Origin of the sequence: Saccharopolyspora soli, assembly GCF_022678645.1 — a bacterium.
In the GTDB taxonomy this organism is placed as follows: domain Bacteria; phylum Actinomycetota; class Actinomycetes; order Mycobacteriales; family Pseudonocardiaceae; genus Saccharopolyspora; species Saccharopolyspora soli.
Genome location: NZ_JALBWV010000002.1, coordinates 57,672 through 115,342 on the forward strand (window position 1 = coordinate 57,672; position 57,671 = coordinate 115,342).

General features: G+C 68.8%; 44 protein-coding genes, 2 tRNA genes and 1 riboswitch (2 of these 47 cut by a window edge). Of the genes, 26 read left to right on the forward strand and 20 right to left on the reverse strand.

Going from position 1 to position 57,671, the window contains the following annotated elements; genetic code table 11:
- Together MOQ72_RS01775 and MOQ72_RS01780 are read right to left on the reverse strand one after the other, a co-directional pair.
- Nucleotides 1–3,277: the 5' portion of an SDR family oxidoreductase gene (locus MOQ72_RS01775; protein WP_242180011.1), read on the reverse strand. Its footprint begins 2,435 nt before the window's first position; the window shows 3,277 of its 5,712 coding nt (coding positions 1–3,277); it begins with the start codon at nt 3,275–3,277; its stop codon lies off the left edge, out of view.
- Complete coding sequence (locus tag MOQ72_RS01780) at nt 3,270–4,673, reverse strand: acyltransferase domain-containing protein (RefSeq protein ID WP_242180012.1); 1,404 nt, start codon at nt 4,671–4,673, stop codon at nt 3,270–3,272. Before MOQ72_RS01780 ends, MOQ72_RS01775 begins: the two co-directional genes overlap by 8 nt.
- A 620-nt stretch (nt 4,674–5,293) precedes the next feature.
- On the opposite strand from MOQ72_RS01780, the gene MOQ72_RS01785 reads away from it, so the two are divergent.
- Genes MOQ72_RS01785 through MOQ72_RS01805 form a run of 5 tightly spaced genes read left to right on the forward strand, consistent with a single transcriptional unit; the run spans nt 5,294 to nt 10,772 of the window.
- Nucleotides 5,294–6,298: a LacI family DNA-binding transcriptional regulator gene (locus MOQ72_RS01785; RefSeq protein WP_242180015.1), complete on the forward strand. Its 1,005-nt coding sequence runs from the start codon at nt 5,294–5,296 to the stop codon at nt 6,296–6,298.
- A 27-nt stretch (nt 6,299–6,325) separates the two neighbouring features.
- Nucleotides 6,326–7,642 carry an ADP-ribosylglycohydrolase family protein gene (locus MOQ72_RS01790; protein ID WP_242180017.1) on the forward strand — a complete coding sequence of 439 codons (1,317 nt, stop codon included), beginning with the start codon at nt 6,326–6,328 and terminating at the stop codon, nt 7,640–7,642.
- Between the two features lie 36 nt (nt 7,643–7,678).
- A complete protein-coding gene (locus tag MOQ72_RS01795) occupies nt 7,679–9,049 on the forward strand; it encodes an ABC transporter substrate-binding protein (protein ID WP_242180019.1) in 1,371 nt (456 codons plus the stop codon).
- The gene (locus MOQ72_RS01800; RefSeq protein WP_242180020.1) at nt 9,049–9,942 is read left to right on the forward strand and encodes a carbohydrate ABC transporter permease; all 894 of its coding nucleotides are present in this window, start codon (nt 9,049–9,051) and stop codon (nt 9,940–9,942) included. Before MOQ72_RS01795 ends, MOQ72_RS01800 begins: the two co-directional genes overlap by 1 nt.
- The gene (locus MOQ72_RS01805) at nt 9,939–10,772 is read left to right on the forward strand and encodes a carbohydrate ABC transporter permease (protein ID WP_242180022.1); all 834 of its coding nucleotides are present in this window, start codon (nt 9,939–9,941) and stop codon (nt 10,770–10,772) included. The genes MOQ72_RS01800 and MOQ72_RS01805 overlap by 4 nt, the downstream gene beginning before the upstream one ends.
- A 50-nt stretch (nt 10,773–10,822) precedes the next feature.
- Here MOQ72_RS01805 and MOQ72_RS01810 read toward each other — a convergent pair whose 3' ends face one another.
- The gene (locus MOQ72_RS01810) at nt 10,823–14,698 is read right to left on the reverse strand and encodes a hypothetical protein (protein WP_242180024.1); all 3,876 of its coding nucleotides are present in this window, start codon (nt 14,696–14,698) and stop codon (nt 10,823–10,825) included.
- Nucleotides 14,699–15,139: 441 nt separating this feature from the next.
- Nucleotides 15,140–15,212: transfer RNA gene (locus MOQ72_RS01815), tRNA-Lys, on the reverse strand.
- Nucleotides 15,213–15,505: 293 nt separating this feature from the next.
- On the opposite strand from MOQ72_RS01815, the gene MOQ72_RS01820 reads away from it, so the two are divergent.
- Complete coding sequence (locus MOQ72_RS01820) at nt 15,506–16,705, forward strand: L,D-transpeptidase (RefSeq protein WP_242180028.1); 1,200 nt, start codon at nt 15,506–15,508, stop codon at nt 16,703–16,705.
- Nucleotides 16,706–16,984: 279 nt separating this feature from the next.
- Here the strand turns inward: MOQ72_RS01820 and MOQ72_RS01825 are convergent.
- The 5 genes from MOQ72_RS01825 to MOQ72_RS01845 form a co-directional block, all read right to left on the reverse strand.
- A tRNA-His gene (locus tag MOQ72_RS01825) sits at nt 16,985–17,060 on the reverse strand.
- 91 nt (nt 17,061–17,151) lie between these two features.
- Complete coding sequence (orn, locus tag MOQ72_RS01830; RefSeq protein ID WP_242180030.1) at nt 17,152–17,811, reverse strand: oligoribonuclease; 660 nt, start codon at nt 17,809–17,811, stop codon at nt 17,152–17,154.
- A 48-nt stretch (nt 17,812–17,859) separates the two neighbouring features.
- Nucleotides 17,860–19,497 carry an AMP-binding protein gene (locus MOQ72_RS01835; protein WP_308197827.1) on the reverse strand — a complete coding sequence of 546 codons (1,638 nt, stop codon included), beginning with the start codon at nt 19,495–19,497 and terminating at the stop codon, nt 17,860–17,862.
- 114 nt (nt 19,498–19,611) lie between these two features.
- Nucleotides 19,612–19,809, reverse strand: coding sequence for a hypothetical protein (locus MOQ72_RS01840; protein WP_242180033.1), 198 nt, complete (start codon nt 19,807–19,809; stop codon nt 19,612–19,614).
- 178 nt (nt 19,810–19,987) lie between these two features.
- Nucleotides 19,988–20,725, reverse strand: a complete 738-nt coding sequence (locus tag MOQ72_RS01845) for a hypothetical protein (protein ID WP_242180035.1) — start codon at nt 20,723–20,725, stop codon at nt 19,988–19,990.
- Nucleotides 20,726–20,937: 212 nt separating this feature from the next.
- Between MOQ72_RS01845 and MOQ72_RS01850 the strand changes: the two genes are divergently transcribed.
- From MOQ72_RS01850 to tenA, 3 genes are all read left to right on the forward strand, one after another.
- A complete protein-coding gene (locus MOQ72_RS01850; RefSeq protein ID WP_242180037.1) occupies nt 20,938–21,195 on the forward strand; it encodes a hypothetical protein in 258 nt (85 codons plus the stop codon).
- Nucleotides 21,196–21,235: 40 nt separating this feature from the next.
- A riboswitch (TPP riboswitch) is annotated at nt 21,236–21,330 on the forward strand.
- A complete protein-coding gene (gene thiD / locus MOQ72_RS01855) occupies nt 21,318–22,115 on the forward strand; it encodes a bifunctional hydroxymethylpyrimidine kinase/phosphomethylpyrimidine kinase (protein WP_242180041.1) in 798 nt (265 codons plus the stop codon). Its footprint overlaps the riboswitch before it by 13 nt.
- Before the next feature lie 42 nt (nt 22,116–22,157).
- Nucleotides 22,158–22,868 carry a thiaminase II gene (gene tenA / locus MOQ72_RS01860; RefSeq protein ID WP_242180042.1) on the forward strand — a complete coding sequence of 237 codons (711 nt, stop codon included), beginning with the start codon at nt 22,158–22,160 and terminating at the stop codon, nt 22,866–22,868.
- 434 nt (nt 22,869–23,302) lie between these two features.
- Here tenA and MOQ72_RS01865 read toward each other — a convergent pair whose 3' ends face one another.
- Nucleotides 23,303–23,734, reverse strand: a complete 432-nt coding sequence (locus tag MOQ72_RS01865; RefSeq protein WP_242180047.1) for a hypothetical protein — start codon at nt 23,732–23,734, stop codon at nt 23,303–23,305.
- 11 nt (nt 23,735–23,745) lie between these two features.
- Nucleotides 23,746–24,672: a hypothetical protein gene (locus MOQ72_RS01870; protein ID WP_242180048.1), complete on the reverse strand. Its 927-nt coding sequence runs from the start codon at nt 24,670–24,672 to the stop codon at nt 23,746–23,748.
- Nucleotides 24,673–24,968: 296 nt separating this feature from the next.
- Between MOQ72_RS01870 and MOQ72_RS01875 the strand changes: the two genes are divergently transcribed.
- The 5 genes from MOQ72_RS01875 to MOQ72_RS01895 all read left to right on the forward strand — a co-directional run bounded on the left by MOQ72_RS01875 (nt 24,969) and on the right by MOQ72_RS01895 (nt 31,360).
- Nucleotides 24,969–26,324 carry a GNAT family N-acetyltransferase gene (locus tag MOQ72_RS01875; RefSeq protein ID WP_242180049.1) on the forward strand — a complete coding sequence of 452 codons (1,356 nt, stop codon included), beginning with the start codon at nt 24,969–24,971 and terminating at the stop codon, nt 26,322–26,324.
- Nucleotides 26,325–26,416: 92 nt separating this feature from the next.
- Entirely contained in the window at nt 26,417–28,732 is a 2,316-nt protein-coding gene (locus MOQ72_RS01880) for an amino acid adenylation domain-containing protein (RefSeq protein WP_242180050.1), read from the forward strand.
- Nucleotides 28,733–28,813: 81 nt separating this feature from the next.
- Nucleotides 28,814–29,863 (forward strand): LLM class flavin-dependent oxidoreductase, encoded by a 1,050-nt coding sequence (locus MOQ72_RS01885; protein ID WP_242180051.1) that lies wholly within the window; start codon nt 28,814–28,816, stop codon nt 29,861–29,863.
- Between the two features lie 166 nt (nt 29,864–30,029).
- Nucleotides 30,030–30,425, forward strand: a complete 396-nt coding sequence (locus MOQ72_RS01890) for a DUF3817 domain-containing protein (protein ID WP_242180052.1) — start codon at nt 30,030–30,032, stop codon at nt 30,423–30,425.
- Nucleotides 30,425–31,360: a heme o synthase gene (locus MOQ72_RS01895; RefSeq protein ID WP_242180053.1), complete on the forward strand. Its 936-nt coding sequence runs from the start codon at nt 30,425–30,427 to the stop codon at nt 31,358–31,360. The genes MOQ72_RS01890 and MOQ72_RS01895 overlap by 1 nt, the downstream gene beginning before the upstream one ends.
- A gap of 58 nt (nt 31,361–31,418) precedes the next feature.
- Here the strand turns inward: MOQ72_RS01895 and MOQ72_RS01900 are convergent, their stop codons facing one another.
- The 4 genes from MOQ72_RS01900 to MOQ72_RS01915 are packed head-to-tail and all read right to left on the reverse strand — an operon-like array spanning nt 31,419 to nt 33,378.
- The gene (locus MOQ72_RS01900; protein ID WP_242180054.1) at nt 31,419–31,766 is read right to left on the reverse strand and encodes a type II toxin-antitoxin system PemK/MazF family toxin; all 348 of its coding nucleotides are present in this window, start codon (nt 31,764–31,766) and stop codon (nt 31,419–31,421) included.
- The gene (locus MOQ72_RS01905) at nt 31,753–31,983 is read right to left on the reverse strand and encodes a ribbon-helix-helix domain-containing protein (protein WP_242180056.1); all 231 of its coding nucleotides are present in this window, start codon (nt 31,981–31,983) and stop codon (nt 31,753–31,755) included. Before MOQ72_RS01905 ends, MOQ72_RS01900 begins: the two co-directional genes overlap by 14 nt.
- Before the next feature lie 40 nt (nt 31,984–32,023).
- A complete protein-coding gene (locus tag MOQ72_RS01910; RefSeq protein ID WP_242180058.1) occupies nt 32,024–32,647 on the reverse strand; it encodes a maleylpyruvate isomerase N-terminal domain-containing protein in 624 nt (207 codons plus the stop codon).
- Entirely contained in the window at nt 32,644–33,378 is a 735-nt protein-coding gene (locus MOQ72_RS01915) for a PIG-L deacetylase family protein (protein WP_242180060.1), read from the reverse strand. The genes MOQ72_RS01910 and MOQ72_RS01915 overlap by 4 nt, the downstream gene beginning before the upstream one ends.
- A 180-nt stretch (nt 33,379–33,558) precedes the next feature.
- Between MOQ72_RS01915 and MOQ72_RS01920 the strand changes: the two genes are divergently transcribed.
- The 11 genes from MOQ72_RS01920 to MOQ72_RS01970 all read left to right on the forward strand — a co-directional run bounded on the left by MOQ72_RS01920 (nt 33,559) and on the right by MOQ72_RS01970 (nt 47,765).
- Nucleotides 33,559–34,107 (forward strand): snapalysin family zinc-dependent metalloprotease, encoded by a 549-nt coding sequence (locus tag MOQ72_RS01920; protein ID WP_242180370.1) that lies wholly within the window; start codon nt 33,559–33,561, stop codon nt 34,105–34,107.
- Between the two features lie 176 nt (nt 34,108–34,283).
- Nucleotides 34,284–35,042 (forward strand): nucleotide exchange factor GrpE, encoded by a 759-nt coding sequence (grpE, locus tag MOQ72_RS01925; RefSeq protein ID WP_242180062.1) that lies wholly within the window; start codon nt 34,284–34,286, stop codon nt 35,040–35,042.
- Nucleotides 35,035–36,690, forward strand: coding sequence for an Hsp70 family protein (locus MOQ72_RS01930; protein ID WP_242180064.1), 1,656 nt, complete (start codon nt 35,035–35,037; stop codon nt 36,688–36,690). The genes grpE and MOQ72_RS01930 overlap by 8 nt, the downstream gene beginning before the upstream one ends.
- Before the next feature lie 250 nt (nt 36,691–36,940).
- Nucleotides 36,941–39,298 carry a SaeA-related protein gene (locus tag MOQ72_RS01935; protein ID WP_242180066.1) on the forward strand — a complete coding sequence of 786 codons (2,358 nt, stop codon included), beginning with the start codon at nt 36,941–36,943 and terminating at the stop codon, nt 39,296–39,298.
- Nucleotides 39,298–40,488 (forward strand): TRAFAC clade GTPase domain-containing protein, encoded by a 1,191-nt coding sequence (locus MOQ72_RS01940; protein WP_242180068.1) that lies wholly within the window; start codon nt 39,298–39,300, stop codon nt 40,486–40,488. The genes MOQ72_RS01935 and MOQ72_RS01940 overlap by 1 nt, the downstream gene beginning before the upstream one ends.
- Nucleotides 40,485–42,881 (forward strand): GTPase-associated protein 1-related protein, encoded by a 2,397-nt coding sequence (locus MOQ72_RS01945; protein WP_242180070.1) that lies wholly within the window; start codon nt 40,485–40,487, stop codon nt 42,879–42,881. Before MOQ72_RS01940 ends, MOQ72_RS01945 begins: the two co-directional genes overlap by 4 nt.
- Nucleotides 42,881–44,464, forward strand: a complete 1,584-nt coding sequence (locus tag MOQ72_RS01950; protein WP_242180079.1) for a TRAFAC clade GTPase domain-containing protein — start codon at nt 42,881–42,883, stop codon at nt 44,462–44,464. The genes MOQ72_RS01945 and MOQ72_RS01950 overlap by 1 nt, the downstream gene beginning before the upstream one ends.
- Nucleotides 44,461–44,601, forward strand: coding sequence for a hypothetical protein (locus tag MOQ72_RS01955; RefSeq protein ID WP_242180080.1), 141 nt, complete (start codon nt 44,461–44,463; stop codon nt 44,599–44,601). Before MOQ72_RS01950 ends, MOQ72_RS01955 begins: the two co-directional genes overlap by 4 nt.
- The gene (locus MOQ72_RS01960; protein WP_242180081.1) at nt 44,594–46,102 is read left to right on the forward strand and encodes an Hsp70 family protein; all 1,509 of its coding nucleotides are present in this window, start codon (nt 44,594–44,596) and stop codon (nt 46,100–46,102) included. Before MOQ72_RS01955 ends, MOQ72_RS01960 begins: the two co-directional genes overlap by 8 nt.
- A gap of 11 nt (nt 46,103–46,113) precedes the next feature.
- Nucleotides 46,114–46,731 (forward strand): vWA domain-containing protein, encoded by a 618-nt coding sequence (locus MOQ72_RS01965; RefSeq protein ID WP_242180082.1) that lies wholly within the window; start codon nt 46,114–46,116, stop codon nt 46,729–46,731.
- Between the two features lie 419 nt (nt 46,732–47,150).
- The gene (locus tag MOQ72_RS01970) at nt 47,151–47,765 is read left to right on the forward strand and encodes an Rv1733c family protein (protein ID WP_242180083.1); all 615 of its coding nucleotides are present in this window, start codon (nt 47,151–47,153) and stop codon (nt 47,763–47,765) included.
- A gap of 297 nt (nt 47,766–48,062) precedes the next feature.
- On the opposite strand, the gene MOQ72_RS01975 is transcribed toward MOQ72_RS01970, so the two are convergent.
- The 4 genes from MOQ72_RS01975 to MOQ72_RS01990 all read right to left on the reverse strand — a co-directional run bounded on the left by MOQ72_RS01975 (nt 48,063) and on the right by MOQ72_RS01990 (nt 54,991).
- The gene (locus tag MOQ72_RS01975) at nt 48,063–48,728 is read right to left on the reverse strand and encodes an RES family NAD+ phosphorylase (protein WP_242180084.1); all 666 of its coding nucleotides are present in this window, start codon (nt 48,726–48,728) and stop codon (nt 48,063–48,065) included.
- A 2-nt stretch (nt 48,729–48,730) separates the two neighbouring features.
- Nucleotides 48,731–49,366, reverse strand: a complete 636-nt coding sequence (locus MOQ72_RS01980) for a hypothetical protein (RefSeq protein WP_242180085.1) — start codon at nt 49,364–49,366, stop codon at nt 48,731–48,733.
- Nucleotides 49,367–49,607: 241 nt separating this feature from the next.
- Nucleotides 49,608–51,200, reverse strand: coding sequence for an Hsp70 family protein (locus tag MOQ72_RS01985; RefSeq protein ID WP_242180087.1), 1,593 nt, complete (start codon nt 51,198–51,200; stop codon nt 49,608–49,610).
- A 20-nt stretch (nt 51,201–51,220) separates the two neighbouring features.
- On the reverse strand, nt 51,221–54,991 hold the full coding sequence (locus MOQ72_RS01990; RefSeq protein ID WP_242180089.1) for a CHAT domain-containing protein: 3,771 nt from the start codon (nt 54,989–54,991) through the stop codon (nt 51,221–51,223).
- A gap of 183 nt (nt 54,992–55,174) precedes the next feature.
- Here MOQ72_RS01990 and MOQ72_RS01995 point away from each other — a divergent pair, with 183 nt between their 5' ends.
- Nucleotides 55,175–56,497 (forward strand): hypothetical protein, encoded by a 1,323-nt coding sequence (locus MOQ72_RS01995; protein ID WP_242180091.1) that lies wholly within the window; start codon nt 55,175–55,177, stop codon nt 56,495–56,497.
- Nucleotides 56,498–57,527: 1,030 nt separating this feature from the next.
- Here MOQ72_RS01995 and MOQ72_RS02000 read toward each other — a convergent pair.
- Nucleotides 57,528–57,671, reverse strand: the 3' portion of a protein-coding gene (locus MOQ72_RS02000) for a hypothetical protein (RefSeq protein ID WP_242180093.1). 105 nt of this gene lie beyond the right edge of the window; only the last 144 of its 249 coding nucleotides appear in the window; its start codon lies off the right edge, out of view; its stop codon occupies nt 57,528–57,530.

A 57,671-nucleotide genomic window follows, 5' to 3' on the forward strand; every position in this document is an offset into this window, starting at 1 on the left:
GCCGATCGGTGAGCAGCACGACGCCGCGCGGCAGGAACGGCGTGCCAGGCAGCGACGGTTCCCGAGCCTCCGGCCGCAGCTCCGCGACATGGCGTCTGACCTGGCACTGCTGGTCCGTCGACGCCGGGACGGTCACATCCAGGCGGGTAGCGGGGGTGTCCGATTCGCCCTGGCACACCACGGTGGCCGCTCCGCTGCCAGTGAGCAGATGCTTCAGCACCGCCAGGCCACCCGCGCCGCCGAGGTAGCGGGCGTTCTCCTGCGCCGGTACGCCGCACTCGATCTCCTCGCGGGACGTCGTGTCCGACGGGGCGATGTCGTCCAGCCAGCCGAGGACTTGCAGTCCGGTGGCTTCCGCGATGTCCTCTCCGGCCAGGGCGAACAGGAACGCCCCCTCCGCCAAGTCCGGGCCCGGCACCAGGTCGCCGATCATCGGGCGGAACTCGGCGAGACCGTTGCCGTTGATGCCGCCCACCAGGGCCACGTCGATCTCACCGGCCCGCAGGTACCCGGCGGCGACCTCGAAAGCGGCCAACGTGGAGGCCAGCCCCGCGTCGAGCGTCAGGTTCGGGCCGTGCAGGTCGAAGTAGTTCGCCACCCGCGCCGAGATGATGTTCGGCATGATGCCGGAGAACGAGTCTTCATTGGACGGTGGCACCAGCTGGTGCGCGTGCTCCCGCAGGCCGTGCAGCAGCTTGGGCAGCAGATCCGATTCGGCGAGCACCGGGTTGCCGGTCAACGCCTTCCCGATGTCGTCCAGGTAGCACCGGTTCGCGTAGAGCATCCCGTTGCGGGTGGGGCCGAGGTGCCCGACGAACACCCCGGTCCGCTCGGCGTGCTGCTGCCACGCATCGCCGAGCTGTTCGCGCAGCTGGTGGCCGCATTCCAGGGCCATCAGCTGGCAGCGGTCCACGGTCCGGACGGTCGGCGGTGGCAGCCGGACCCGGGAGAAGGGCGGTGCCGGGTACTGCTCGCCGAAGCTGTTGCTGGGGCCGGGTTCCCGGCCCCGGAGCCAGGCGGCGATGGCCGCGCGGTCGGCGAGTCCGGGCAGGTGCGCGGACCAGCCGACGATGGCGATGCGCCGCCTGGGGTGGCCGTCGTCGGTGGTCGGCGCGATCGACTCCCGTGGCGGCTCGGCAATGATGAGGTGTGCGTTCGTGCCGCCGAAACCGAACCCGGTGACCGCGACCTTGCGCTGCCGGTCCTCCCGCGCCGGTAGCGGGTGCGCCTGCGTCGGGATGTGCAGCGCGGAACCCGCTGCGGCGAACTCCGAGGTGAGCGCGTTGAAGCGGAACTGCGGCGGGACGACCTCGTGCCGCATGCCGAGTATCGCCTCGATCAGCGACACCACTCCGGCCGCCCAACCGGTGTGCCCGATCAGGGATTTGTTCGAGGTGACCGGCACGCTGCCCGCGCCTTGCCCGTAGCGGTCATGCAGGGTGTTGAGCTCGGCGAGATCACCGGCTGGTGTCCCGGTCGCGTGCGCGATGATCCAGTCGGGCGGCTCCGCGGCACAGGCCCTGGCGATGGCACGAGCCTGCCCTTCCGGGTTCGGCGCGTAGATCGCTTTGCCCCGGCCATCGGACGAGGTGCCGGTGCTGCGCAGCACGGCGAGGACTTGGTCGCCGTCCGCACGTGCCCGGCTCAACCGCTTGAGCACCACCACAGCGGCGCCGTCGGCGAAGATCACGCCATCCGCGTCCTTGTCGAGGGAACGCACTTCGCCACGCTTCGACAGGCCCCGCAGCTTGGAGAACAGCACGGTGCCGCGCGGTCCGAGGGCGAAAGCGCCGCCGCACACAGCGACATCGGTACTTCCGGAGAGCAATGCCTTGGCCCCGATATCCACGGCGTAGAGCGAGGACGAACAGGCCGTGTCGACCATCTGCACGGAAGTCGTGGCTGGCAGCACGCCGTCGATCGCCAGCCTGCCCACCCGATGCGGCAGGAACCGGCCAGTCTCCGGGGCGTCGCCGCGCCGGTAGCGGTCCGCGAGGGTGCGCCGGACCTCGTCGCGCAGCGCTTCGGGCGATTCCGGATCGAGCTCGGCGAGCAGGGCATCCGACCGTTGCACCGCAGCGCTGAACACTCCGGCCTCTTCCAGGTGCTGGTTGCCGTCCGGGGTGTAACCGAAGATGCAGCGGAACCGATCGGTCGACTGCGTGCTCACCTCGCGCATGGCCTGCACCACGCTGTGCCGCAGCCACCTGGTGGTGAACTCCTGATCGCCGGAGTGCTCATCGGTGGACCGGAAATCGGTGATGAACACGCATCGGTCCTGGTATGCCTTGTCTTCGGCGTGCTCGTCCGACGAGTGGAACGAGTCGCGGTCCCAGCGGTCGGCGGGTACCGGCACGAACAGCTCGGCCCCGGTTTGACGCAGCTGCCAGAACTCCGCCGGACTGTTCGCCCCGGCCACTGCCATGCCCATCCCGACGACAGCCACTTCGTCCACTTCGGACTCGTCGCCGTCCGTCGCCGCGACCGGTGCGGGTTCGCTCGGCGGTGCCGAGAGCAGCGGAACCCCCAGCGAGAGCCCGCCGTCGGCGACGACCGCCTGACCGGTGATCCACCGCGAATCGTCACCGGCCAAGAAAGCCACCAGATCGGCGAGCTCCGCCGGAGTGCCGAGGCGGTTGAACGGAGTGGCGGCGCGAACTGCCTGCTGCATCTGCTCCGCCTGCGGAAATGCGTCGGCGACGTCGCTGACGAGCATCGCCGCCGACGCCGTGTTCACCCGAATCCCGTCAGGTGCGAACCGCGCTGCCAGGTAGCGCGTGAGTGCTTCGACCGCGGCTTTCGCCGGTGCGCAAGCGAGGTAGTTGGCCATCACGAACTGCGATGCGCCCAACGTGGAGACGTTGACGATGGCCCCGCCGCCCTGCCGTCGCATCAGCTCGGCCGCGTGCTCGGAACAGCGCAGCGCACCTTTGACGTTGGTGTCCCAGCCCTTGTCCAGCTGCGCGTCGGTGACCTCGTCGTCGGCCACCAGTGCGCCGTTGGCGGCGTTGTTGACCAGGATGTCCAGCCGCCCGTACCGCTGGTCGATTTCGGCGAACATCCCGGCCACCTGATCAGGCCGGGCGACCGACGCCCGGATCAGGTCGATCCCGGACAGCTCCGCGCGGGTCTGCTTCGCCTGCTCGTGCGAGTGGAAGTAGTTCACGATCACGTGCGCACCGCGCGCGGCGAGGGCCGCTGCGATCGCCTTGCCGACGCCCCGCGCACCGCCGGTCACCAACGCGAGTTTCCCCCTGAGCTCGTTGCGCTCAGGCATGCGCGGACTCCGCGCGGGAGAGCAGGCGCACGGTGTAGTCGACGACCTTGCCCATCCGGTCGTAGTCGGCCAACCGGAAACCGTCGGTCGGCGTCGGCAGGCCGAAGGTCTCGGAGACGCGGGTGAGGAGTTCGACCTGCTTCACCGAGTCGATGCCCAGCTCCGCTTCCAGTTCGACGTCGTCGGCGAACACCTCTTCCGGATATTCGAGGGCATCGGAGTACATCTTGCGAAGCCGGTCGGCGACCTCCGCCGGATCGACAGCATGGCCCGCTTCCGCGGCTGCCTCCGGACCGGTGCGCGAGCCGTGGTAGATCTCGAATTCCCGCCGGATCAGCTCGATGATCTGCGTTCCCCGGTCTGCCCAGAACGCGTCGAACCCCGTCCGATTCCCGTTCGCCGCTTGTGGAACCGGCAGTAGCCCGGCCTCGCGCAACGCGCCCAACGCGGCATGAATCCCAGTCGGATCACTGGGTAACCCGGCAATCGCGGTCGGCGCGGAACCGTTGAGGTGCTGCCGCACGAATTTGCTCAAGGCACCCACCGCGCCGCATTCGACGTAGTGCCGAACACCCTGGTCCGCCAGTTGGCGGATGGTCGTCGCGAAATTGACCGGGAGCGTGAAATGGCTCGCCAGCGCGGCCGCGATGTCCTCGTCGTCGGTGTATTTCCGGTTCAGGATCGGCGAGTGGACCGGGGTTCGCAGCGCTTGCCGGGGGATGTCGCGGATCGCCGCGCTGAAGCGTTCGACGGTCGGGCGCAGCAGCGGGCTGTGGAACGGGGCGGGGGATTCGAGCCGGGCGAAGGAAACACCGACCGCATCGGCCACCGAGCGCAGCTTCGCCATCGACTCGTTCGGCCCGGACACCACGGTTTGGCGGTCGTGGTTCGCCGCCGCGATCACCAGGTCGTCGTCGGCGACGGCGGCCAGCAGCGACTGGGCCCGGTCCGGGTCGGTGGCCAGCGCGGCCATGCAACCGTCCCGCAGTTCGGCCTCGTTGACGACGCGCACCCGGTGCCAGATCAACCGCGCGCCGTCGGCCACCGTGTACGCGTCGGCGCACACCAGCGCGGCGATCTCGCCCAGGCTGTGGCCTACCAGCAGGTCGGGGCGCAGGCCGTTGTCGCGGAGGACTCGGTGCACCGCGACGTCCGTGCCGTAGATGGCCAGTTGGGAAACCCACGGTTCGTCGGCGAGCAGTTCGGCGAGCCGCGGCGGGTTTTCGGCGAGCACGACGTCCGAAAGGCGGCGCCCGGTTTCAGCGCGGGTCACCTCGTCGATTTCGTGGAAAACGTCCCGAATATCCGAGTGGTTCGCCGCGGCGGCGGACAGCGCTTGGCCGTCGAAAGCGCCTTGTCCGGGAAACAGCGCCACGACATCAGCGGATCGGTCCACAGCAGTTCCTCCTCTTCTACGCCGGACGATCGCGTTGTTCGGATGTTCGTCTCGGCCGGGCCGGTCGGACTACCCGGCAGCCGGGCGTGGGCGGTCGGCCGCCGGTGTGCAGAAAAGGGTGCAGGTTTGCCGGGAACTTCGTTGCTCGATCGCGCCGGGCTGCGGTGTTCGGCTGCGAGCGGAGCTCCGTCGGCACCGCGTCGTCGGGGAAACGCACCGGTGCCAACCGTTTTCCAACTCAGTTTGGCATGCCGCTGCGGACGCGGAAATATCAAGGAAGATGCACCCCGCGTACATATTTCGACCCGGGCGGTTGCACCGGTGTGGGGGAAATGCGTTTCCTGGCAACGCTTTTCGCGGCACTGACCGGAGATAATACCGGCCGGTAACGCGTACCCGGCCCCGCGATCGGGTGGCCAAAGCCGCACGACATGACCGAAATGCACGTGCCGACCGGTGGAAATGCCCTGCGGTCCGCGGAAATGCGGTCCGGGCAGCAGATTTGCCGAGCGCAGCTGGCTCGTCAGCAGCAGGCCCCTTGACAGTCGCGGGGGCGAGGGCGGAGGGTGTCACATCGAACCGAGCGCAAAACGATTTGCGCACTTTGTTGGAGGTGGCCGATGGCGGCGAAGGTGTCCCGGACCCGCGTGCGGCTCACCGACGTCGCCGAGCTCGCCCAGGTCAGCGCGGCCACCGTCTCGCAGGTGCTCAACGGCAAGCGGCCGGTTTCCGAGGCCACCCGCAACCGGGTGCTCGACGCGGTGGAACGGCTGGGCTACCGACCGAACCAGGTGGCGCGCAGCCTGCGCACCCGGCGCACCAACATCGCCGCGTTGGCCATCCCGGACATCACCAACCCCTTCTACCCGGTGCTCGCCCGCGGCATGCAGGACGCGCTAGGCGCGGCGGGAATCCACGTGGTGGTGAGCAACACCGATGGCGACCGGGTCACCCAGACCACGCACCTCGGCGACCTCGTCGCACGGGGCATCGACGGCATCGTCTACAGCGGTTTCCACTACACCGAACGAGATCTGGCCCCGGTGCTGGAAGCGGGGGTGCCGCTGGTGCGGCTGCGCGGGCGAGTCGACCCGCGGCTGGGCGACTTGGTGCGCAGCGACGACCGAAAGGGGGCTGCTGACGCCACGGCCCACCTGCTGAGGCGCGGCTACCAGCGGATCGGTCTGCTCGACGCCTCCCTGGCGGTGAGCGAGGACGAGCGCGCCGCCGGGTACCGCGACGCGTTCGCGGCGCGTGGGATCGAACCCGACCCGGATCTGGTCGCAGCGGGCGACTACAGCCGGGAAGGCGGGCGCGCGGCCATGCGCGCCCTGCTGCCCCGGCGTCCCTCGGCCGTCGTCTGCGCCAACGACCTGATGGCCATCGGTGCCCTCGACGTGGCACGGGAGGCAGGGCTGCGGGTGCCAGATGATCTCGCCGTCGTCGGGTTCGACGACATCGACGCCGCCGAGCTCGTGAGCCCCGCGCTGACCACCGTGCGCAACCCCGCCTACGAACTCGGCGCCACCAGCGGTCGACGCCTGCTCGAACGCATCGAGGGCGACACCTCCGAACCAACCGAGACGGTCGTGTCGGCCGACCTCATCGTCCGCGACTCGACCTGACCGCGAAGACCGACCAGAAGGGTGGCCATGCCGCACGATCCGTTGTCCCCCAACGACTTGCTCGCCGACGAGCTGGCCCAACGCCGGGAATCCGGCTACGACATCGATTCCGTCCTGGCCGCGCTCGACGGCACCGATCCCGCGGAACTGCCAGCGGCGCGAGCGACCGAACTGCTCGACGAGTTGGAGCACACCGCCCGGCGCGCGGACTGGGTCTACGAGGAGCCGGACGCACTCGACGAAATCGTTGCTGCGATCGGCACCCAGGCCCCACCGCCGGTGTCCGTCGAGCGCTACGCGGAGCGCGTGCACGGCGCCTGGCAGGGCCGTGCCGCGGGCTGCAATCTGGGCAAGCCGGTGGAGAACGGCTTCAGCTTCACCGCCGCGAGCCTGCGCCGGTACCTGGAACTGGCCGGTGACTACCCGATCCGCGACTACATCCCGCTGCTGAACCCGTTGCCCGCCGAGTTCGTGCTGCATCCGAGCCACCCGATGACCACCAGGGGCAACATCGACGGCTCGGCCCGCGACGACGACCTGGACTACACCGTGCTCGGCCTGCACCTGCTGGAGACCTACGGGCCGGACTACACGACCGACGACGTGGCCAGGGAATGGTTGCAGCGCTTGCCCTTCCTGCTCACCTACACCGCCGAGCGCGCCGTTTACCGCAACCTGACCGCGGGAATCGAGCCCGAACGCGCTGCCACCGTGCGCAACCCGTACCGCGAGTGGATAGGCGCGCAGATCCGCGCCGACATCCACGGCTACCGGCACGCCGGGGATCCGATGGGCGCCGCGAAGTCGGTGTTCCCCGATGCCGCGCTGTCCCACGTCGGCAACGGAATCTACGGCGCGATGTGGTCGGCGGCGCTGGTGGCGGCGGCTTTCACCGCCGACGACGTACGTCGGGCCGTGGAGATCTCCGCCCGATGCGTCCCGCCGCAGTCTCGGCTGGCGGAGGCATTGCGCACCGTGCTCGACCTGCACGCCGGGGGAGCGAGCTGGGAACAGGCGCAGCAGCAGGTCGAACGGGAGTACGGCCACTACAGCTGGGTGCACACCATCAACAACGCCGTCGTGGTGGCGATGGGCGTGCTGTGGGGAGCCGGTGACTTCACATCGACCATCGGCCTGACCGTGCAGGGCGCCTGGGACACCGACTCCAACGGAGCCACTGCGGGCTCGGTCGCCGGTGCTTTCCTCGGCAGGGACGGGATTCCGGAGCACTGGCTGGCCCCGCTGGACGATCGGCTGCGCTCCGCGGTCTCCGGGTTCGACGGGTCCCGGATCAGCGCACTGGCCGAACGCACCATCCGCCTCACCGAGTCCGGATCGGCGTAAGCCGAGTTCGCGAAGGAGCGACATATGCCCGGCTCAATGACGCGCCGAAGCTTCCTGCAGCTGTCCACTTCGGCCTTCGCCGTTGGAAGCGCCACAGCCCTGGGTGGCTGCGGCGGCTCCCGCAGTGGCGAAGTGGTGGACTTCTGGGCCGCCTTCAACCGATCGGAACAGGAGGACTACGTCCAGCGGGAGCTCGTCGCTCCGTTCGCGTCCTCGCACGGGTTGCCGGTGTTGATGGCGGTGAAGCAGACCAGCACCATCGACCGGCTCGTGCAGACCGCGGTGGCCTCGGGGCGCGGACCGGATCTGTTCCCCACCCCGGGCCCGGCGCAGGTGCTCGCCTACCTCGATGCGGGCAAGCTGGCGGACCTCGATGCGGGCAAGCTGGCGGACCTCGACGGCTACGCGCGCCGGTTCGACTGGAACGGCAAACTCCAGCGATGGGCGGTCGAGGCCAGCAAGGTGGACGGCAAGCTGTACTCCATCCCGCTCGAATACGAGTCGATGGTGCTGCTCTACAACCCCGCCGTTTTCGCCCGGAACGGATGGCACCCGCCGCGGGATCGGACCGATTTCGAACGGATCTGCACGGAGGCCGCGGCGCGCGGGATCATGCCGGTGGCGGCGGGCAATGCCGACTACAAGCCAGCCACCGAGTGGCTGGTGACGGTCTTCCTCAACCACTTCAGCGGGCCGCAGGCCCTGCACGACGCGTTGCGCGGCAACCGCTCGTGGACCGACGCGTTGTTCGTGGACGCCATCGAGCTGCTGGCCGACTACTTCGGCAAGGGCTGGTTCGGCGGCGGTGTGCAGTCCTACTTCACCAACCGCAATGACGCCCTCTACGCCAAGCTCGCCTCGGGCCAGGCCGCCATGATGCTCACCGGCAGTTGGGGGTTCAGCGACGCGGCCGCCTTCTTCGGCCCGGAGGCGGGCAACGACGCACGCTGGGAGTGGGCCGTGATCCCCAGTTTCGCGCCCACCGCGCCGCCGGAGCTGTTCGAGATCGCGATCGGCAGCTCGGTGGTGCTCAACAGCGACTCGCCGCACCCGGACGCCGCGGCCGAGTACCTGAACTGGCGGCTGTCCGACCCGGCTCGCGCGGCGAAGGCGCTCGCCGATGTGGGGCTGCCGCCGCCACCGATCGACATCCGCGACGCCGACTACCCGGCCAACAGCGATCCCCGCGTGCGGCGTTTCTTCACCGAGCTCAACGCCAGCTCGCTGCGCGGCTACACCACGTGGACGCACTGGCCGCCGCGGTCGAACAACCACATGTACCGCGGGATGGACCGCGTGATCGTCGGCAAGACCAGCGCGCGGGAGTTCTGCGCCGAGCTCGACGAGCTGTTCGCCGAAGAACGCGCCGCGGGCCACGTCCCGCCCGTACCGGCTCCGGAGGCGTGATGGCGGTCCAACAGCTCGACCAGCAGCAACGTCGTCCAGCGGGAATCCAGCGGAGCAGGCAGCGGCTCGGCTGGCTCTACCTGCTGCCGCTGCTGGCGGTCAACCTGCTGGTGATGGTGGGTCCGGGGGTGTTCAGCCTCTACTACTCCTTCACCGACTACGACGGCATCGGCACCGCGCACTGGGTGGGACTGGACAACTACGTCCGGCTGCTCGGCGACACCGAGTTCATCGAGGCGTTGCTGCACAACCTCGCGTGGACGCTGTACTTCCTGCTGGTGCCCATGGCGATGGGGTTGCTCGGGGCGTTCCTGCTCTCCCGCGTCAAGCGCTTCCAGCTGTTGCTGCGGGTGCTGTACTTCCTGCCTTACATCGTTGCGACGGTGGTCAACGCGATGATCTGGCGCAACCTGCTGGCGCCGGACACCGGCCTCGGGGCGCTCACCGGGATCAACTTCCTCGGGGACACCAACTTCGTGCTGCCCTCGATCGCGGTGGTGAACAACTGGGCGTGGTGGGGTTTCCTGGTCGTGGTGTTCCTCGCCGCGATGCAATCGGTCAGCCCGGTGCTCTACGAGGCGGCGGAACTCGACGGCGCGAGCAAGTGGCGGCAGTTCTGGCACGTCACCCTGCCCGGCATCCGACCCACCTTCCTCTTCCTCGGCCTGATGACGATCGTCTGGTCGTTCTTGATCTTCGACTACGTCTACATCCTCACCGACGGCGGACCAGCCGGGTCCTCGGAGGTGCTGGGCACAGTTCTGTACCGCAACGCCTTCACCAACCAGGAGGTCGGCTACGCGGCGGCGATCGGTGTGGTGATGACGCTGATCAGCGCTGTGGTGGTGCTCGGCTACCTGTACCTGCGGCGCAAGAAGGGTTGGGAAGCATGAGCCAGCGCACGACCCGGACCGGCCTGCCCGGCTACGTGATCCTCGGGCTGCTCGCCCTGTTCGCGCTCGGCCCGCTGGTGCTGTTCGCGTTCAACTCGCTGAAGACCCGCGACGAACTGGCGGTGAACTCCTTCGGCCCGCCATCGGGTCTGCACTGGGCGAACTTCGCCGAGGCGTGGCAGGAAGCCAACATGGCGGCTGGCCTGCGCAACAGCGTGATCGTGGTGCTCGGGACGGTGGTCGGGGTGTGCGTGATCGCCGGGCTGGCCGCCTACGCGCTGGCCAGGATGGACCTGCCGCACACCGGCGGGATCATGCTCTGGCTGGTGGTCGGTGGCGCGTTGCCGACGCAGATGTTCCTGGTGCCGCTGTTCTTCCTGTGGGCCAAGCTGAACCTCTACGACTCGCTGTTCGGACTGATCGTCGTGTACTGGGCGCTGTTCGCACCATTCGCGACATTGCTGCTGCGGTCGTTCCTCGTCGGCCTGCCACGGGAGTACGAGGAGGCGGCTCGCATCGACGGTGCCTCGGAGCTGCGCATCCTGACGCGGGTGGTCGCGCCGGTGGCCGCGCCGGGATTCCTGACGGTCGCGCTGGTGACCGGACTTTCGGCGTACAACGAGTTCCTGTTCGCCGTCACGTTCATCCAGGATTCGGACAAGATGCCGGTGTCGACGGCGCTGTTCTCGTTCCAGCAGGGCTTCACCCAGGACTACGCCCTGCTCAGCGCAGCTGGACTGATCATGCTGCTACCGATGGTGCTGCTTTTCCTCTTCCTGCAAAGGCGATTCATCGACGGCATAGCGGCCTCGGGCCTGGGCGGAACCTGACGCTCAGCGGCAGCCACCGGGCTCGCTCTGGGCCGATTTCGCGCGGAGGCTCAGCGCGTCCGGATGGCGTCGACGAACAGGATTTGCGGATCGTGCTGGATGTCCGCGATCCGGTTCACCGTGATCAGCTTCTCGCGCGGATCAGCGCCCGCCTGCGGGTCCTGCGGAACCGGCCCAAAATCGATCTTGCCGCTGGCTCCGTAGTAGGCGTTTTCCCCGGTGATGGCGCGAAGCGCGGCGAACAGGGCCGCCCGGCTCGGCACCGGCTGCTCCGGCCTGCCCGCATCGACCGCGGCCTCCAGCAACAGGCTCAGCGCGTCGTAGCCAGCCATCACGTGGCCGTTGGCGGGCGTGCCGAACGGCGTGCCGTCCGGTTTCGCGTCCTGTGGCGCGACTTTCCGGTAGGCTTCGAAGAACCGTTGGGCGGAACGCTTGGAGTCCACATCGGCATTGATGTGGTTCCAGCCTTCCTCGCTGGTGCTGTAGCTGGTGAACATGAGTTGGTCGTCGCCGAACCCCTGCAGGGTGCTGAGGTAGCTCTGATCCGTGGTGTCCAATTGGGACATGTCGTCGGAACCCAGCACGAGGGTCTCCCCGGCGCAGCTGCCATCGCGGCTGAGGGCGTCGAGCATCGTGTACGTCTCGTTGGCCCGTCCCGTGTAGATAAGCAGTGGCTTGCGCCCCTCCTGCCTGCTCTGATCGCACATCTGCCGCATGTTGTTCGCCATTCGCGACAGCAGGTCCGCACTGTTCGGCTCGTAGGTCAGCCGGATCGGCGGCCCGAGGCCGCCCAGCGTTTCACCCAGCGCGTCCGCGTAGTCGCCGGTTAGCTCCTTGCTGTAGCGATCGTTGTTGTCCACCAGCACGAAGGGCTTTCGCTGCGCGATGTCATCGCGCCTGGCGAGGAAGTCGGTTCCGGCTCGGGCCTGGTGGCTGCTCGGCACGGCGACCCGGAAGAAGTAGGGCATGCCGGAGAGCACATTGCCGGACGCCTCCGAACTGACCATCGGAACCGCTGACTGCTGGCCGTCTTCCTCACCGGGGCCGAGCCGCTGCACCGCCAGGACGGTGGAGTCGCGGGTCTGGCTGAGCCCGGTGACTCCGATGACGGTGGGATCCTGCCGGGCGAGTTCCCTGATCTTGGGGGCGACGTTGTGCGCCTCCGCCAGTTCACCGCCGAAGTTGGCCAGCACCAGCCGGACGTAGAACGGCCGCGAACCCGCGCCGAGCGCGAAACCGTTCCACTCCCGCTGCGCGAGGTACGCGCCGCGCAGCTCGTTGACGCCGACCGCCAGCCCGTGCCGAGGTGGTTCTTCCTTGCTGCTCAAGATAGTTCCGACCACGACCGTGGCGTAGGGCTTGTGCTCGGTGGCCTTGGCCCCTTCGACCTTGGCGTTCTCCTCGGCGATCAGCCTGCTGAGCGCATCGATTTCCACTTCGGCCGGATCGGCGATCGGCGGCGCGGTGAACGGCCCCACCCCGGTGGCGATGCCGATGCACTGACCGTCCTGGTTCTGCAGGGTCGTCGTGTCATCCCAGAGCCAGCGCACGGAATCAGCAGAGCCGATGCCGCCGCGATCGCAGTGCTGCGTGACGTGCACCCCGTACACCAACCCGTAACCGACCAGGGTGAGCGCCAGGGCAGCGCCGACGACACGACGAAGCGTGTGACGCGGCAGGAGCACGCGCGGGTAGGGGAAGTTTCCGTCCGCCCGCAACACGGCGCGCAACTGCGGCACCGCGATCGACCTGCTGCCCGAGCCGATGCCGCGGTACTTGCTCCGCAACTCGACGACGTCGGTGTTTTGAAGTTGTGCCGCGCTGTTGAACGCGTCGTCGAGCTCCAACAGCGTGCGCTCGTCCCAGCGTTCCCGGCTCGTGCACGACAACATCGTTTGCAGCGCGTTGATCATCTGCTCGAACGGCTGCGACCGAGGCGCGTCCCACAGCAGGTTCCTGCTGGTGAGCCACTCGCGGATCGCCCCAGCGCCGCCGGGGCGGACGTTCGGTGCGGTCGCGATCTGCTCCAGATCCGCGTGCCAGTCGTCGCCTGCCTGCGCCCGCCGAGCGCGTCCCGCGAAATGCTTGGCCACCTCCTCGACCTCGCCGAGGGCGAGCAGGTGGTACTGCATCGCCAGCAGCGAACCGGCTTTCCATGGGTCGTTGGCGAAGTGCAGGGCCAGCTCGCGGTGCACCACGTCGTAGGAGAAATCCAGCTCCGCCTCGTTCGCCAGCAGCTCGTTGACCAACAGGTCCCGCAGCAGCGGGTGCAGGTACCAGTTCCCGTCCTCCCCGGTGTCCACGAAACTCAGAATGGGCAGGTAGTCCTTGATCCGCCGGAGGCTGTCGGCATCCCGATCGTCGGCCAGCAGCTCGATGGTGGCTTCGTCCAACCACATCGGCGCGGCGAGCTTGGACAACAGGTCGTTGGTCTCGCGCCGGACGGCCTTCACCGCTGCGCTGTCCGAGTCGTTCTCGGCGGATTCGAGCGCGTCCGGGGGCAACGGTTCGGTTCGGAATCGTTGGAGGAAGCGCATCAACAGGTATTCGCGCACCGTCTCGCCCCGGTCCGCATTGCTTTCCTCCGGACGCGCCAGCTCATCGAAGATCGCCCGGACCGCGGGGATCGTCCACGCCCGTTCCGAGCTCAGGCTCAACTTCCGGGAGATGAGTTGGACGGCCTGCGGATGGCCGTGGGTGGCCTCGTGGATCTCGCGGACGCGCGCTTCCTCGCGCACGGTTTCCTCGTCGAGCTCGCTCAGTTCGTCGAGCAGTTGCCGGGTCTGGTCCAGGGTGAGCGGTTCGAGCCGCACCGGCAGGTAGGCCGCGGGGCGCGGAGTCGCCGACCTGGTGTGCGGTGTCTGATTCCGCGCCCATCGCAGATAACGGCGCCGAGCCTCCAGCTTGGGATCGGCTTCGGTGCCACCAGGTGTGCCGTGGGCGTCGTGGGCGAAACCGTCCGCGGCCGGTGCGGTCTGCTTGGTGGCCACCACCAGCAACGGCGTGTCCGGATGCTGCCGAAGTTCCTCCGCAAGCAGATCGAGCAGGTCCGTGCCCTGCGGGGACCTGCGGTGTGCCCGGCTGACCGCCCACAGCTCGGCCTCGTCCGGGGACAGCAGGTCGGCGTTGTCCAGCAGCATCAAGCAGTTGACCTTGCGGATCCGCCGCCACCGGTACTCCGCGCGCAGATCGGCCAGCAGGGCCGCGACCATGAAGGCGTTGAGCTGGTCGCGCACGGCGTCGTTGGCCGGTTCGTCGTTGATGCGGCCGTGGATGTGCGCACCGACGTTGTCGACGTGCACGCCCTTGGCCAAGCCTCGGAGGTATTCGTGCGCTTTCCGCTCGTACCAACGAAAAGCCGACGCGTACTTCGGCCCGGCCAGCAGCCAGCGCAGCGGTTGCGGCGCCACCACCGCCTTGCCGATCATCCACCGGGTCATCGGCCGCAGCAGCCTGCCGAGGAACCCGGCCAAGCCACCGCTGACCTCGCCGCCCTGACCGACCACCTGGGTGATCGTGTTCACCGTCAGCTGCTCGGCCAACCTCCTGCGGATCACCATGTGCGGATTCGGTGCCTCCACGGTCTCGGCCGCGCACCCGCGAATGATCCGGGCGGCTTCGTACCGCGGGAGCCGCAGCTGGCCGAACTGCTTCTGGGAATCCCGGCAGAGCCGGATGAAAACCGCGTCCAGGACATCCTGCGCCGTCTTGGCGCTGTTCTGGCTCAGGCTCACCATGGCCAGCGGCGTGTTGGCGTTGTACCTGCGTTCCAGATGCGTGAGCAGGGCAGTTTTCCCACTGCCACCGGGCCCGTAAGCGACGACGACGGGCAACTGCCGCCGGGAGTCGCGTTCCACCAGGTGCTCGACGAGTTCGACGATGCCGTCGCGGCCGACCAGCCCGACGTTCTGGTCCAGCTCTGCCATGTTCGCGATCCCCCACCGCTCGGCTCCGGGTGGCGAACAAGCCTACTGGACCCAACCACTCCAAATGACCCAAACGAATTTTCTGTGCAGAACCCGCCCCACAACCCAAGACTCCCCGCAAACCAAAAAGACCACAATGGACAGTCATCGGAACAACAAAGACTGGCGAAGCCTCCACCGCAACGAGGGGGCTGTAGAGGGAGCAGAACTGAAGAGGCGAACCAATGCGAAAAGCCCCGCGTGAGCAGGGTGTTGATCGCGTTCAGGCCGGAACGGCAAAGGCTGGTCCGGAACCCAGGCCGGGAACGGTGGGCCACGCAAGGAGCCCGCGAAAGTCTCCACCGCACCGTGGGGGGTTTGGGGGGTTCGACCCCCCAAGACAATCACGAGATGTGAGATATGCGAAACGCCCCGCGTAAGCAGGGCGTCCCAAACATCGAGTGCGCCAACAGGGACTCGAACCCCGAACCCGCTGATTAAGAGTCAGCTGCTCTGCCAGTTGAGCTATTGGCGCTGGCATGTTCGCCGCTTTGATCAGTACGTTTGCCGTACCGGTCTCGTTGGCGACGTGGAAAACATTAGCACGCCTTGCGCGGGGGTCTTGAACAGGGGGTCGCCTTTCGCTGGGCGTCGAGGTTGCTCGTCCAGGGCGAGCAACCTCTGGGTGGGGTGTTGCGTCCCAGGAGAGGGTGATCCGCCAGCTCGGATCACTGCATGTGAACAGCCGGTGCCTTCACTCACTGTTGGGGCATTGCTGCACACTGTTCCCAGGCGTAGCGGCGCATTAGAGCGGACGGACTGTTGCCCATGAGGGAGTGGAGTAATCCGGTCGGGATTCCCGTGCGGGTTTCACGACTGTTGACGATGTTGATCTTCGGTTTGGTGGCGTTGTTCGCCGCCGGCTGCACCGCCAGCGGCTCGGGGGAGCCTTCGGCGGCCGATGAGGTGCCGCCCGCGCCGACCCTGGAGCTGGCGCCGCAGAACGGGACCAAGGACGTCTCACCGGTCGGGCCGATCACCGCGACAGCGGTCAACGGCCGGATCGTCAACGCGGTGCTGAGCAATGCGGAAGGCGCGCAGCTCCGCGGCGAGATCGCACCGGATGGGGCCAGCTGGACAGCCACCGAGAAGCTCGGTTACGGCAAGACCTACACGCTGGCGGTCACCGCCCAGGGAGCGAGCGGCCCCGCGATCACCCAGCAGTCCACCTTCAGCACCGTTTCGCCTGGTGAGCAGGCCTACGTGTCGATGAACCCGCTGGACGGGCAGACCGTTGGCATCGGCCAGCCCCTGGCGTTCTACTTCAGCGACAACGCCCCGGCACCGGACAAGAAGCGGGCCGAGGACGCGATCAAGATCCAGACCGAACCGGCCGTGGAGGGCGCGTTCTACTGGTTCAACAGCCGTGAAGTGCACTGGCGGCCGAAGGAGTACTGGCAGCCGGGCACCAAGGTGTCGATCAACATCGACGTGTACGGCAGGGATCTCGGCAACGGGACCTGGGGCCAGGAGGACCGCGCGGCCACCATCACCATCGGCGACGCGGTCGTCCTGAAGGCCGACGGGGCCAGCCACCAGATGACCATCGAGCGCAACGGCCAGCTGCTGCGGACCATGCCGGTCTCGCTGGGCAGCCCGCAGTTCCCGTCCAACAACGGCGTGCACGTGGTCACCGAGCACCACGCCAAGAAGCTGATGGACTCCTCCACGTACGGTCTGCCCGTCGAGGCGGGCGGCTACCGCACCGAGGTGGAGTGGGCGGTCCGGATCTCCAACGGGGGCGAGTTCCTGCACGCCGCGCCCTGGTCGGTGGGTGACCAGGGGCGGCGCAACGTCAGCCACGGCTGCATCAACATGAGCACCGCCGACGCCAAGTGGATCTTCGATCTGCTGAAGAAGGGCGATGTAGTGGAAATCACCAATTCCGGCGGGCCGAACCTGCGTTCCTGGGACGGTTTCGGCGACTGGCAGGTCCCGTGGGACCAATGGCTGCAAGGCAACAGATAACCGAATTACAAGACGCTTCCCGGACTCGTTTTGCTTTGCGGTGCGGGTGGCGGAACCTCAGACGCCGTCTCGGTCCGGGATCCCCGACATCATGTATGCCATACACCACGTCGAGGTAGGTCCTCCCAGAGAACGCCAGTGGGCACAGCCTGAGAACCCGCGGCGGTGCAAGTGCCGTAGGTGGGCCAAGCGGCTTCGCCGCTTCAAAGGCAAAAGCAAAAAGCAAGACGAGGACAGACGCCAAAGGGCCCCCGTTCCGCTGGAACGGGGGCCTTTTCGTGGGGTGAGTGACGGGATTCGAACCCGCGACACCTGGGACCACAACCCAGTGCTCTACCGACTGAGCTACACCCACCACGGCTGCTCGCGTCCGCAAGCAACGTTCATATCCTAGCGTGCGCTGCCACCCGGTTTCCGACCGGCTCGGGTTATCCTGTGCGCGCTGGTCAGCGGCCGGATTCCGGGTGCTGTTCGGACTGTTCGCGGGCTTGGTCGGCACCGCCGCCATCGCCGTCGAGCAGCTCGGCGGCCACCGTCTGTGCCTGCTCGCTGGTCGGCCCCGGCTGCGGGACGAACGCGGTCCGCCGGTAGTAGGCGAGCTCGCGGATGGACTCCCGGATGTCGGCCAGGGCGCGGTGCGCGAGCCCCTTCTCCGGCTGGGCGTAGTAGATGCGCGGGTACCAGCGGCGGCAGAGCTCCTTGATGGAGGACACGTCGACCATCCGGTAGTGCAGGTGGGCGTCCAGCCGCGGCATGTCGCGGGCGATGAAGCCGCGGTCGGTGGCGATCGAGTTGCCAGCCAGCGGTGCGGACCGGCCATCGGGCACGTGCTCGCGGACGTAGTCCAACACCCGCTGTTCGGCCTCCGCGAGCGTCACGGTGGAGCGGCGCACTTCTTCGGTGAGCCCGGAGCGGTCGTGCATCTCGCGCACCACGTCCGGCATCGCGGCGAGCGTCTCGTCGTCGGCGTGGATGACGATGTCCACGCCTTCGCCGAGGATGTTCAGGTCGGCATCGGTGACCAGGGCGGCGATCTCGATCAATGCGTCCTTGCCGAGATCGAGACCGGTCATTTCGCAGTCGATCCACACTAGACGGTCGTTCACCCGAGGCAGCCTAACCCGCTGCGGAGCGTGTTCGCGAAGCCATGCCGGTCAGCGGTCCAGGCGGTCGAGCAGCTCGCGCGGGACGACCTTGCCGGTGGCGTTGCGCGGCAGCTCGTCGAGGAACACCACATTTCGCGGCACGGCGAATTTCGACAGCCGGTCGTGGACCCGCTCGCGCAGCTGCTCGGCGTCCAGTTCAGCGCCCGCGCGCAGCACCACGAACGCCGCGAGCCGCTGCCCGAAATCCGCGTCGTCGACGCCGATGACCGCCGCCTCGGCCACCTCCGGCAGGCGGGCGATGACGTCCTCGGTCTCGTTGGGGTAAACGTTCTCGCCGCCGGAGACGATCATGTCGTCCTCCCGGCCGACGACGAACAGCCGCCCGGCGGCATCGGTGCGCCCGAGGTCGCCGGTGGACATCAGGCCGTCGCGGGTCTCCCGGCTGCTGCCGTTGGTGTAACCCTCGAAGAGCATGCTGTTGCCCGCGAAGATCCGCCCGGTCGCACCGCGCCGCACCGGAGTGCCGTTCTCGTCGAGGATGCGCACGGTGGTGCCGTGCGGCGGGCGGCCCGCAGTGCTCGGCGCGACCCGCAGATCGTGCGGCGTGGCGATGCTCACCCACGACACCTCGGTGGAGCCGTAGAGGTTGTACAGCACCGGTCCGAAGGCGCGTTGGAACCGAGTGGCCAGGTCGGCTGGCAGCGCTGAGCCGCTGACGGCCACGATGCGCAGCGTGCTGTGGTCGTACCCGGCTCGGGTCTGCGCAGGGAGCTCAAGGATGCGCTGGAGCATCACCGGCACCGCGAACATCGACGTACACCGGTGCCGCCGCACCGCGGCCAGCGCCTGTTCGGGGTCGAACTTGCGGCGCAGCACCAACGTCGCGCCGAGAACGGTGCCGAGCTGGAAGGCGGCGAGCCCCCAGGTGTGGAACAGCGGCGCGCTGACCAGCATCCGCTCCCCGCTGCGCAGCGGCACGCGGGAGAGGATCGTCGCCGCTGGCGCCAGGCCCGGCGGTTCGGGTCGCCGGGCGCCCTTCGGGGTTCCGGTGGTCCCCGAGGTCAACACGATCATCCGGGAGTGCCGGGTCGGCCGGGGCAGCTGCCTGGCCGGTGCGGTCGCGATCAGGTGTTCCAGCGTGGTGTGCCGGGTTGGGCCCTCGGTCCACGCCAGCACGACGTCGAGGTCTTCGGGCAGGTTCGCCAGGTGGTCGCGGAATTCGGCGTCCACGACCAGCAGGCCGACCCGCTGTTCGGCGAGCACGTCGGTGAGCTGCTTGGTGCTCAGACCGGTGTTGAGCAGCACCACGTCGAGGCCGAGCTTGGCGGCGGCGACGATCGTTTCCACCGGCCCGTGGTGGTTGCGGCACAGCACCGCGATCCGGGTGCCGCGTGGGATGCGGCTGCGCAGGCCGTTGGCGAGCCGGGTGGTGCGCTGCGAGAGCTCGGCGTAGCTGAGCGCGCCGCGCTCGTCGATCACGGCGGGACGGTCGGCGTGGCGCACCGCGCCAACCGCGAAGCCAAGCGGCGGGGTGATGCCCCAGCGGCGCCAGGCGAGGACGATGCGCAGCAGCTTGTCCGGCCGGACCGGGCCGATTACTCCCTGCTTGACCAGCACGAACGTCGTGTGCAGCGACGGCGTCACGCGCCGCAGCAGGGCCATCGACCGTTGCCTCAACGTGCTCACGCGTTCACCTCTCGGTCCAGGCCACCGCGAGTAGATGATGCCGTGACCGGGCGGCCGAGGGGAAGTCGAAGGCCGCGTGTGGGAGCGGGTCTCAGCCCGCTCCCGAACTCCGGTTCATTCGAGTGCGGCGGCCAGCACGACGGCGTCGCGCAGGGCCGCGCGCAGCCTGCCGACCTCCAACGGGGACAGCACTGCGGTTTCGCCCGGCGGCGCGACGACCACGACATGGCCTTGGTTGACGAAGACGGACATATCTCGACGCCTGCCAGCGACATCGCGGCAGCTCACGTGCCACTGCTTGGTGGGCTCCACGGTCCCCAGCCTCCCTGGTGCAAGCAATCCGCGCGTTTCGCCTCCCACGCGCAGTGTTGATCGAGGGACGGGCGGAGCGGAAGGCTGTGACGATGGTTCACCGGATCGGTCGCCGGAAATGGTCTAGATCACACCGGAAACGCACCGTGCCGCGCGCAGAAATGGCGCAGACAGGAACTCAGACCGGGCGGATGAGCAGGCCCGCTGGTTCGGCCGTGAAGGTGACGGCGCCTTCGAAGTCGGCGATCGGCAACTCGTCGCGCACCAGCCGGTGCGGCGCGTCGAAGGCCGCCACGCGGAGCTGGCCGGTGGTCAGCGTCTGCTCCGCGAAGTGCACGCCGCCGACCTGGATCAGCAGGTCTCCGCTGCGCACCTCGACGGTCAACCAGCCGCCGGGAACCTCCAACTGCTCGCCGTCGTAGCTCAGCGTCAGCCGACTGGCGGCGGGGTCCTCGGAGCGGATGGCGACGTGCGAGATGGCGACGTCGCGCTGGCCCGAGTCCCCGGCCAGTGCGATCACGTCCCGTTTTACGTCCTCGGCCGGGCCGTCGCCGGGTTTCGGCGTGAGCACCGGCGCGCCCAGTTCAGCGGCGACCCGGTAGGGCTGCCACGAACCGGCACCGACCAGGTTGACCACGGCGGTGATCTCGGTGTCGGCCAGCAACCGGTCGCTGCCCGGCGCGGGCGTCACCTCGATCGCCGCGACGCCCCGTTGGCCCAGCAGCTCGCGCAGCGCTTTGGCGCGCTGCCTGCTGTTGCGGTCGAATCCGCGGGTGATCGCCACGGTCCCGGATCCGGCGACCGCGACGGCGGCTTCGGTCAGGCTCGCCAGCGGGGCCCAGATCCGGGCCGGATCCTCGGGCCGCGAAGGCCGACGGGAGCGCGCGAAGCTCGGGACATCGGTAGTGGTTTTCATCGCCTCCCAGCTTAGTGCGCGCGATCGGCCCGCCTCAGCCGCTGGTGTGCGGCTTCACGGTGTGAATTCGATCGCTGTGCCGGTCCAGACCAGGGCTGCGTGCGCCGATCGGGGCATCCGGGGCGTTGCGCCATCGGGGTGGCTTCGCGGCCGAATGGTCTTGTCGCCAGCGGCACCTGGCGCAATGCTGGGGCGATCATCGAGGGGGCGGGATGACCGAGTTGCATTTCCCGGAACTGGCCCGGCAGCCGACCGGCTGCGCTCCGGCGCGCGGGGTACTGGTCTGCTGGCTGGCCGCGGACGGCAGCCGGGTGCACGTCGGCGACCGGCTGGCCGAGGTCCGGGTGGCCGACGACCACTTCGGCCGGACGGTCGGCTGGGTTTCGGCGTTGGCCACCGGCACGCTGTGGCACCAGGTCCGGCCCGGCGAGGTGCTCACCGCGGGCGCCGTGGTGGGGCTGATCGATTGATGGGCATGGCCTGGGATCGCCTGCGGTTGTTAGGTTTGGTGAAAGTGACGCGGGGTGCCCGGCTGCCGGGCTGAGAACAGACCCGTTGAACCTGACCTAGCTCGTACTAGCGGAGGGACGTCATGGTTCCCAATGTGCTGACCATCGCGGGCACCGATCCCAGCGGTGGTGCTGGTGTGCAAGCCGATCTGAAGACATTCTCCGCGCACGGCGCCTACGGCATGTCCGTGATCACCGCGCTGGTGGCGCAGACCACCACCGGGGTGTCCGAGGTGCACGAGGTACCGCCGGAGTTCGTCACGGCCCAACTGGTCACGCTGCTCGACGACGTGCGGGTGGACGCGGTCAAGATCGGCATGCTGGCCAACGCCGAGGTGATCCGCGCGGTGATCGGGGTGCTCGACCGCTACGCGCCGCCGCACGTGGTGCTGGACCCGGTCATGGTCGCCAAGAGCGGCGACCGGCTGCTGGCGCCGGAGGCGGTCGCGGTGCTGCGCGACGAGTTGCTGCCGCGGGTCGATCTGATCACCCCGAACCTGCCGGAGGCCGCAGACCTGTTGGGCGAGCCGGAGATCACCGACCCGGACGGCATGCCCGCGCAGGCCGAACGGCTGGCCGGGCTGGGTGCGAAGCAGGTGCTGCTCAAAGGTGGCCACCTCGACGGCCAGTCCAGTGTGGACCTGCTCTATGGCGACGGGATCGCTGAGTTCCTGACCAGCGAGCGGGTGGCGACCACCAACGACCACGGCACCGGCTGCACGCTGTCGGCGGCGATCGCCGCGCTGCGTCCGCAGCGCGCGGGCTGGTTGGAAGCCGTGCGCGAAGCCAAGGAGTACTTGACCGAGGCGCTGCGCGCATCCGAACGGCTGGACGTCGGCCACGGCCACGGTCCCGTGCACCACTTCCACCAATGGTGGTGAGTGCGCCCGGATATCGCTTCGACGAATCACCGAGAGGTTCCGATGAGCAAGTTGCCCGCTCCGCCCGCTGATGGTTTCTGCGCCCAGGCGTGGGAGCACACCGCAGATCTGCAGCAGGCCATCGTCGAGCACCCGTTCAACGCCGCGCTCACCGACGGCACGTTGGACCGGGACCGCTTCGCGTTCTACATCGTGCAGGACGCGCGCTACCTGGTCGGTTTCGCGCAGGCCCTGGCCGCGGCCGCGACGCGGGCCGACAACGCCGAGGACGCCGCCTTCTTGGCCGGTGCTTCGCAGGGCGCGTTGATCGAGGAGCGTCGGCTGCACGCGGGATACGTCGCGGAGTTCGGCCTCTCCGACGCGGAGATCGCCGGGATCGACACCTCCCCGTCCTGCCTGGCCTACACCTCGTACCTGCGGGCGAGCGCGTTGACCGAGCCGTACCCGGTGCTGCTGGCGGCGCTGCTGCCGTGCTTCTGGGTGTACCAGCACGTCGGCAGCACGATCCTGGCGGCCACCGGCGGCGCCGAAGGCCATCCGTACCGGGCGTGGATCCAGACCTACGCCGACGACGAGTTCGCCGAAGCGGTGCTGGCCGCCCGCGACCTGACCGATCGGGTCGCCAAGGGCGTCGACGCCGAGACCTGGGAGCGGATGCTCGAAGCGTTCACCCGCGCAACCGAGTACGAGTGGCTGTTCTGGAACAGCGCCTGGACCAAGGAAGCCTGGCTCACCGCGCGTTGGCTGGCGTAGTCGTCGAAACCGTTGCCGGGCAGGAACAATCCGCACCGTTCGGGTGATGAGTGAAGGGCACCTTCGACCGAGTAAGCCGGTCGAAGGTGCCCTTCACTTCGAAGAACTGCAAGCGGGCGGCGTTCCGGTGTGACTTGGCGCACATTTGGTTGCGCTAACGATCGGCGAGGCGCAGCGATTCTCCCAGCGAGACGCCCGTCCGGGCGGAGGACTCAAACGCGGAATCTTCCTACCGTGGACGGAGTTTCAGACGGCTGTGGGCACTTCTCTGCTGATCGTGCTGACGGGCATGCTGGTGCCGGTGCTCGCGGCTGCGCCGTTCTACCTGTCGGACCACCGCAAGCAACGGCAGCAGTCCGCCGAGGACGACGAGTGACCATGATCAACCGTGCGGAAGCTCGCGGTCCGCACGTGGCACGCCGTTGCCGGGCGGATCACGGCTTGTTGATCTCGCTGCGCAGTCGGGCGAGCCGCTGGCGCGACCGGTTGAACTTGGCCTCGAAATGCTTCTCGAACAGATCAGTGGGCAGCGCAGGCATCTCGATCCGTTCCGCCGCGCGCTGCTGCGGCGCGACCGATGCCGACTCGGACGGCTCCGGTTCGGCCTCCGCCTTCGTCTCGGTCTCGACCTGGGGTTCGGGTTCGGCCTTGGCTTCGGCGGGCGCGGGCTGTTCTTCGGCCTCCCGTCGACGCGGGATGACCTTCGGCGTCGCCGGGGGCCGCAGCGCGTGCTTGCCCTTCGGTGTGTATCCGGCATCGGACACCCCGGTTTCGGCGAGCCGCCGGTTGGCTCGGTGCAGCATGGGCCAGAAGATCAGCGTGGCCACGGCGAAACCGGTCACGAACATCAACACCAGCAGATCCACGAGTGCTCCGATCAATTCTTCCGAGCGGGGCCGGGTTGCGGGGCGGCGCCGTTGGTGTGCTGCCGCTCGATGGGAACGGTGAAGGTCTGCACGTCGTCGCGTTGTTCGGGCAGCAGCATCGGCGGCTCCACGTCGTCGCTGGTCAACTGCTCCACTTGTGCAGCTGGCGGGTGCTGGTCGCGCAGCGCGGCCGCGGAGTCGTCGAGCATCTGCCGGGCTCTGTCCATTGCGGACAGCACCGAGGTGCGCATCTCCTCCAACCGGAGCCGCTTGACGCGGATCTCCTCCAGCGCCTCCGATCGCATCCGTTCGGTCTCGGCGTCCCACTGGCCGCACTGCCGCCGCGTCTCGGTGATCAGCTTGTCGGCCTCCTCCTGCGCGGTCGACATGGTCCGCTTGTACTCGCTGCGGATGTTCTGCCGCAGCCGGTTCTCGCGGGCGCGCAGCTCGCTGACCTTCTGGTCGTGCTCGCGGTTCAGCCGGGCACGCCGCGACTCGACTTCGGCGATCAGTTCGCCGCACTCGTCGCGCAGTTCGGTGGCGGTTCGCTCGGCCTCGCCGAGCAGCTCGCGCGCTTCGGTCTCCGCGCTGCCCCGGATGATCTCGGCCTGCCTCTTCGCTTGGTCGCGGAGGTTCTGCACCTCTTCCTCGGCGATCGAGAGCATGTTCTGCACGCGCTGGGACGCGGCGGGCAGCCCGGTGTCGGAGCTCTCGATGCGCTTGAGCCGCTGCTCGGCCTGGTCCAGGTTGCGGCGGGTGTCGTCGCAGAGCTTGCGGAGGTCCGAGTTGAGCTGGGCCGCCTCGTTGCGGTCGATGCTGACCAGTCTCAGCTGGTCTTCCAGCAGTTCAATGTGGTCGATGACCTGATTGCGGTTGAAGCCGCGGACCTGGATGTCGAATCCCGGCCGGAGCGGCACGACGGCGTCAGCGTCTTCCATTGGTGAACTCCTCTCCGGGCGGGGGCCGATTCGATAGCTCGGAGAGTAGGGGGGATGGTGGGAGCTCGCCCAGCGGAAAACAACGATCATCACCGGATCAGGTAATGATCTTCAGACCATTCAGATCTTGCTTCGCGCTCCGTGATGGTGTCCCAGGTTCGTCCACAGTGTTCGGTGCGTCGAGGTGCGCGCCGTCCGTGCGCGGCCGATCCGGCAGTGGGGTGAGCCACAACCACCGGATCGAGTGGTTAGGTTAGGCTTCGCTCACGAGGTTTGCGTGATCGAGGGAGCGCGACGTGGCCAGTGGTGCCGACCTTGCGGGACAGGCGCATCAGCGGGCGTCGGTGCTGCTGCGGCGGTGGCTGGCCGAGACGCACACGCCGGTGACCGAGGGCCCGCTGCGGTTGACCATCGGGTCGCTGCGACTGGGTGTCGACGTCGTCTACGACTCGCCGACCGGCGCGCACGGCTTCGGTCCGATCCACGTGCTCGATGCGACCGGCGGGCCGGTGGCGGTGGCTGAGCCCGCATTGCTCGCCGCCGCCTGCTCGGCCGAAGCGCGCGCCCGCGCGCTGCCGGACGCGCCGATCAATTCGGCCGCCGCGGGTTCGCTGGTGGACTGGCTGATCGATGCGCTTCCGCGCCGCGAGATCGACCCGCTCGCCCTGCCAGTCGATCTGGTCGCGGTCGCCAGGTCGATTTCCGATGCCTCGGAGGCGCGGCGCTGGTTGGCCGCGCACGTCGAGAGCCGGTTGTTGCCCGCGGTCCTGGGTTGGGGCTGCGATGATGCCGCGTCCGCGACCGCGGACCTGCTGGTTCGCGGGCCGCTCGCGGTCATCGGACTGCTCGGGCGGCGCGGTGTCGTTCACGAGACCGACCTGCTCGCTGGACTGGTGGAGCGGCTGGGGGCCGTCGCCGAGGCGCATCCCGATGTGCAGTGGCTGGTCCAGCACTGGCTCACCAGTCCGACGCTGACCGATCTCGCCGCGCTCAACGGTGCTGGGCTGCGGTATCGCGCGGTGACCGGCGAGACGGGGGTGCGGGCCGTTCCGTTCGAGGTGCGCAATCCCCTGCGGTCGGACGTTCCGGACGTTCCGGGTGTGCCGATCCCGGATTTGCGGGCAGGCTGGTCGTTGCGGCCAGTTCGGGTCGCTGGTGGCGACGGCGGGCCGGATGTCGCGCTGGTGCACCGCTGGATGAACAACGGGCACGTCGCGGTCCACTGGGAGCAGGCATGGTCGGTGGCGCGGTGGCGGGACGAACTGGCCGGTCAGCTCACCGGGCGGCATTCGCTGCCGTGCATCGTGGGCTTCGAGGGGCGGGATGTCGGATATGTCGAGCTGTACCGGGTGCAGCGCGACAAGCTCGCGCACTGCTATGCCCACCATCCGCACGACTTGGGCGTGCACGTGGCCATCGGCGAGCCGGATGCGGTCGGGTGCGGGGTCGGTTCGGCGTTGCTTCGTGCCGTGGCGCAGGGGTTGCTCGCGGCCGATTCGGACTGTCAGCGGGTGGTCGCCGAACCGGATGTCCACAATGGAGCTTCGATCGGCGCGTTCGGCAAGGCCGGGTTCGCGCAGGTGGCCGAAGTCGGCTTGCCGAACAAGAACTCCGCGCTGATGGTGTTCGAACGGGCTGTCCCAGGTGAGTAGTGCCACATCCGCCAGCGCCGTGCTCGGGTGTACCCGCGATCGGATCGAAACTAAGGTAAGCCTTACTCGTCTTGCTGATCGTGGGGAGAACGATGCTGGGGCGTGCTGACGGGTCCCCGAAGTTCGGCCAGGACGCGCAATTCTGGCGCGAGCGCTTCGCGGACCAGCCGGATGTCGTGTCGCTGACCGGCAGTTCGCGCGGCACCGCGCACACCTTCCGCGCCGTTGACGCGCTGGCCGCTGCCGCTCAGCAGAGCCGCACGATCTGGCCGGACACGCTCATCGCTGCCTTCGGCGCCTACCTGCACCGGATGACCCGGGCGACGGAGGTCGTGCTCGGGTCGGCTTCGCCGCGGGTGCCCGGCATGGTCGCCGACGTGCTGCCGCTGCGGTTGACGGTCACTGCCGCGACCACGCGGGCGGAGCTGATTTCGCAGGTGGCAAAGGCTGTGCGGCACCAGCGCTACCGGAGCGAGGACCTGTGCCGGGAGCTCAAGCTGGGCTCGGACCCGCGGTTCGGGTCAGTGATCAACATCACGTCCTTCGGCGAAGCCCCGGCGAGCGTGCACAGCCTCGCCGCCGGACCGGTGGCGGACCTGGCCATCGCGGTGTACGCCAGCGGCGGCGAGCTGCGGTTCGAGTTCGACGCCAACCCCGAGCGCTACGGCGAATCGGAGCTGGCCGGGCACCGCGAACGGTTCCTGCGGTTCCTCGCGGCGTTCGCCAACTGCTCCGGGGACACCCCGGTGGGCCGGATCGAGCTGCTGTCGCCGGAGGAGCGCGATCGGATCCTGCACGAGTGGAACGCGCCGATCGACGACGTCCAGGAGCCGTCGGCGGCGACGTTGCCGCAGCTGTTCGAAGAGCAGGTCGCTCGAACACCGGATGCCGTCGCGGTCACTTTCGGCACGCGGAATCTGACCTACGGCGAGCTCAACGCGCGGGCGAACCAGCTCGCGCACGAGCTGATCGACTACGGTGTCGGGCCCGAGCAACTGGTCGCGCTGGCGCTGCCGCGCTCGCTGGAGCTGGTCGTGGCGCTGCTGGCGGTGCTGAAGGCCGGTGCTGCTTACCTGCCGCTGGATCCGGCACGGCGGATCGACTACGTGCTCGGGGACGCGCAGCCGACCGTGCTGATCAGCGACAGCCAGCACGCAGCCCGGCTGCCGGACGGGATCATCCGGATCCTGCTGGACGATCCGACCGCGATCGGGGAGATCTCCCGGCATTCGCAGCAGGACCCGAAGCCCGGTGAACGCGGCCCGCTGAACCCGGAGCACACCGCGTACGTGATCTACACCTCCGGCCCGACTGGGCGGCCCAGGGGAGTGTCGATTCCGCACCACAACGTGGTCCGGCTGTTCAGCGCCACCGACCAGTGGTTCGGTTTCGACGGCGACGACGTGTGGACGCTGTTCCACTCCTGCGCGTTCGACTTCTCGGTGTGGGAGTTGTGGGGCGCGCTGCTGCACGGCGGCCGGTTGGTGGTGGTCTCGCACGAGATCAGCCGGTCGCCGAAGCGGTTCCGGCGGTTGCTCGCCAGCGAGCGGGTGACCGTGCTCAACCAGACGCCCTCGGCGTTTTACGAGCTCAGCCAAGTAGATCGGGAGGAGTCCGGCACGGAGCTGGCGCTGCGCTACGTGATCTTCGGCGGTGCGGCGCTGGAGCTGTCCAGGTTGGCCGACTGGTACGCCCGGCATCCCCAGGCGCCGAAGCTGATCAACATGTACGGGATCACCGAGACCACCGTGCACGTGTCCTATGTGGAGCTCGACCGGGAGATGGTCGCTCGCCGCGACGGCAGCGTGATCGGCCGGGGCCTTCCCGACCTGCGGGTTTACCTGCTCGACGAGCTGTTGCAGCCGGTGCCGCCGGGGGTGCTGGGGGAGCTGTACGTGGCCGGGGAGGGCCTTGCGCGCGGCTACCTCGGGCAGCGCGGGCTGACCGCGCAGTGGTTCGTGGCCGATCCGCACGGCGTGCCGGGAACCCGGATGTACCGCTCAGGCGACCTGGGCCGGTGGCAGGCGGACGGCACCATCGAATTCATCGGGCGTGCCGACCAGCAAGTCGGCAACCCCACCGAGGAGATCCTTTGTGGACTGTTCGCCGACGTCGCACTGCCCAGGGGTGGTGTGGACGACGGTTTCTTCGACCGGGGCGTAAATTCGCCGCTGGCCGCCAAGCTGATCGGCCGCGTTCGGGACGCGTGGAGTAGGGGCATGATGAATCCGTTCGAGGATCCGGACGCGGCGTACTACGCGTTGATCAACGAGCAGGACCAGTACTCGCTGTGGCCAGCCGCGATCGACGTGCCCGCCGGGTGGACCATCGCGCACGGCCCGGCCGACCGGGAGTCCTGCGTGGATCACATCGAGGTGAACTGGACCGACATGCGGCCCGCGCGCTGACAGTGTCGTTGTCGCCTGCGGCTGACCCACGCGGCTAGGGCAGACTGGGCGAGGAGTGCAGCCGAGCGTGGTGGGGGCAGCGTGACTTTGGATCAGGATCCGATCAAGGGCGTGACGCGCGGCGATTCTCCGGTGCCGTTGTCGGTGCTCGACCTGTCGACCGTCGGCGTCGAGCAAGCCCCGTCGGATGCGCTGAACACCACCACCGAGCTCGCGCGCTGCGCCGAGCGGTGGGGGTTCCACCGGTTTTGGGTCGCTGAGCACCACGGGATGCCCGGCATCGCCAGCTCCGCACCGGCCGTGGTGATCGCCCATCTCGCCGCGCACACCAAATCGCTGCGTCTGGGCTCCGGTGGCGTGATGCTGCCGAACCACGCGCCGCTGGTCGTCGCCGAGCAGTTCGGCACCCTGCAGGCGCTGCACCCCGGACGCATCGACCTCGGCATCGGCCGCGCGCCGGGCACCGACCAGGCCACCGCCCGTGCCCTGCGGCGCACCACCGGCCCGCTGTCCGCCGACGACTTCCCGCAGCAGCTCGGCGAACTGATCGCCTTCCTCGGCGACGACTTCCCGATCGACCACCCGTACGCGGCGATCCAGTCCGTGCCGCAGGGCCCGACACCGCCGATCTGGCTGCTCGGCTCCAGCGGGTTCAGCGCGCAGCTCGCTGGTGCGCTCGGCCTGCCGTTCGCCTTCGCGCACCACTTCAGCGCGCAGCACACGGTGCCCGCGCTGGAGCTCTACCGGCAGTCGTTCGAGCCCTCGGCGGTGCTGGACGAGCCGTACGCGCTGATCGGCGTGCAGGCGTTGGCGGCGGACACCGATGCGGAAGCCCTCGACATCATCCGGCCGGTCGCGCTGAGCATGCTGCGGCTGCGGCGGGGCATGCCCGGCAAGCAGCCGACCCGCCAGGAAGCCCGCGACCACCCCTACACCGAGTTGGAGCAGAGCTTCGTCGACAGCTGGCTGGCCGACGCGGTCCACGGTTCGCCGGAGACGGTTCGGGCCGGACTGGACGAACTGCGCGAACGCACGGGAGCCGACGAGCTGATGCTCACCGCGAACGTGCCCGACCGGGACACCAAGCTGCACTCCTTCGAACTGATCGCCAAGGCGTACCGGATGATCTAGACACCGGCGCGACGCTTGCCGAACAGGCCCCGGTTGTCCGGATCGAACCTGGGCGGGTGGGCGGCGCCACTCTTGCCCGAGGTCCGGCGCGGGCTCGCGTGGCGTGTGGCGTACGGTCTATTGACACCGGTATTTCTAGGCGCGAGGCGGGGATTGAGGGATTGGCGTGAAGCCTGGTGTGCTGACCTTCTACCGGATCATGGCGTACGTCACCGCGGTGCTGTTGATCCTGCTGTGCGCCGCGGTGGTGCTCAAGTACGGCCACTACGCCGGGTTGTGGCCGGAGGGCTCCGCGACCCAGCAGTTCGGCCAGAGCTGGACGTTCCGGATCGGTGTGGCGCACGGCTGGCTGTACATGGTCTACCTGCTCGTCGCCGTGGTCGCCACGACCCAGCTGCGCGCGCCGATCGGTCGCATGTTGTTGGTGCTGCTGGCTGGCACCGTCCCGTTCGGCGCGTTCGTCGCCGAGCGCAAGGTGACGCACTGGCACCAGTTGCGACTGGCGGGCAAGCCGATCGTCGCGCCCAGCAGCGCCGCGAAATCGGAGGAATCGCGGGCCTGATGACAGCAACTCCCGAGTCCATGACCCCCGAGTCCACGCCGAGCCCCGGCCGCCGACGCGGCGTGCTGGCCGCCTACGTGGCGTTGACCAAACCGCGCGTCATCGAGCTGCTGCTGGTCACCACGATCCCCGCGATGTTCCTCGCGCAGCGCGGCATCCCGTCGCCGTGGCTGGTGATCGTGACGCTGGTCGGCGGTGCCATGTCGGCCGGTAGCGCCAACGCGCTCAACTGCGTGGCGGACTCGGACATCGACGCGGTGATGGACCGGACCAAGAAGCGCCCGCTGGTCCGCTACGAGGTGCCGCGGCGCAACGCCTTGATCTTCGGCATCGTGCTCGGCGTGGTGTCCTTCGGCGTGCTGTGGGCGGGGGCGAACCTGCTGGCCGCCGTGCTCGCGACGGCCGCGATCCTGTTCTACGTCTTCGTCTACACGCTGGTGCTCAAGCGCCGGACCTCGCAGAACATCGTGTGGGGTGGCGCGGCTGGCTGCATGCCCGTGGTGGTCGGGTGGGCCGCGGTGACCGGCACGGTGGAGTGGCCCGCGCTGGTGATGTTCGGCGTGGTGTTCCTGTGGACGCCGCCGCACTTCTGGTCGCTGGCCATGAAGTACAAGGACGATTACGCGCGCGCCGGGGTGCCGATGCTGCCGGTGGTCGCCACCACGCGGCAGGTTTCGGCGCGGATCTTGGCCTACAGCTGGGCCACCGTGGGCTGCACGCTGCTGCTGGTGCCGGTGACCAGCTGGGTGTACGTGGCGTTCGCGGTGCTGGGCGGGGCGGCGTTCCTGATCGTCGCGCAGCGCCTGCACGCGTCGGTGCGCGACGGCCGGGCCTACAACCCGATGCAGCTGTTCCACCTGTCGAACTCGTACCTGGCACTGCTGTTCGTGGCTATCGCCATCGACGCAGCCACCGGCCTGCCACCGCTGGGCTGACCACTTTTCCCGCGGCGCGTGGTGGAGTTGCCGATTTCGCGCGAAATCGCCCGCGGCGCTACAGGCGCAGGTGCAGGCGCAGCGCGTTGTCCAGCTTCTCCAGGACAGCGGGCGGCAGGGCTCCGATGCGGTTGCCGAAGCGGTTGAACGCGACCGCGCGAACCTGTTCGGCTTGGGCCTTGGAGTCGTTGGGCAGCCCGCACTCGTCGGCTCGCAGGAGCACCTGGAACGGGAAGACGCGGTCGATGCTGGAGGTCACCGGAACCACCGTGATCACCCCGCGCCCGGCACGCTGAGCGCTGCGGTTCGCGGCGTCGTTGCTGATCACCACCGCTGGCCGGGTCTTGTTCGCTTCCGCGCCGCGGATCGGCTCGAAGTTGACCCAGTAGATGTCACCTCGGCGCATCGGCGATTCCGTCGGCGGCCGTCGCGTCCCACAGGTGCGCGTCGGCACTGCTGTCCCACTCGTCCCATGCGCTGGCATAGGCGTCTTCCAGACCGGCGGTCCGCAGCAGGTTGATCGCTTCGTGGATCACTGCCGACCGGGACGGGGCGCCGATCTGCTGGGCGTACTCGTCGACGAAGGTGACGTCTTCGTCGGTCAGGCTCACACTCACCTTCATACCGCCATGCTACCCATGTTGCTACCCGCTGTCCCACCTCTCAGCGCATGATCGGGAAGACCTGCGGCGAGCTGCGTCCGGTGGCCGCGTCGATGAACGCGATCGGATCGGCGGTGTCGGCCAGCAGCCGCACCGTCTCGCGCAGCGGGGCACCCGCCATCGGCCCGGGTACCGGTCGGTCCAGCGCAGTGGCCATGTCGAAGTAGTGCACCACCGCCTCCAGCGTGAAGATCCGCAGTGCCTCAGCTGCCGACACCACGGCCACGCCGCCGTAGTCCACGCGACGATGCAGGTCAGCGGTCCGCAAAGTCGCTACGACCTGCGGTGCGACCTCGGTGAACTGCTCGACCAGTTGGCTGGTCGGGACTGCCGCGGCCTGTTCGATCGCCTGGTCGCGGAGGTGGTCGGCCACCTCGTCGGCGACCCCGCCCGGTCGCTGCATGAACGCGAGCAGTTCGGCGGCGTCGGTGTGGGTCACCGGCCGCGGCGGTTCCGGCACCTCGATACCTGCGGCGGTAGCGGCCGGGAATCCACTGTAGTGCGCGTAGACGTCCTTGACGGTCCAGCTGGTCAGGCGGGTCGACCGTTGCCACTGCGCAGGGCCGAGCTCGCTGCCCAGCTCGCCCCAGGCTCGCCATGCTTGGTCCAGAGCGTCGATGATCACGTTTCTCCGATCAGTTCGAAGGTGGTGCAGGGGCGGCCTCCGAAGCGGTCGGCGTGCTCGCGCGCGACAGCCTCCACGGCCTTGCGGGCGTGTTGCTCAGCGGGTTCGTCGCTCAGCGCCTCCAGGTACGTTCGGTGCTCCGCGAGCGCCGCCACCGCCCGGTCCAGGGTGTTGGTGATGTCCACGGCGTGCGTGGGGTGCGGCGATGCGGCCAGGGCGATCCACCGCACGCCTTGCCAGGGTTCGTAGCCCTGTTCGCGCAGTTCCGGGAAGATCCAGCGGTTTCCGGCGTCGGCGACCGCGTCCAGCACCGCCCGTCCGACCGCGCGGTGGTCGGCGCTGTTCCAACTGCCCGGTCCCCAGCTGTCCCGGTGGTTGAGCGTGATCACCAGGCCCGGCCGGTGTTCCCGGATGGCGCGGGCGAGGTCCCGGCGCAGCGGCAGGCCGTATTCGATGACCCCGTCGCGGTGGTCGAGGAAATCCACCGAATGCACGCCGACCTTAGCGGCACTGGCGTGCTGCTCGACTTCGCGCAGCGGCCCGGCCTCCTCCGGAGCGAGGCTGTCGATGCCCGCCTCACCACGCGTCACCAGCAGGTAGGAGACTTCCCGGCCGCTCGCGGTCCAGGCGGCCACCGCGCCGGAACAGCCGTACTCCAGGTCGTCGGGGTGGGCGACGATCGCCAGCGCTTGGCGCCAGTCCTGCGGCATCGGCTTGAGCTCGTCGACCATCGGGGCCTCCAGACCTCGTGAGTGCGTAACCGGGCTCCAACCCGGTTATGCACTCACGACTGTTTGTATTCCGCGAAATTCGCATGGCTGGCACTTCTTCGCCAGGTCGCTTTGAGCGGCAGTAGGCGGCAATACGTTCGAGGGCGCTGTGATCCGGTCCGCTAGGGAGGTTTGGTGCAGATGATCCTGTCCCGGACGATACGACCAGTCGTCGGTTTGTTCATCGCATTTCTCGTCGCGCTCGGTGTTCCGGTGGCCGCCGCCGCGGCCCCGGAGAACGTCCGGGTCGTCACCTACGACGCCAGCCAGGCCGCCGAATTCCGCGATGCCGTGGATGCCGGTGCGCAGGTCTGGAACGACAACGTGCAGAACGTCCGGCTGGAACCGGCCACCGGTGGTTCCGCCGATGTCGTCGTCCTCGCCGATGACGGCTGGCCGCGCGCCGAGGTGATCGGCCTCGGCCAGGGCCGGATCTGGATGGGCCGCCAAGCGGTGGACGAGGGCCACGACACCATCCGCATCGCGGCGCACGAATTCGGCCACATCCTCGGCCTGCCGGACAACCGGACCGGGGTGTGCGCGGACCTGATGTCGGGCGCCAGCGCCGGGCCGGACTGCGACAACGCGACGCCGAACCCCGACGAGATCGCCGAGGTGGAGCGCAACTTCGCCGAAGGCGTGCGGATCGCGCCGCAGGTGTTCCGCGAAGACGTGCTCGCTCGGCGGTGAGCACGCGGGCTGCGGCCGTCTTCGCCCCGACCGCCGCAGCCCACCTCCGGCCGTCCCCGCTGGTCGAGATCTGCCATCACCGGTTCGGCCCAATGCGACAGCGGAACCGTTTTTGCTGCTCTGCCGTCCAAAGTCGGTGAATCCCGGTTGACCGGGATGCGGCGGTACTAGGCTTGGTGATCAACACCGATCACTCCGCGACAGCGGTGGGCAGCGAGGTGGGCGAGAGCATGCGCGACGAGCCAGGGCACGACGACCGGCCAGCGGAGCTGGGGGAACCGGTCGATTCGGCCGTTGCCGCGCCAGACGCAGTCGAACCGGGAGAACCGCCGGAACCGGTTGAGGTGTCAGCGGAAACCGCGCCGCCCGACGAACCGGCAGCCGCGCCGGACCCGGTCGCGGAGCTGGCCGAGGCGGTTTCCGCCCTCACCGTGCAGGTTCGCGAACACCACGACCGGGCCGCCGCGCGGGAGCGGGTGATCGACAAGCTGCACGCCGAGTTGGAGCGGCTGCGCACCGGGGAGCAGAACCTCGTGCTGCGCCCGATCACCACCGACCTGCAGAACCTCCGCAAGGACCTGCTGCACCAGGCCCGCACGCTGCCCGCCGAACTCGACCGCGACCAGGTCGTGGACCTGCTCGAATCCTTCGCGCTGAGCGCGGAACAGGCGTTGGAGCGCTGCGGCAGCGTGCCGATCCGCCCGGCGGTCGGCGCGGAGTTCTCCGCGCGCGAACACCGCGCCATCCGGGTCCTCCCAGCCGACGACCCCGACCAGCACGAGCGGATCGCGGTCGTCGTCTCCGATGGATACCTGGACACCACGACGGACCGGGTGACCGTCCCCGCGCGGGTGCACGTCTACCGCTGGAGCGCCGAAACCGCACCGACCACCGACCAGAACCCGCGAACAGAGGGGATTAGCGCAGATGTCTGACAGCGAGCTGAAGGTGTTCGGCATCGACCTGGGCACCACTTACTCGGCCATCTCTTACGTGGACGAAACCGGCCGCCCGACGGTGTGCCGCAACACCGACAGCAGCGAGACCACGCCTTCGGTGGTGTTCTTCGAGAACGAGTCCAATGTGGTCGTCGGCTCGGTGGCCAAGAACTCCGCGATCATCGACCCGGACCGGGTGGTGTCGCTGATCAAGCGGCAGATGGGCAGCGAGGCGGCGTTCGAGTTCCACGGCACCACCTACACCCCGGAGTCGATCTCGGCGCTGATCCTCAAGCAGCTCGCCCAGGACGCCGCCGCGCACACCGGTGGCGAAGTGAGCCGAGCGGTGATCACGGTGCCCGCCTACTTCGGCATGCTGGAGCGCAGCGCGACCAAGAACGCGGGCAAGATCGCCGGGCTGGACGTCATCGGGATCGTGCCCGAGCCGGTTGCCGCGGCACTGCACTACGAGGCGACCACCGAGGCCGACGACAAGACGATCCTGGTCTACGACCTCGGCGGTGGCACCTTCGACACCACGGTGATCCGGGTGTCCAAGGACGAGATCGTGGTGCTGTGCACCGACGGCGACGACCACCTCGGCGGCGCGGACTGGGACCTGCGGCTGCGCAACCACCTGCTGGCGAAGTTCCAGGAGCAGGCGCCGGAGGGCACCGAGGTCGAGGACGACGAGGAGTTCCTGCAGTCGCTGGCCACCACCGCCGAGGACACCAAGAAGCAGCTGTCCAAAGCGGAATCCCGCGCGGTGGCGCTGCGCGGGGCCGGGGTCAGCGCCCGCGTCGAGTTGACCCGCGCCCAGTTCGAGGCCGAAACCCAGGACCTGCTGGACAAGACCATCGACATCGTCAAGCGCACGCTGAGCACCCTGGAGACCAAGCAGCCGGGCACGAAGATCGACGACGTGCTGCTGGTCGGCGGCTCGACGAAGATGCCCGCGGTCGCCGAGCGGCTGCGCACCGACTTCGGCTGGGACCCCAAGCTGCACGACCCGGACCTGGCGGTGGCCAAGGGCGCCGCGCTGTACGCGATCGGCCGCGTGGTGCACCGCGAAATGGCGGAAGCCGAGCAGCGCGGCGAGTCGGGTGTCACCGAGGCGGTCCAGAACGTGGCCCAGCAGACCGGGATCTCGGTCAAGGCGCTGGAGGACCTGGCGACCAAGCAGACCCGCAACGTGCTGCCGAAGGCGTTCGGCGTGAAACTCGTCGACACCAGTGATCCGGACTGGCAGAGCAAACCCGAGCGGCACTTCGTCAAGCACCTGGTGCACGCGAACGACTCGCTGCCCACCGATGAGCGGGTGCTGGAGGCGGCCACCGTCGAAGAGGGCCAGACCGGGGTGATGATCGAGCTGTTCGAGCAGTCCGGGGTGGTCGCCGGGCCCGAACTGGCCGAGAACAAGCCGATCAACGAGGGCAAGGGCCGCATCGACGGGCTGCCGTCGCTGCCCGCCGGTTCGCCGGTGAACATCCGGATGACCGTCGATGACGAGGGCCTGCTGGAACTGACCGCCACCGAACCGTCCACCGGCAAGTCGCTGGACATCAAGGTGCGGGTCAGCGTGCGCAGCGACGAGGAGGTCGCGGCAGCCACCGAGGTGGTCGCCGGGATCACGGTCTCGGGCTGAAATGCCTGTTTCCAGACTCGTTTTGCGTGGCGGTGCGGGTAGCGGAACCTCAGAAGCCTTCTCGACTCCGGGATCCCCGACTTATGTGTCCAATACGCGGCGCTGGGGCTGTCCTCGCGAGATAGCTCGGGGTGCGGGGTGTCCCCGCAAGGCACTTCTGAGAACCCGCGGCGGTGCAAGTTGCGTAGGTGGCTAAGCGGCTGCGCCGCTTCAAAGACAAAGATCGAGCCGAGGGCAGAGACAGGTTTTGATGAAACCCTTCGACCCTAGGGCCTACGAACGCGATGTGGTTCGGCCGCTGCGGGGGCGCAGCGGCCGATTACCCGACGACCTGCTCACCAGGTACGCGGTCGAGCTGGGCTGCTCCGATGCCGAGCTGGCCCAGCGGCTGACCCAGATCCGTTCGCACTGGAACAAAAGCGCCCAGTCCACCGCGAAGTCCAGCTTCACCACCAGCGTCTACCAGGCATTCCTGCGCGAGGACGAGGAACTGCGCCGCGTGCACGGCGACGCGATGTCGCGCATGTCCTGGTGGCGCGACCGGCACGACGATCGGGCCGGAGCGAGCCAGCAGCAGGTCGACGAGCTGGTCAAGATGCTGACGACGAACTTCGGCGAGCTCGGCCTGATCACGCCCGGCCAGCTGGCGGCGATGCGCGAGACGTTCAGCCAACTGGCGCCAGCCGAGGTCGACCAGGCCCTGGCCAAGGCCGGGGTGCGGACCGCGTCGCCGCTGGAACTGCCGACGACCAGCGGCCTGCCCGACACCCTCTTCAACCGGTTGAAGGCGTTGCTGGGCGACGCCGAAGTCACCGGGATTCCCGAACTCCTGCACGGAAAGCTCGACAACTTCAAGCTCCTGTCGGCCTTCGACAGCACTCCGCCGTTCCCGGCCGGGCTGACCGCGGAAGCCGTGCGACAGGCGATCGACCGGGAAAACCGGCGATCCGGCAACCAGCCCGCCCGCGAGGCGCTCGGACTGCTCAACACCGCGGTCAGCAAGGACGGCGTCGATCTCCGGCTGCTTTCGCTGTACCACCTGCTCGACGATGTGCGCCGACTCTGCGAGAACGGAGCACCGGCCAGCGCGCTGCTGCGGGTGCTCGGTAGATCCGGGCTGGATGCGGCTGAGGCCCGGCAAGCGGTGTTGAGCGTGCTCGGCGAAGCCCGTGCCGCACCAGCGGTCACCGGCCTGCCGAAGGTCGCGGAACTGCTTGCCGCAGGCAAGCTGATCGCCGCCCAACAAGCCCTCGCCGCCATCACCGATGCCGAGCAGGCGGCAGCCGCGAAAGCGGCCGTCGACCGGCACGCGGAGCAAGTGCGCGAGCTGCGCGAGGCCGCGCACCGCGCGGCGCGCAGTGGAGCCGAAGGCGAAGCCCGGCGGCAGCTGGGCGAAGCCGCGCGGCTAGCCGTTGACGACGACGCGATAGCGGCGGAGTTGCGGCGGATTCCGCTGAGCCCGGTCGACGCCGTGACGGCGCAGCCGGACGGCGTCGGGGTGCGGGTGTCGTGGCGGGCGCAGCCCGACCACGACGACGGCACCCGGTACCGGGTGGTGCGGCGAGCCGGGCGGACGCCCGGCGACGCCGACGACGGTGACGTAGTCGCCGAGGGCGGGGAGACGGCGGTGGTGGACAGCGGCGTAGCCGCGGGGATCGTCGCCGGGTACGCGGTTTTCGCCGCCGAGCCGGGTGGTGTCTGGTCACGGCCGGTTGGTGCGACGATCGAGGTGTTGCCGCCGGTGCACGGCGTGCGGCTGGTCGTTCGCGCTGGTGCGGTCGAGGGGAGTTGGCAGATCCACCGGGACGCCGTCGGGGTGGCCGTCGTGCGGCGTCGGGATGGGGAATCCAGCGATGTTCCCGTGCCGACCAACGGTGACACGTCGTTTCGGGACTCCACAGTGGACCTCGACGGGGATTGCACCTATCTGCTGACCGCTCGTTACCGCCGCCCGGACGGCACCGAGGTTGCCGCTGACGCCGTGCCGGTGCGGCACACCTCGCGGGTCGCGGCCACGCTGCCGCCAGTCACCGCGCTCGACGCTCGGCGCTTCGGCGGCGAGTTGATGCTGTCCTGGGTGTGGCCGGACGACGTCCGGATGGCCGAAGTGTCCTGGACGCACACCGCGGCAGGCGTGGAAACCGGGCGGCTGCGGCTCACCCGGCAGCAGTACCAGGCCGATGGCGGCTGCCGGATCGACGCCGGGCCGGGCACCGTGCGCGTCCAGGTGTCCGCGATCGCCACCGCCGACAACGGCGAAAGCCGATCCGCGCCCAGCGCGTTGCACCTGGCCGGGACGCCGCCGCAGGTCAGCTACCAGGTCGAACGGCAGAACCGGCTGTTCGGCACGAGCACCGCGCGCATCGTGCTGACCGCCGACCAGCCGGTGTCGGAGTGCACCGTGCTGGTGGTCGTCGCGCCCGGCCGGGTCATGCCGCTCAAACCCGACGACGGCCGAGTCGTGCACCGCGACGTCCACGAGCTGGGCGAACCACTGGAGCTCAATGTCGAGTTGCCGCGCCGCAAACCGTTCTGGCTGCGCTGTTTCGTGGAAGCCGCCGGTGTCCAGTTGATCGACCCACCGATCTCGCAGCTGAAGGTGTCCTGATGGCCAAGGTCGCTTGCCCGTACTGCTACCACCGGTTCCCCACCAGCAATCTGCGCTTCCAGTGCACCGGTCGGCCCGCGCCGGGCCGGGACAAGTGCCGCAAGGTCGTCGATCCGGAGCGGCAGCGGCTCACCGGCTACGCCACCGCGTCTTGGCCGACCTTCGCCGCGCCGTCCGCCCGGTTCGGCCGCACCCCGCGCAAGGCGCCCTGCCCGGACTGCGGCACGGTCAGCGGCATTCGCGCCTGCCCGGTCTGCCACACCCCGCTACCAGCCAACTTCGCGGCGGGCCGCAGCCCGCTGATCGGCATGGTGGGCGGCAAGAACGCCGGGAAGACCGTCTACACCACGGTGCTGGTGCACGAGCTGCGGCACAACATCCGACGCCGCTTCGACGCCGACATCTCCTTCGCCGGGGAACAGGCCGGGGTCGGCACCGCGCAGTGGCTGGAGCGCTACGAGCAGGCGTTGTTCGGCGACCGCGCGTTGTTCGAGTCCACCGCGAGTTCCGCCGACGGCATCCGGATTCCGCTGGTCATGCAGTGGCGGCAGCCGCGCGTCCAGCTGGGCCGGGAGGTGCACAACACCACCACCCTGTCGTTCTACGACGCCGCCGGTGAGGACATGACGACCCAGGAGTTCGTCAACAGCCAGGCGTACCTCACCGCGGCGGACGGGTTGATCGTGCTGCTCGACCCGTTCCAGCTGCCGGGCGCGCCGGACCGGATCGCGGTACCGGACGCCAGCCGCCGCGACACCGAACCGCCGATCAACGTGCTCACCCGCGTCACCGAACTGCTGCGCTCCAGCGGCGGGCTCAGCGACCGCAAGAAGGTCGGCACCCCGATCGCCGTGGTGTTCTCGAAGATCGACGCGTTCTTCGCGATGCTCGGCGACAACCACCCGCTGCTGCGCCCGCCGCCGACCGGTTCGCAGTACGACGAGGCGAGCGGGCAGGACACCGACGAACACCTGCGAGCGCTGCTGGCCGAGCTCGGCGCCGACGACATCGACGTGCACCTGCGGGCGCACTACGAGACGTTCCGCTATTTCGCGGTGTCCTCGCTCGGCGCGGAACCCGACTACGACCGCAAGCAGATCGATGCCGCTGGAGTGCGGCCGTTCCGCGTTGACGAACCACTGCTGTGGCTGCTCAGCCACTTCAGGATCATCGAACGGAGCCGGGTATGAGCGCGCGGGAGTTCCAGTCCCTGTACTACACCGATTGCCGTCCGGGCCAGGGGTTGCGCGGTGGCGCGGGTTTCCAGTTCCAGGCGGTCTCGCCGGGCACCACGGACGAGATGATGACCGCGGTGCAGCGCTCGGCGCTCTACGAGGCCCCGGTCGGTTGGATGCGCGAGAAGCGACCGGTTTCGCAGTACCCGCCATCGCTGGTCCACGTGCACGACGAGATCTACGCGACGGCGCGCGGGATCTACCTCGGGGCGGAGGCCGGTGGGGTTCGGGAGGGCAACCAGTTCACCCACGCCCTGGCCACCACCGATCCGCAGCTGTACGGCCCGATCCGGCCCGCGCAGCTGTGGGATGCGCCGTGGTGGGGGGAGCAGCCCGCGGACAGCACCGAGTGCGAGGCGGTATCGGCCGAACCGGAAGCGGGCCCGCTCGGCGTCGAGGCGCTGCGGGATTGGGTGCTCGGCCAGCAGGATGGCGAATCTTGGCTGCTCGCAGTGCATTCCGCGTTGGATCGGGTGCACGAGGAGGGCGCACCGCGCGTGGTGTTCGTCAGCGAGGACGCGGAGACCGCGGTGCGCTGGATCGCGGTCGGGACGCTGTTGCTGCCGCAGGAACGTGCGCTTCGGGTGGGTTTCCGGGTGTTCGCCACCAATCCGCAGTACGCCCGCCACGAGGTGCTGGCGGTGCATCCGGACTGGGCCGGATCGCTGGCCGACCCGGACCGCAACACCGACTCCGTGGTGTTCAACCTGGTCAGCGGCAAGCACCGGGAGGTCGAACCGACCGACGCCGCGCAGCACTGGGTGCCGCGCTTCCTCAGCGCCGACCCCTACGACGTGGTCGACGCCATCGAGCTGGCGCACCAGTTCGCCCGCAACGCGCAGCGGCCGGCGCTGGCGGACCGGCTGGCGGCCGGGGTGTTGATGCTCGACGAGGCCGTGACCGGGCAGGATTCCGCGATGGCACTGGCCGAATGGCTGGCCGCCCCGCCACCGGTGTCCACAACGGACGTCGTCGAACCGGTGCTGGCGGCAGTGCTGGCGGCCTCTCCTGGTCTGCCGGTGCTGGCGAAGCTGGCCGAGGCCAACACGGAGCAGGCCGGTCGGATCCGGATCACGTTGCTGCGCGCGGAGGTCGACGAGATCGTGCGCGGAACCCCGGCCGATGCCCGCGCCCCGCTCCCGCCGAGGCAGTGGAGTCCGGACGAAGCCGAGGAAGCCTGCATCGTGGTCGAGGTGGCGGCCGGAGCCGTCGCCCCGGAGCGGATGGACCTGCTGCTGCGGACCGCGACCAGGTTCGCCGTGCAGCCGCGGCTGGGCCGATTCGCCGAGGCGGCCGGGCGGTTCGTCGACTGGTGGGCGGAACACCCGCACGCCGGGGTCGATCCGGCGCGCTGGACGTGTGGTCCGGAGATGATCGACCTGCTGCGCGACGTGCTGGCCCGCCGGTTGGCCGGGCCGCACGCGGCCGAGGTCACCGAGGCGATCAACGCCCGCTGGTGGCGGCTGCTCGCCCCGACGATCAGCGATCCCTTCATGCCGTTGGACGCGGCGGTCGCCGCGGCCGCGGTGGCAGCCGGTGAACCGGTCCGGCAGGAGACCATCGCACGCTTCCGCGACCACCTGCGCGCACCGGACCAGCCCGGCACCGGCGAAGCGGTGTGGGAGGCGCTGTTCCGGACATCCGCGCCCACCATGGCCGAGCTGAAGGACTTCTGCACCACTCTGCCGTCCACCGCAGTGTCGGAATCGTTGGCGCAGCGCGCCTTCGCGGTGCTGGAGAAGTCCAAAGTGTCCGGACGGTACCTGGACGTGCTACGGCTGTTGGGGCACCACATCGGGGACCGGGAGAACCTGCACAAGCTGTGGGAGGACGACAGCCGACTGCGGTCCTGGCTGAGCGGATTCACCCGCAAGGGCGCCGAAACCACTGCTGCGACGCTGAAGGACGTCTCCGAAGCGGTGTTCACCGCACGCGCCGACGAGATCATCGAGGTACTGCTCAGCACCACCCCGCAAGCCGCGTTGGAAGCGACCGTGCAGGGCGGGAACCAGCTGCAGCAGATGCTCGTGCACGAGCTGCCCGCGGTGTGGAACGACGAGCAGGCCCTGGCCGCGCGCCGAGATCAGGCGGTCGTGCTGGCGTTCCTGACCGGTTGGCAGGACAGCGCTTCGGAGCAGGTTCGGGCGGCGTTCGACAAGGCGCTGGAGCGCTGGGCGGGCAAGCACACCCAGTCCGACTACCGGCGGATCAGCAAGTTGCTGCGCGGTGTCGACGCCGAATACGCCGCTGCCTGGCACGAGTGGCTGAAGGCGTACTCCCAGCAGCAGCCGAAACCGACCCGCGCCCGAGAAGTCGCGCGACGGCTGTTCGGCAGACGGGAAAAGTGATGCCGTACCTCATCGCGGGCGTTGTGCTGCTGTGCGTCGGGATCTGGGTGGCCACCGTGGTGATCACCATCGCCGCCTGGTTGTTCCCGTTCTTCGTGCTGTTCGGCAGCAGTTGGGCGTTCGTCGCGGCGTGCCTGGTGCTGGCCGGGCGCGGGTCGCCGCCAGCGCTGCTGGTGACGCCGAACGATGTGGTCAACGGCACGGCGGGCCTGCGCAAGCAGAACGGCCCGTTCCCGCGCGACTGGGCGTGGCCGAGCTACCTCGCCGCCCAGTGGCGTCGCGACCTGACCGGGGCCTGGCACACCGGCCGCGGTTTCATCGCGCGCGGCTGGCAGTGGGGCTTCAACTACGGCTACGGGAGCAAACTCCGCTGGGTGAGCATCGGCCTGACCATCCTGGTTTGGTCCGGCGTCACGCTGGGCGCGATGTTGGGCGCCGTGCAGGCGGTGGTCCTCGGCGCGATCGCGCTGGGCCTCGGCTGGCTCGGCTGGGGTGCGCTGGTCGGGTTCCTGCGCGGTTACGACCACGTGGTGCGGCGGCTGCGGAAAGCCAGTGGTAGCTGCCCGGTCTGCTACCACGTGATGGTCGTCCCCGCCTACCGGTGCAGCGGATGCCAGGTGGTGCACCACGACATCCGGCCCGGTGCGCTGGGTGCCATGTCGCGCGTCTGCGGGTGCGGTGCGAAGTTGCCGACGACCGTGCTGCGGGCGTCGCGGCGGCTGGAGGCGCTGTGCCAGCGGTGCGACCGGCCGCTGCGGGGTGGCTCGGGCGCGGTGACCGACGTCCGGGTGCCGGTCTTCGGCCCGGTGTCGGCGGGCAAGACCCGGCTCGTGCACGCGGGTCTGGTCGCGTTGCGGGATCGGGCCGCCGCCGAGGGCGCCGCGCTGGACTTCGTCGACGACGCGAGCAGGCAGACCTTCCAGCACGGCGAGCAGCTGATCACCAGTGGCGGCGACACCGCGAAGACCCCGGCCGGGCAACTGCCCCCGGCGATCACGGTCCAGTTCACCCGCGGTGGCTCGGCGAAGGAGCGCGACCAGGCGCTGCTGCACCTCTTCGACGCGGCTGGTGAGTTCTACCTCGACCGGGACGACAACAGCGAGCTGGAATTCCTGGACCACGCCGGGGGACTGGTGTTCGTGGTCGACCCGTTCGCCATCAGCTGGGTGCGCGACCAGCTCGGCGGTGCGCTGGAATCCCGCCTCGCCGCAGCACACCCGGCCAGCGGCGACCCCGAGCAGGTCTACCACGTGACGGCCCGACGGCTGCGCGACTACGGCGTCGAGACGCAGCGCCGGGCCCTGGCGATCACCGTGGTCAAGGCGGACCTGCTGATCGACCTGCCGTGGGCCGCCGAGCTGTGCGCCGGGGCGGTGCGCGAGTGGTTGAACACCGCGGGCCTGGACAACCTCGTGCTGGCCGCGGAGCGGGACTTCGCCGAGGTGCGCTACTTCGTGGTCTCCTCGGTCACCGGAGTCCAGCCCGGCCACCAGCTCACCCCGGCCGCCCCGTTCCGGTGGCTGCTGGGACGTGGCGGGTTCGCACTGGGCCGCGACGAGAAGCCGAGCAGGGAGCGGGTATGAGCATTCGTCCCCCGACGAACTACCGGGTGTCCCGCTGGCTGCTGCTGGTGGTCTTCGCACTCGCCGCGCTGGCCACCATCGTGGGTACGGTGACCGGCTTCGCGGACGTCCTGACCGCGGTGTTCAACGATGGCTGACGAACTGGTGCTCGGCATCGACCTGGGCACGACCTACTCCGCGGTGGCAATATCCACTGTGGATGGTGTGGAGGTGGTCCGCAACCGGCTCGGCGAGCTGACCACGCCGTCGGTGGTGCACTTCGCGTCCGCGGACACGGCTGTGGTCGGGGCAGCGGCGCAGGACAGCCTGGATCCCGACAACACCGTTGCGCTGATCAAACGCCGGATGGGCACCGAGTTCGAGCTGCTGTTCCACGGTGTTCGGCACACCCCGGAGTCGGTGTCGGCGCTGATCCTGCGCAGCCTCGTCGATGACGCCATCGCCCGGTGCGGACCACATCGGAGGGTTCGCGCGGTGATCACGGTCCCGGCCTACTTCGGGATCCGGGAACGCGAAGCGACGCTGCAAGCGGCGCGGCTGGCCGGGATCGACGTGCTGGAAGTGCTGAGTGAACCGGCTGCGGCTGCCCTGCACTACGCCACCCAGGCCGAGTCCGGTGCAGCGCTCGTCTACGACCTCGGTGGCGGTACCTTCGACACGACAGTGCTGCGGGTGGCCGCCGACGAAGTGCACGTGGTGGCCACCGACGGCGACAGCCGACTGGGCGGAGCCGACTGGAACGAGCGCATCGCCGAGCACCTGGCGGCCGCCTTCGCCCGCGAGTTCCCGGCGGCGGACCCGGATGACGAGGTGTTCCGGCAGCAGCTCCAGGACGTCACCGAGCAGGTCAAACGCCAGCTGAGCGCGGTCACCAGTCGAAAGGTGGCGCTGCGCTGCGGCGACGACGTGGCGAGCTTCGACATCGACCGGGCGACGCTGGACAGCCTCGGCGCGGACCTGGTGGACCGGACCCTGCGGATCGTCGACCGGGTGCTCGCCGCCGCCGCGCAGAAGGGCGTAGCTCGCATCGACGAGGTGCTGCTGGTCGGCGGCACCACCAAAGTCCCGGCGATTCGCGCTGCTCTGCAAGCACATCTCGACCTCGTCCCGAAGATCGTCGACCCGGACCTGGCGGTTGTCTCCGGCGCTGCCTTGCGCGCGCACCGGCTCGCGTCGTCGACCGGTCCCGCCCGGACGGCGGCCGCAGTGGTGCCGCGCAGCTTCGGCGTGCTCGTCGAGGACAGCCATGACGAAAGCCTGCGGAGTTTCGTCGAGCACCTCGTGCACCGAAACGATCCGCTGCCCGCCACTGCGACGGCCCGGTTCGCCACCATCTTGGACCGGCAGCGATCGGTGCGGATACAGGTGTTGGAGCAGTCCGGGGAGGTGCCATCGGCCGAAGTGGAGCACAACCGGCGGGTGCTGGACGGCGAGTTCGCCGGACTGCCGCCGCTGCCCGCGGGCGCAGTGATCGAAGTGACGTTGCGGGTCAGCGCGGACGGACTGCTCGCGGTGACCGCGCGGGAACCGCTCAGCGGAGCGGCGCTGGACCTGGAGGCATATGTGGACGGTGTGGTGGACGGCCCGGCGACTGAACAACTCGCCGAGACCATCGCGGGACTCACCGTGCGTTGCTGAGTGGGGGATGAATGAGTTCGTGGATTCGGCGGAACTTCGGCGGGATCGGGCTGACGCAGTCCCCACCGGGCGCGTACCTGCCCCGGTTGCAGGAGAGGCACAGCGGGCACGTCCTGCTGTGCATCGATGTGAGCTCTTCGATGGCGGTGGCGCCGTTGCTGTCGCAGGCCATCGCCGGTGGCGAGCAATTCCTCGCCGAAGCCGCAGCTGCGCACTACGCGAGCGGACTGGTCCTCTGGTCCGGCTCCGTGCAGCGGTACGTGCCGCCGGGAGCGCCGCTCGACGAGGTGGTTTCCGCGCTGCGAGCGGCAACCCCGTACGGCGGCACCGCGCTGTCGCCTGCTCTGCAACTGTGCATCGACGTGTTCGCGGCCTATCCGGGCGACCGGGTGGTGTGCATCTTCAGCGACGGGCTGTTGGCCGACCACGAGCGAGCTCGTGAGCTGGCGCGGCAGGCATGCGCGCTGGGAATCCGCATCGTCGTGCGCGGCCTCGGGGCCGCGGCTGCGGGGCTCGCCGACCTGGCCTGCCCTGGCATGCCGGACGACAACCAGCGGATCGACGACGCGGCCCAGCTCGCGTCCGGCATCGCCTCGATGGCCACCGGACTGTCGATCCGCCGCAACTGACCGGCCCGTCGCGCATTGCCGGGCAACGACCGGAGTCCATTGAGGACGGACCAACTGATCGATCCTGGTTGCGGAAGCGTTGTTGCGCAGGGGTGGCATGCGATGTTCGAAATGTCTGGGTTTCACGTGGTGCAGCAGGGGTCGTGAGTGCCCAATCGGGCTCCAACCCGGTTGGGCACTCACGGCATGGCGACTGGGCTTAGCTGTCCCGACCTGCGGAAATGCCGAGTGTGAATAACGGTAAACGACTACACCGATGGTGTATGTCTGGTCACGTTGTGATAACGATCAAGCTGGTGCGGGGGATACTCGTGTCAGAGGTTGCCGCGCGCAACCGTCGGGGCGCAACGGTACGGCGGTCGCACGCGGACAGGAGTTGATCTCGGAAAAATTCCGTGTCCGGCAGTCGGGAGGTTGGCATGGTGGCGGCGCTGAAGGCGCACGCAGCATGGTTGGTGAACGCACTGGCTGTGAACCGCAACCCGTTGCGCAGGCCGATAGATCGGCTGGCGGCGGGCATCACGCTGCTGCTGTTGATGGTGGCGCTGATCGCGGTCCCCGCGTCCGGACTGTTCGGCGCGGCGCTGCACACCGACCTGACGCAGCGAGCACAGGTGTCGGCGACGACCACCCACCCGGTGACCGCGGTGGTGACCACCACCCCCGCGACGTCCACACCGATCTCCGAGGCATACGGCCAGGACACCATCAGCTCGACCGCGGTCGTGGAGTGGCGAACCGGGCTGGACCAGCAGCCGCACACCGCGACGATCCAGGTCCCGGCGAACAGCGCGGCGGGCGACAACCTGACGGTGTGGGTCGACCAAGCGGGCAACCGCGTCCCGCCACCACCCAGCGCGAGTTCGGTGACGGCATCGGCGATCTTCGGCGCGGTGCTCGTGCTGCTGGTGGCCGAACTGGCCTGCTTCGCCCTGATCGCCGGAACCCAACACCTCGCCCGCTTCGTGTCCATGCGAGCCTGGGAACGCGAATGGGCCTTCCTACAACACGGCGGCACCTGGTCCCAGCGATAGGACTGTTCTTGAACTCGGTTTGCGTGGCGGTGCGGGTAGCGGAACCTCAGACGCCTTCTCGACTCCGGGATCCCCGACTTATGTATGTCCAATACGCGGCGTCGGGGCTGTCCTCGCGAGAAGACGTCTGAGAACCCGCGGCGGTGCGAGTGTCGTAGGTGGGCTAAGCGGCTGCGCCGCTTCAAAGACAAAACAAAGACGTCCCTCTGAGTCCGGTGCATTTTGCCGGAACCGGCCTGCCCGATTTCCGGGTGAACTCGTCGCATGTTCAACCTGGACCGCTCGGAGATACCCGCGTCAGCGTTTCGGGCTGGGGGCGACCACTGCTCGGTAGGGCTTGAGCATCCGGTTCAGCCAGGCTTCGCCGATTTCGGTGTCCAGGTCGATCTGCACTTCTGGTTCGTCGCCGTCCAACGCCTCCTCGCCGCAGCGGTCGCCGAAGAGCACTAACGCCAACTTCCCGGTGTCCCGCTTCGACGGCCAGATCAACCCGGCCGCCCAGTCCGCCTGCGATCGGATCCAGGCGGCCCACTTCTGGGTCTTCGGGTAGGCGTCCTTGCCTTCGGAGTCGATCAACCAGGAATCCTGTCCGACGGCGGCGAGGTCCGGGGCCGTCCGCAGGCTGACCAGGTTCAATTCCCGGGTGGTGCGCACCGTGCTGAGCCGCCGCCCGGCGATCTGCGCCCGGCGGATCAGCCGTTGCCCGTCAACGCCGAACCCGAGGTTGCGCAGCAGCGTTTCCGCCAATGCCGTGGTCGACTCCAGTCCGGCGTAATAGCTGGCGAACGGGTCCGCCTCGGTCCCGTCGAACCGGCTGCCCGGCGAGCCGGTGTTCAACTGGGCGGGTTTGAACTCGGCTGCGCGCCGCTTGCGGTCGTGCACCCGGTGCAGCTTGGTGTCCGCGGGCAGCACGTACCGGTTCGGGGTGGCGTCGAACCGCGGCGGCGTGGTGGCCTCCGGCATGCTCACACCTCCGCCGCGTCGTCGCGGGCGGCTTCGATCAGCACCGCGTCCTCGACGCGGCCGATCAGTTCGGCTGGCACGCCGCCGAGCCACTCGTTCGGCCCGAGCCACCAGTCCGCCGCCCCCCACGGGTCGGCATCGGCATGCAGCTGCCGGTTCACGGTGCGCACCAGCTCGCGCGGCGCCCCGGCGGCGTCGAACTGGAACGCTGGCCAGCGGTCGGGCCCGGTGTCCGAGGGAAGCCGGATCAGGTCCGGATCGGCCGGGTCGCCGCCAGCCGCCTCGACTTGGTGCGCGTCCAACGAGTCCACCGCGCGCAGCCGGTCCAGGTTGGCGCGAGGTGCGGAACTGGTGAGCCGGTCGCGCAGCCCGGTGCTCACCTGCTGCCAGTCCACCATCGGCCGCTGGAACCGCGACTCGGGTTCGGCGAGCGCGCGGCGGACCGGGTGCGTCACCGGGAGCACGTCGCCGAGCAGCGACGCGATGTCCTCGGCGATCAGCGCCGAGGTTTCCGAATCCGAGGTGTCCTGCAGTTCGGCGACCAACACGACCAACCTGGTGAACGACTCGGGATCCAGTTGGTCGGCCACGTCGTCCCATTCGGCCGTGAGCACGTCCAGCATCCGCTGCTGACCCACCGCAACCTCCTCGTCGTACTAGGCTCTGTTCTTATAAGCGGCGCAGCCGCTTGCGGTGTGGGACTCAGCTTGCACCGCCGCGGGTTCTAAGACTGTGCCCACTGGCGTTCTCAGCGAGGACTGCCCCGACAGCGCAGTGAAACTGCGAATTGGAAGTACATGATGTCGGGGATCCCACAGCGAGACGGCGTCTGAGGTTCCGCTACCCGTACCGCCACGCAAACCTCTTCTGAAACAGTCTCTAGCCGCTGACCTGGTGTCCGGCGATGTCGGTGCGGGCCTTGGCGACCGCCTTGTGGTCCATCCCGCCGATGGCGAGGTCGAAGCGCACGTCGTTGCCGCCTTCCAACTCCTTGGCGTGCACGGTCAGCGCGCCTGTTTCGGACATGTAGAAGGTGATTTCGATCCGGCAACCGGCCGGTCGCGCCGGGATGCCGGTGAGCATGCCGTGCCCGACCTTGGTGTTGTCGGCCAGCTCTTCGGACGCGGTCGGCCCGGCCTGCTCCCACACCTCGATCTCGGCCATCCGCTGGTTGTCGATGGCCGTCTGGAACGGGTACGGGCCGGTGTCGGCCGGTAGCTCGGTGTTGGCCTGCAACAGGTGCGCGACCATCTGCCGTGCCCGCAACGGATCCGTGAGCGCCAACGGATCCCTGGGATCCAACGCTTTGACCCCGAACGCCCGCGGCACCACCGTGGCGACGCGCTTCTTGGCCATCGCATCCACCGCGGTGATGCCCAACTGCCGCGCATCTCCGCGAACGTTCTTGGCCTGGCGGATCAGCGCGAACAGCGCCGCGCCCTTGGCGACCGCGAGGTCCGGTTCGGACAGCCGGGCGTCGAGCCCGAACCGCTGCTTGAGCCGGGCTGCCACTGCGGGCATCCGGGTCATCCCGCCCGCCAACAGCACCTCGTCGAAGTGCTCTACGCCCTTGCGTCGGGCGGTTTCGATGGCGCGCCCGGTGATCGCCAGGGTGCGATCCAGCAGGTCAGCGGTCAGGTCCTCGAACTGCTGCCGGGTAAAGGGCACCGTGACCGCAGCGCCGCCGACCCGCAGCGCGACGTTGCGGGACATGGTTGCGCTCAACGCTTTCTTGACTTCCTCAGCGCGTTCGGCGAACGCCTGCATGGCCTGCTCGTCGGCGCTGGGATCGAGGTTCGGGTGCGCCTCCCGGAACGCGGCCAGCAGGTGGTCCACGATCCGCTCGTCCCAGTTCGCGCCGCCGAGTTCGCCGTCCCCGTCGGTGCACACCACCTGGATGTCGTCGCCGGACACCCGGATCACGGTGGTGTCGAAGGTGCCGCCGCCCAGGTCGTAGACCAGCACGTGCCGGGTCTGCGGCGAGCTGTCCAGCGCGTGGTGGTGCAGCGCGGCGGCCACCGGCTCGTCCAGCACGTCGAGCACGTTCAGCCCGGCGATCTCCCCGGCCTTGCGGGTGGCGTCGCGTTCGGCGATGCCGAAGTAGGCGGGCACGGTGATCACCACGTCCCGGACGGTGTGCCCGGTGTTCTCCTCGGCGGCGCGGGCGAGTTCGCGCAAGATCAGCGCGGAGATCTTCTCCGGCGTGTAGCGGCGCCCGTGGTAGGTGAACTCGGTGTTCTTACGCCCCATATCGCGTTTCACCAGCTGCGCCACCAGATGCGGCGCGAGCAGCGCGGAGTTCTTCGCCGCCGTGCCGACCAACGCGACGCCGGGCTGCTCGAAGTACACCACCGAAGGCGTGGTGTCCTCACCGACCGCGCTCTTGGCGATCACCGGGCGAGCGGCCTCGTCGACGTAGGCGATGCACGAATGCGTGGTGCCCAGGTCGATGCCGAAGGTGGCTGGCGCCATGGGTCTCCTTCCGATCGGGTTCACCGGCCCTGGTAGGTGAATGCTGCCCAGTGCACGGGTGCGGCGGGGTCGACTTCGGCGAAGAACGCGGCGAGTTCTTCGGGGATGTCGGGTAGCGGGCGGCGACGCGGGTCGAGCATCCAGAGCTGTGCGGCCCGCAACGCGTTCGCCGGGTCCGGGTAGCCGGTGTTGAGGTAGTGGTGGAACACGATCATGAACATCGCGGTGGGCAGGTCGAGCACTTCCCAGCGGGTGCCGATGACTCCTACCGCGCCCGCGGCGAGGAACGCGGTGGACAGGGTCAGCACCTCGTCGTGCTGCCGATCGGTGAGGTCGCTGGCGCATGCCGCGAGCACCACCAGCGCCCCGGCGGCGTCGCGCGGCCGGTCTCGTGCCTGCCGCAGGATGTCTTGCACCGGCAGCATTTCCCCGGAGCCGAGCAGCAGAGCCGACTCGATCGGCAGCTCGGCCGGTGTGGCGTGGCAGGCCAGGTGCAGCAGGGAGGCGGTCGGCAACTGCGCGAGCACCTCAGCCGGTTTCGGCAGCGGCTCGCGACGCCGGGTGCGGCGCTTGGGATCAGGCGGTTTGCCCAGGTAGGAGCCGTCGCGGTAGTACGCGTCGTGGATGTATCCCATCTCGTGGCGGCTCCAGTGCAGCTCCGGCATCCGCACCAGCACCGGTTCGCTGGCCCAGGAACGCGCCTCGCGCCGCCCGGCTTCGACGAACTGCCGGGCGGACGCAGCGTAGCAGATGATCGCGTCCTGGCAGACGTACCGAACCTTGCCGCCGGGCACCCGCCGCCGCGCGGCATGCCACGGCACGGTGCCAAGCTTTCCCACCGGCACCAACACGATCCGCAGCGGGCGTTCCCGGGAAGCGGCGGCGACCACGTCCAGCACCGGGTTCAACACCGCCGTCCACGCCCAGTCGCACACGTTCTCCAGCGCGGGCTGCCACTGCTCATCGACGGCGTCGCCGCGCCGGGCGCGTTCGCGTTGCAGCCGGTCGAACCGGGCTACCGGGCCGTCTTCGGTGAGTTGCGGCGACTCCACCCGCTCAACCCGCCCGTCGGCGGTGACCAGCACTGCGACACCGGGCAGCAGGTAGACGAGGGCCTGGCTCCGCGCGGTGCGCAACCCGGCGGCGATGTCCGCGACCAGCGGCGGTGACAGCAGCTGCGCTTCGGCGGCGGTGCCTTCGAATGCCCGCAACACCCGGTACCGCAGGTCGCTGGGCAGTGCGGCATCCGCCACGCGGACCACCCCAGCGTCGCCCACGTCCCACGGTTGTTGTTGCCCCACCTCGGACTCCCACCGGTCGGCCAGCTCGGCGTGGCCGTTGTCCCGCAACAAGGTCGGCATGTTCGCCTCGACGGTCGCCGCGTGCAGGACCATGCCTCGCCCCAACTCCAACGCCTGCACTGCGGCCTCCGGCTGCCCGGCGGTGAGGCACCAGCGGCTCACCTCGGCGGCTTCGCCGGTCGCCGTGTTCGCGGTCTCCAGCGCTCGGTGCGCACTGGATTGCAGCAGCACGTTGCGGGCCCGCTCGCGCAACGACTCAAGCCCGATCGCCACCGCGCGCTCGTGGTCGCGGCGAACGTTGTCACCACGGGTGAAATAGCAGTCGGCCAGCGAGTTCAACAGGTTCGCGGTTTCGAACGCGCCCGGCTCCAGTTCGAACTCGCGAAGCACCTGCTCGAACCGGTCGATCGCGTTGCTGAGATCGCGTGGGGCACGGGTGAACTCGTAGCGGGTCCGCAACGCGGTCGCCAAGGCGTCCAACGCACCTCGACGTTCCCGCGGATACAGGTCTGGTTTGCCGCAGATCTCGACCATCATGCCGATGCCCTTGTTGAGCAGCGCGAGATCCCTGGTCGCCAGGGCCTGCCCGACGCACGCGATGGCGGCACCGAGGGATTCGTTCCGTTGATCGACGTGGTGTTCGGGCATCTGCTGCACGGCGTCGAGAACGGCGTTCGTCGCGCTGCGGGCCTCGTCCCGGTCAACCCCGTCCAGGGTGAACTCGTTGCCCTTGAGCATGCTCCGGAGCAGTCGGACCGACCCCAGGGTGCTGGCGATCCGCGGCTGGAGCACATCGGTCGGCGACATCTCCGCAAGCATCTGCTCCAGATCGGCGGCCAGCCGGTCCATCGCGTCCGAGTCGAGCCGGTGCGGGGAAATCCGGCTCACCGCTGCGGTGAAGCGGGCCACGAAGTCGCTCCCGTCGGAACCCGCTGCGTAGTACCGGGCGGCGTCCAGGTCTTCCTGCCCGCCGAAGGCCATGAACCGCTGGGTGAGCATGGTGCTCAGCCAGGGCATCATCAGCGGTCGCAGGCCGTGGTCGGCGGGCAGCAGCTCGTCGGCGCGCTGCACGTGCGCCACCGAGGAGTCCAACAGGCCCTCGGCGCGGTCGGTGATCGCCTGGAAACCTTCGGCGACGCCGAGCAGGAAGTGGTTGATGCCGGTGTTGACCGGATCGGCGCGGCCGCGCTGGATGGCCTGCTCGGTCAACTCCCGGACCCTGGCCAGGGATTGCGTCGACTGCGCGCGGTCGGTGGCGACCGACCTCAGCAGCGCCGATGTCAGCGGGGTGAGCACTGAGGCCCGATCCGGATCGTCGTCGGAGAAGTGCTCCAGCGCCTGTTCCAACCGCCGGAGGACGGCGGCGTGCTCGGCCGGGTCCGACGGCCTCTTGCCCGGCATGACCGATGTGGTGCGCAGACCGGTGAGCAGCAGCGAGCGCATCGGGTGGTCGGGTGGCAACGCGGCTGCGGCTGCGGCGATCTGGTTGGTCGCGGCATCGGTGGCTTGCGGGCTGCCGGTGACCTCGGCGAGTTTGGCGGCCAAACCTGCTTGCAGCGCAACGATTTCCGGCTTTCCAGGTTGATCCTCGGACCAGTCGCGCGTCGCGTCGTCGAGCTGGCTGATCGCGGTTTCCCAGTCCTCGCGGGTCGAGTCGTCGAGGTTGCTCGCGGCCTGGAGGAGGACCTTCAGGGTGGTTATCGCGCCGCTGTCCGCACCCGTCGGGGAAAGCGCGTCGAGGTGGTGGCGCACTTCGGCGAGTTCGTCGGTGGGCAGCGCCAGCGACGTCCGGTCGATGAGTCCGGCATCGATGCGACCGTGCCGCAGCTCGGCCGGCAAGTCCTTGGTGAGCAACAGGAAAGCAAGACCGATGTGACACGCATCAGCGGTTCGCACGTCGGCTGAGGGGTTTCGCAGCGTGCTGGTGAGATCGTCGGTGGCAGCCCGATGATCGGTTTCCGCGCCGCCGACCGACAGGTACCGGCTGAGGTGCATCAATCCGCGGGTGAACCGAACTCGATCCCGCAGCTGGGAATCCGGCAGCAGCTCGAACGCCTGGTTCAGGTCGGCCAAGGCGGCGTCGATTTCCTCGAACGCTTCCAGCGTCAGCACCAGTTGGGCGTTGATCAGCCCGATGCGCGCCACGATCTCGGCTGCATCGTCGGTGAGCAGCGGGCGCAGTTGCCGCAGGTAGTCGACGGCGGTGCGAAATTCCTCTTCAGCGCCGCGTTCGGCGCGCAAGGCATGCGCGAGACCGAGCTGGTACAGCGGCGCCGCACGCGCGGGCGAGTCCTCGGCGAGGGAGCTCAGCAGACTTCCGGCGACCTGGATGACGTCGTCGACATCCGCGCCGGTGGTCTGGGCGCGGTGCAGCAGCAGATCGGCCAGCTCGACCAGGAGGCGGTAAGCGGTTTCGTCGTCGAGTTCCTCGGTGAGCTGCGCGTACCGCTGTGCGATGGCCTCGTCGAGCTCCGTCGGATCGGTCGTCATCGCACCCCCTGTCCGCGCGCTTCGATGGTGATCAAGGAACTCCAGCTTATCCGGCGGCGCAGCGCGTTTTGCCTGATCGGGCGAAGTCGCAAGGTGCTCTGGTTGACCAGAACGGCGGCGGTCGAAGAGGTGAAATCCGGCCTGGTTTCCGGAAAATTTCGGGATTGTCCGAGTAGCCTCCGGATGTTCGCCGTTGTCGACCCGGAGGAGACCCTGGTGGGCAGACGAAACCTGGTGGCCGTGGCGATATCGGCGGCGGTGGTGACCACGCCGTCGGCACTACCGGCAGCGGCGGCCCCGGCGGATGCGCCGAACCTCGCGGACTTCGTGCTGAACAACACCAGCAGCGACCTCCAGTCGCGGGTCGACCAGCTGGACGGACAACTGCCCAAGCTCGGTGTGCAGAACATCCTGGAACAGGCCAACCGCCAGGGCAGCACCGGAGACGCGTGCACCTCCCCGGCGCTGGACCCGATGCAGGAACCAGCGCTGCGGAAGTTCTGCTTCAACGACCAGGACACCGGCACCGTCGGCGGAAACGTGGAGTGGATGCCGCAGGGCGTCACGACGGTCGCGGACGCGCAGGAAGACCAGCAGTGGGGCAGCAAGCAGGCATTCCTGGTCAGCTGGTACGACCGGGGAACGGCCCCGGTGAAGGGCGTCCGGGTGTCGTTCCTGGACCCGGCGACCAGCAAGTACCAGCACGTGCTGCTGGTCTACCCGTACATCAACAGCAACGGCAACGCGTCGTACGAGCCGGTCACCACGCCGCAGGCGGGCGACGGCGACAGCGTCCACGCGGGCGGAATCGTCTGGTACGGCAACTACCTGTACGTGGTGGACACGGCCCGCGGCATCCGGGCGTTCGACATGCGCTACATCTTCGACCTGGCATCGGCGAGCAACGGCAACACAACGGACCAGAACCAGGTGGGCCGCCAGAACAACGTGTACTACGGCTTCGGCTACCGCTACGTGATGCCCCAGGTAGCAGGCTGGTCGAACCCGGAGGGTGTGGTCGACCACCCCGGCAACTACCAGTGCACGGCCGGAGGCCGCCAGCGCTACTCGTACGTGTCCCTGGACCGCAGCACCACGCCGGACACACTGCTGACAGGCGAGTACTGCGCGGACCAGGGCGACGCGAACCTGAACGGCCGGGTGGCGCGCTGGAACCTCGATGGCGCGACTGGGCTGCCCAGCCCGGACGCTGATGGGGTGTGGCGAGCGAAGTCGGCGTACCGCCTGCCGAAACCCCGTGTCCAAGGAGCGACGGCAACGGAAGGCCGCTGGTACCTGAGCACCAGCAACGGCGAAAACAACGCGGGCAGCATGCAAGCAGCCGTCCCGGACAACCCGACCGGCGCAGGAGTGCTCACAGTGGACGGTCCGAACCGAGCGGTAGCGATCGGCGTGGAAGACCTGTCGTACTGGCCGGGCCGAAACGAACTCTGGACGGTAACGGAACACCCGGGCAAACGCGTGCTATACGCCGTGCCGCGATAACCGAAAAATCGATGGGCTCGGATACCACGGTGTCCGGGCCCGATTGCTCTGTGGGAACCGACGCCGAGAGCCGGTGACACGGTTGGCGATTGGACGCCTCGGCCAGTGGATGGTGTGCCGATTTCGCGCGAAATTGCCACCCGCTCTCCACGAAGAGCGCCGGTTTCGCGAGAAATCGCCCAACTCCCACGCCCGCTGAATCTGACCAGAGCACCAAACGGGCAGAACGCCAACGGCGCCAAGATCGGCTTCGCGCCGGACGCACTGGTAGCCGGAACACGAAACAGAGCATGGACACCTGACCTTCAGCAACGACGACTTGACGCTCGCCACATTCGTGTGCCGAGTCCGGGACGGCGCTCTGCACCCGACCGAACCGACGTAAAAGCGGCATGGACCATCAGCCCACGCCGCTTTCACGTCGAACCGCAGGCCCCAGTACTGACGCGAAGAGCGGCGACAGCTTGTTGGAGACGTCACCGCCCGCCGATCCCGGTGCCGCGATGGGAACCAGCTCGGAAAGCCGGTGACAGGAGTTGGATCGTAGCTACGGCTTCGTACATCCGATTCTGCCGCGATGGGGACCGGCTCGGGGAGCCGGTGACAGAGGTGGGCGATGGGCTCGACGTCGCGCTGTCGTCCTGCCGCAATGGGGAGCCGGTGACAGGGCTCGGTGGATTTGGGTGTTTTGACCTGCGGTTTCAAAGATCATCGCGAGCGGTCCTGGTTGGAGATCGCTCCCGAGGCGCTCGCCGATCTTACACAGCTGCAACTGTGACGGTGACCTGCGGTTATCTACTGCGAGCGGTTCGTGCCTGGCGGTGTTGGTACCGAACCGTTCGCAGCTGCGTGGCCGACCGCGCAGCAGTGCAGCCGGACTACAGCCGCTTGTGCGCAGCCTCCCGGCCGCTGAGCGAAGCTGCCCGGACACGTCGGTGCGGGGCCGGGAGGTGCCACATGATTTGCTCCCGGCCCCGCTGTGTCGCCGCGCGCCGCATGGGAGGGGTGGCGTCGCGTCGGGGCGACAGCTTCAGTCCGCTGCTTCCGGGAGTTCCAGAATGGACAGATCGGTGGGCAGCAGGATCCGGCAGTATTCGCCGAATTTGACCGGCACCATGGGCGATCGGCCGATGGTCGACGTGTCGTGCGGCATCACGCGGCCCACGTGCTGCTC

Coding starts and splice junctions, on each gene's coding strand:
- MOQ72_RS01790 (WP_242180017.1), top strand. CDS start 6,326: ATGCCGCACGATCCGTTGTCCCCCAACGACTTGCTCGCCGACGAGCTG.
- MOQ72_RS01945 (WP_242180070.1), top strand. CDS start 40,485: ATGAGCGCGCGGGAGTTCCAGTCCCTGTACTACACCGATTGCCGTCCG.
- MOQ72_RS01845 (WP_242180035.1), bottom strand. CDS start 20,725: ATGAAAACCACTACCGATGTCCCGAGCTTCGCGCGCTCCCGTCGGCCT.
- MOQ72_RS01895 (WP_242180053.1), top strand. CDS start 30,425: ATGACAGCAACTCCCGAGTCCATGACCCCCGAGTCCACGCCGAGCCCC.
- MOQ72_RS01975 (WP_242180084.1), bottom strand. CDS start 48,728: ATGCCGGAGGCCACCACGCCGCCGCGGTTCGACGCCACCCCGAACCGG.
- MOQ72_RS01990 (WP_242180089.1), bottom strand. CDS start 54,991: ATGACGACCGATCCGACGGAGCTCGACGAGGCCATCGCACAGCGGTAC.
- MOQ72_RS01905 (WP_242180056.1), bottom strand. CDS start 31,983: ATGAAGGTGAGTGTGAGCCTGACCGACGAAGACGTCACCTTCGTCGAC.
- MOQ72_RS01940 (WP_242180068.1), top strand. CDS start 39,298: ATGGCCAAGGTCGCTTGCCCGTACTGCTACCACCGGTTCCCCACCAGC.
- MOQ72_RS01900 (WP_242180054.1), bottom strand. CDS start 31,766: ATGCGCCGAGGTGACATCTACTGGGTCAACTTCGAGCCGATCCGCGGC.
- MOQ72_RS01805 (WP_242180022.1), top strand. CDS start 9,939: ATGAGCCAGCGCACGACCCGGACCGGCCTGCCCGGCTACGTGATCCTC.
- MOQ72_RS01800 (WP_242180020.1), top strand. CDS start 9,049: ATGGCGGTCCAACAGCTCGACCAGCAGCAACGTCGTCCAGCGGGAATC.
- tenA (WP_242180042.1), top strand. CDS start 22,158: ATGAGCAAGTTGCCCGCTCCGCCCGCTGATGGTTTCTGCGCCCAGGCG.
- MOQ72_RS01965 (WP_242180082.1), top strand. CDS start 46,114: ATGAGTTCGTGGATTCGGCGGAACTTCGGCGGGATCGGGCTGACGCAG.
- MOQ72_RS01970 (WP_242180083.1), top strand. CDS start 47,151: ATGGTGGCGGCGCTGAAGGCGCACGCAGCATGGTTGGTGAACGCACTG.
- MOQ72_RS01935 (WP_242180066.1), top strand. CDS start 36,941: ATGAAACCCTTCGACCCTAGGGCCTACGAACGCGATGTGGTTCGGCCG.
- MOQ72_RS01955 (WP_242180080.1), top strand. CDS start 44,461: ATGAGCATTCGTCCCCCGACGAACTACCGGGTGTCCCGCTGGCTGCTG.
- MOQ72_RS01920 (WP_242180370.1), top strand. CDS start 33,559: ATGATCCTGTCCCGGACGATACGACCAGTCGTCGGTTTGTTCATCGCA.
- MOQ72_RS01880 (WP_242180050.1), top strand. CDS start 26,417: ATGCTGGGGCGTGCTGACGGGTCCCCGAAGTTCGGCCAGGACGCGCAA.
- MOQ72_RS01870 (WP_242180048.1), bottom strand. CDS start 24,672: ATGGAAGACGCTGACGCCGTCGTGCCGCTCCGGCCGGGATTCGACATC.
- MOQ72_RS01785 (WP_242180015.1), top strand. CDS start 5,294: ATGGCGGCGAAGGTGTCCCGGACCCGCGTGCGGCTCACCGACGTCGCC.
- MOQ72_RS01810 (WP_242180024.1), bottom strand. CDS start 14,698: ATGGCAGAGCTGGACCAGAACGTCGGGCTGGTCGGCCGCGACGGCATC.
- MOQ72_RS01930 (WP_242180064.1), top strand. CDS start 35,035: ATGTCTGACAGCGAGCTGAAGGTGTTCGGCATCGACCTGGGCACCACT.
- MOQ72_RS01995 (WP_242180091.1), top strand. CDS start 55,175: ATGTTCGCCGTTGTCGACCCGGAGGAGACCCTGGTGGGCAGACGAAAC.
- MOQ72_RS01915 (WP_242180060.1), bottom strand. CDS start 33,378: ATGGTCGACGAGCTCAAGCCGATGCCGCAGGACTGGCGCCAAGCGCTG.
- MOQ72_RS01985 (WP_242180087.1), bottom strand. CDS start 51,200: ATGGCGCCAGCCACCTTCGGCATCGACCTGGGCACCACGCATTCGTGC.
- MOQ72_RS01795 (WP_242180019.1), top strand. CDS start 7,679: ATGACGCGCCGAAGCTTCCTGCAGCTGTCCACTTCGGCCTTCGCCGTT.
- thiD (WP_242180041.1), top strand. CDS start 21,318: ATGGTTCCCAATGTGCTGACCATCGCGGGCACCGATCCCAGCGGTGGT.
- MOQ72_RS01850 (WP_242180037.1), top strand. CDS start 20,938: ATGACCGAGTTGCATTTCCCGGAACTGGCCCGGCAGCCGACCGGCTGC.
- MOQ72_RS01960 (WP_242180081.1), top strand. CDS start 44,594: ATGGCTGACGAACTGGTGCTCGGCATCGACCTGGGCACGACCTACTCC.
- MOQ72_RS01950 (WP_242180079.1), top strand. CDS start 42,881: ATGCCGTACCTCATCGCGGGCGTTGTGCTGCTGTGCGTCGGGATCTGG.
- MOQ72_RS01820 (WP_242180028.1), top strand. CDS start 15,506: ATGAGGGAGTGGAGTAATCCGGTCGGGATTCCCGTGCGGGTTTCACGA.